At 39.6% G+C, this 57,671-nt stretch carries 54 protein-coding genes and 1 other annotated feature (1 of these 55 running past the window's edge); of the genes, 45 read left to right on the top strand and 9 right to left on the bottom strand.

Features of this window, described 5'->3' with window-relative positions:
* Positions 1–2,564 (top strand): type I restriction endonuclease subunit R, EcoR124 family (locus B2V22_RS03165; RefSeq protein WP_290490527.1); only part of this gene is annotated, 2,564 nt, incomplete at its 5' end.
* A gap of 178 nt (positions 2,565–2,742) precedes the next feature.
* Here B2V22_RS03165 and dhaL read toward each other — a convergent pair.
* The 3 genes from dhaL to dhaM all read right to left on the bottom strand — a co-directional run bounded on the left by dhaL (position 2,743) and on the right by dhaM (position 4,797).
* Entirely contained in the window at positions 2,743–3,318 is a 576-nt protein-coding gene (gene dhaL / locus B2V22_RS03170; protein ID WP_003140767.1) for a dihydroxyacetone kinase subunit DhaL, read from the bottom strand.
* Positions 3,319–3,342: 24 nt separating this feature from the next.
* Complete coding sequence (gene dhaK / locus B2V22_RS03175) at positions 3,343–4,335, bottom strand: dihydroxyacetone kinase subunit DhaK (RefSeq protein ID WP_290490530.1); 993 nt, start codon at positions 4,333–4,335, stop codon at positions 3,343–3,345.
* Between the two features lie 75 nt (positions 4,336–4,410).
* Complete coding sequence (dhaM, locus tag B2V22_RS03180; RefSeq protein ID WP_083068332.1) at positions 4,411–4,797, bottom strand: dihydroxyacetone kinase phosphoryl donor subunit DhaM; 387 nt, start codon at positions 4,795–4,797, stop codon at positions 4,411–4,413.
* A 332-nt stretch (positions 4,798–5,129) separates the two neighbouring features.
* Between dhaM and B2V22_RS03185 the strand changes: the two genes are divergently transcribed.
* Positions 5,130–6,314 (top strand): MalY/PatB family protein, encoded by a 1,185-nt coding sequence (locus B2V22_RS03185; RefSeq protein ID WP_290490534.1) that lies wholly within the window; start codon positions 5,130–5,132, stop codon positions 6,312–6,314.
* Between the two features lie 104 nt (positions 6,315–6,418).
* Here the strand turns inward: B2V22_RS03185 and B2V22_RS03190 are convergent, their stop codons facing one another.
* Positions 6,419–7,312 carry a cation diffusion facilitator family transporter gene (locus B2V22_RS03190; RefSeq protein ID WP_290490536.1) on the bottom strand — a complete coding sequence of 298 codons (894 nt, stop codon included), beginning with the start codon at positions 7,310–7,312 and terminating at the stop codon, positions 6,419–6,421.
* A 247-nt stretch (positions 7,313–7,559) separates the two neighbouring features.
* On the opposite strand from B2V22_RS03190, the gene B2V22_RS03195 reads away from it, so the two are divergent.
* From B2V22_RS03195 to manA, 7 genes are all read left to right on the top strand, one after another.
* Entirely contained in the window at positions 7,560–7,934 is a 375-nt protein-coding gene (locus B2V22_RS03195; protein WP_083068327.1) for a MerR family transcriptional regulator, read from the top strand.
* Between the two features lie 228 nt (positions 7,935–8,162).
* On the top strand, positions 8,163–9,383 hold the full coding sequence (locus tag B2V22_RS03200) for an LL-diaminopimelate aminotransferase (RefSeq protein ID WP_290490540.1): 1,221 nt from the start codon (positions 8,163–8,165) through the stop codon (positions 9,381–9,383).
* Positions 9,384–10,001: 618 nt separating this feature from the next.
* On the top strand, positions 10,002–10,994 hold the full coding sequence (locus tag B2V22_RS03205; protein WP_290490542.1) for a mannose/fructose/sorbose PTS transporter subunit IIA: 993 nt from the start codon (positions 10,002–10,004) through the stop codon (positions 10,992–10,994).
* 19 nt (positions 10,995–11,013) lie between these two features.
* Positions 11,014–11,823: a mannose/fructose/sorbose family PTS transporter subunit IIC gene (locus tag B2V22_RS03210; protein ID WP_290490543.1), complete on the top strand. Its 810-nt coding sequence runs from the start codon at positions 11,014–11,016 to the stop codon at positions 11,821–11,823.
* A 12-nt stretch (positions 11,824–11,835) separates the two neighbouring features.
* On the top strand, positions 11,836–12,783 hold the full coding sequence (locus tag B2V22_RS03215) for a PTS system mannose/fructose/sorbose family transporter subunit IID (protein WP_290490545.1): 948 nt from the start codon (positions 11,836–11,838) through the stop codon (positions 12,781–12,783).
* Between the two features lies 1 nt (position 12,784).
* A complete protein-coding gene (locus tag B2V22_RS03220) occupies positions 12,785–13,168 on the top strand; it encodes a DUF956 family protein (protein WP_290490547.1) in 384 nt (127 codons plus the stop codon).
* Positions 13,169–13,173: 5 nt separating this feature from the next.
* A complete protein-coding gene (gene manA / locus B2V22_RS03225; protein ID WP_290490549.1) occupies positions 13,174–14,124 on the top strand; it encodes a mannose-6-phosphate isomerase, class I in 951 nt (316 codons plus the stop codon).
* Between the two features lie 213 nt (positions 14,125–14,337).
* Here manA and B2V22_RS03230 read toward each other — a convergent pair whose 3' ends face one another.
* Positions 14,338–15,129 carry a formate/nitrite transporter family protein gene (locus B2V22_RS03230; RefSeq protein WP_290490551.1) on the bottom strand — a complete coding sequence of 264 codons (792 nt, stop codon included), beginning with the start codon at positions 15,127–15,129 and terminating at the stop codon, positions 14,338–14,340.
* Between the two features lie 282 nt (positions 15,130–15,411).
* Here B2V22_RS03230 and B2V22_RS03235 point away from each other — a divergent pair, with 282 nt between their 5' ends.
* Positions 15,412–15,903, top strand: coding sequence for a cupin domain-containing protein (locus B2V22_RS03235; protein WP_290490553.1), 492 nt, complete (start codon positions 15,412–15,414; stop codon positions 15,901–15,903).
* A 1,644-nt stretch (positions 15,904–17,547) separates the two neighbouring features.
* Here the strand turns inward: B2V22_RS03235 and pgeF are convergent.
* Positions 17,548–18,312 carry a peptidoglycan editing factor PgeF gene (pgeF, locus tag B2V22_RS03240; protein ID WP_290490555.1) on the bottom strand — a complete coding sequence of 255 codons (765 nt, stop codon included), beginning with the start codon at positions 18,310–18,312 and terminating at the stop codon, positions 17,548–17,550.
* Between the two features lie 124 nt (positions 18,313–18,436).
* Here pgeF and B2V22_RS03245 point away from each other — a divergent pair, with 124 nt between their 5' ends.
* Positions 18,437–21,361, top strand: a complete 2,925-nt coding sequence (locus B2V22_RS03245) for an insulinase family protein (RefSeq protein ID WP_290490557.1) — start codon at positions 18,437–18,439, stop codon at positions 21,359–21,361.
* A 326-nt stretch (positions 21,362–21,687) separates the two neighbouring features.
* On the opposite strand, the gene B2V22_RS03250 is transcribed toward B2V22_RS03245, so the two are convergent.
* Together B2V22_RS03250 and B2V22_RS03255 are read right to left on the bottom strand one after the other, a co-directional pair.
* Positions 21,688–21,879 (bottom strand): hypothetical protein, encoded by a 192-nt coding sequence (locus B2V22_RS03250; protein WP_059349321.1) that lies wholly within the window; start codon positions 21,877–21,879, stop codon positions 21,688–21,690.
* Positions 21,880–21,893: 14 nt separating this feature from the next.
* Positions 21,894–22,565 (bottom strand): hypothetical protein, encoded by a 672-nt coding sequence (locus tag B2V22_RS03255; RefSeq protein ID WP_290490558.1) that lies wholly within the window; start codon positions 22,563–22,565, stop codon positions 21,894–21,896.
* Between the two features lie 424 nt (positions 22,566–22,989).
* Here B2V22_RS03255 and B2V22_RS03260 point away from each other — a divergent pair, with 424 nt between their 5' ends.
* The 26 genes from B2V22_RS03260 to nusG all read left to right on the top strand — a co-directional run bounded on the left by B2V22_RS03260 (position 22,990) and on the right by nusG (position 50,756).
* Positions 22,990–24,585 (top strand): alpha-amylase, encoded by a 1,596-nt coding sequence (locus B2V22_RS03260; protein WP_290490596.1) that lies wholly within the window; start codon positions 22,990–22,992, stop codon positions 24,583–24,585.
* A gap of 102 nt (positions 24,586–24,687) precedes the next feature.
* Positions 24,688–25,227, top strand: a complete 540-nt coding sequence (locus B2V22_RS03265; protein ID WP_290490559.1) for a dUTP diphosphatase — start codon at positions 24,688–24,690, stop codon at positions 25,225–25,227.
* A 47-nt stretch (positions 25,228–25,274) separates the two neighbouring features.
* Positions 25,275–26,657: a DNA repair protein RadA gene (radA, locus tag B2V22_RS03270; protein ID WP_290490560.1), complete on the top strand. Its 1,383-nt coding sequence runs from the start codon at positions 25,275–25,277 to the stop codon at positions 26,655–26,657.
* 215 nt (positions 26,658–26,872) lie between these two features.
* Positions 26,873–28,066, top strand: a complete 1,194-nt coding sequence (locus B2V22_RS03275; protein WP_290490561.1) for a PIN/TRAM domain-containing protein — start codon at positions 26,873–26,875, stop codon at positions 28,064–28,066.
* Positions 28,067–28,152: 86 nt separating this feature from the next.
* Positions 28,153–29,628, top strand: coding sequence for a glutamate--tRNA ligase (gene gltX / locus B2V22_RS03280; RefSeq protein WP_290490562.1), 1,476 nt, complete (start codon positions 28,153–28,155; stop codon positions 29,626–29,628).
* Between the two features lie 351 nt (positions 29,629–29,979).
* The gene (locus B2V22_RS03285) at positions 29,980–30,219 is read left to right on the top strand and encodes a glutaredoxin domain-containing protein (RefSeq protein ID WP_290490563.1); all 240 of its coding nucleotides are present in this window, start codon (positions 29,980–29,982) and stop codon (positions 30,217–30,219) included.
* Positions 30,207–30,611, top strand: coding sequence for a class Ib ribonucleoside-diphosphate reductase assembly flavoprotein NrdI (gene nrdI, locus B2V22_RS03290; RefSeq protein WP_290490564.1), 405 nt, complete (start codon positions 30,207–30,209; stop codon positions 30,609–30,611). Before B2V22_RS03285 ends, nrdI begins: the two co-directional genes overlap by 13 nt.
* Positions 30,583–32,781 carry a class 1b ribonucleoside-diphosphate reductase subunit alpha gene (nrdE, locus tag B2V22_RS03295; protein WP_290490565.1) on the top strand — a complete coding sequence of 733 codons (2,199 nt, stop codon included), beginning with the start codon at positions 30,583–30,585 and terminating at the stop codon, positions 32,779–32,781. The genes nrdI and nrdE overlap by 29 nt, the downstream gene beginning before the upstream one ends.
* A gap of 25 nt (positions 32,782–32,806) precedes the next feature.
* On the top strand, positions 32,807–33,823 hold the full coding sequence (gene nrdF, locus B2V22_RS03300; RefSeq protein WP_290490566.1) for a class 1b ribonucleoside-diphosphate reductase subunit beta: 1,017 nt from the start codon (positions 32,807–32,809) through the stop codon (positions 33,821–33,823).
* 182 nt (positions 33,824–34,005) lie between these two features.
* A complete protein-coding gene (locus tag B2V22_RS03305) occupies positions 34,006–34,602 on the top strand; it encodes a xanthine phosphoribosyltransferase (protein ID WP_290490567.1) in 597 nt (198 codons plus the stop codon).
* A 4-nt stretch (positions 34,603–34,606) separates the two neighbouring features.
* Entirely contained in the window at positions 34,607–35,899 is a 1,293-nt protein-coding gene (locus tag B2V22_RS03310; RefSeq protein WP_290490568.1) for a nucleobase:cation symporter-2 family protein, read from the top strand.
* A 225-nt stretch (positions 35,900–36,124) separates the two neighbouring features.
* A complete protein-coding gene (locus tag B2V22_RS03315) occupies positions 36,125–37,081 on the top strand; it encodes a 2-keto-3-deoxygluconate permease (protein WP_290490569.1) in 957 nt (318 codons plus the stop codon).
* A gap of 258 nt (positions 37,082–37,339) precedes the next feature.
* Positions 37,340–38,878, top strand: coding sequence for an ABC transporter permease/substrate-binding protein (locus tag B2V22_RS03320; RefSeq protein WP_290490570.1), 1,539 nt, complete (start codon positions 37,340–37,342; stop codon positions 38,876–38,878).
* Positions 38,878–39,816, top strand: a complete 939-nt coding sequence (locus B2V22_RS03325) for an ABC transporter ATP-binding protein (RefSeq protein WP_290490571.1) — start codon at positions 38,878–38,880, stop codon at positions 39,814–39,816. Before B2V22_RS03320 ends, B2V22_RS03325 begins: the two co-directional genes overlap by 1 nt.
* Before the next feature lie 39 nt (positions 39,817–39,855).
* Entirely contained in the window at positions 39,856–40,410 is a 555-nt protein-coding gene (locus B2V22_RS03330; RefSeq protein WP_290490572.1) for a GNAT family N-acetyltransferase, read from the top strand.
* Between the two features lie 233 nt (positions 40,411–40,643).
* Entirely contained in the window at positions 40,644–42,131 is a 1,488-nt protein-coding gene (locus B2V22_RS03335) for a Mur ligase family protein (protein ID WP_290490573.1), read from the top strand.
* Positions 42,132–42,503: 372 nt separating this feature from the next.
* Positions 42,504–43,337, top strand: a complete 834-nt coding sequence (locus B2V22_RS03340; protein WP_290490574.1) for a MetQ/NlpA family ABC transporter substrate-binding protein — start codon at positions 42,504–42,506, stop codon at positions 43,335–43,337.
* Between the two features lie 661 nt (positions 43,338–43,998).
* Positions 43,999–45,420, top strand: a complete 1,422-nt coding sequence (gene cysS / locus B2V22_RS03345) for a cysteine--tRNA ligase (protein ID WP_290490575.1) — start codon at positions 43,999–44,001, stop codon at positions 45,418–45,420.
* 46 nt (positions 45,421–45,466) lie between these two features.
* Positions 45,467–45,904: a Mini-ribonuclease 3 gene (locus B2V22_RS03350; protein WP_290490576.1), complete on the top strand. Its 438-nt coding sequence runs from the start codon at positions 45,467–45,469 to the stop codon at positions 45,902–45,904.
* Positions 45,897–46,712 carry a 23S rRNA (guanosine(2251)-2'-O)-methyltransferase RlmB gene (rlmB, locus tag B2V22_RS03355; protein WP_290490577.1) on the top strand — a complete coding sequence of 272 codons (816 nt, stop codon included), beginning with the start codon at positions 45,897–45,899 and terminating at the stop codon, positions 46,710–46,712. Before B2V22_RS03350 ends, rlmB begins: the two co-directional genes overlap by 8 nt.
* 47 nt (positions 46,713–46,759) lie before the next feature.
* Positions 46,760–47,299: an NYN domain-containing protein gene (locus tag B2V22_RS03360; protein WP_290490578.1), complete on the top strand. Its 540-nt coding sequence runs from the start codon at positions 46,760–46,762 to the stop codon at positions 47,297–47,299.
* A 65-nt stretch (positions 47,300–47,364) separates the two neighbouring features.
* Positions 47,365–47,991 (top strand): sigma-70 family RNA polymerase sigma factor, encoded by a 627-nt coding sequence (locus B2V22_RS03365; protein ID WP_290490579.1) that lies wholly within the window; start codon positions 47,365–47,367, stop codon positions 47,989–47,991.
* A gap of 219 nt (positions 47,992–48,210) precedes the next feature.
* Positions 48,211–49,542, top strand: a complete 1,332-nt coding sequence (locus B2V22_RS03370; protein WP_290490580.1) for a GntP family permease — start codon at positions 48,211–48,213, stop codon at positions 49,540–49,542.
* A gap of 155 nt (positions 49,543–49,697) precedes the next feature.
* On the top strand, positions 49,698–49,850 hold the full coding sequence (gene rpmG, locus B2V22_RS03375) for a 50S ribosomal protein L33 (RefSeq protein ID WP_003142586.1): 153 nt from the start codon (positions 49,698–49,700) through the stop codon (positions 49,848–49,850).
* Positions 49,851–49,883: 33 nt separating this feature from the next.
* Positions 49,884–50,057, top strand: a complete 174-nt coding sequence (gene secE, locus B2V22_RS03380) for a preprotein translocase subunit SecE (RefSeq protein WP_290490581.1) — start codon at positions 49,884–49,886, stop codon at positions 50,055–50,057.
* A gap of 144 nt (positions 50,058–50,201) precedes the next feature.
* Positions 50,202–50,756 carry a transcription termination/antitermination protein NusG gene (nusG, locus tag B2V22_RS03385; protein WP_083068271.1) on the top strand — a complete coding sequence of 185 codons (555 nt, stop codon included), beginning with the start codon at positions 50,202–50,204 and terminating at the stop codon, positions 50,754–50,756.
* 355 nt (positions 50,757–51,111) lie between these two features.
* Here the strand turns inward: nusG and phoU are convergent, their stop codons facing one another.
* The gene (gene phoU, locus B2V22_RS03390; RefSeq protein WP_290490582.1) at positions 51,112–51,780 is read right to left on the bottom strand and encodes a phosphate signaling complex protein PhoU; all 669 of its coding nucleotides are present in this window, start codon (positions 51,778–51,780) and stop codon (positions 51,112–51,114) included.
* Positions 51,781–52,058: 278 nt separating this feature from the next.
* Between phoU and rplK the strand changes: the two genes are divergently transcribed.
* The 8 genes from rplK to B2V22_RS03430 form a co-directional block, all read left to right on the top strand.
* On the top strand, positions 52,059–52,484 hold the full coding sequence (rplK, locus tag B2V22_RS03395) for a 50S ribosomal protein L11 (protein WP_029315747.1): 426 nt from the start codon (positions 52,059–52,061) through the stop codon (positions 52,482–52,484).
* A 99-nt stretch (positions 52,485–52,583) separates the two neighbouring features.
* Positions 52,584–53,273 carry a 50S ribosomal protein L1 gene (rplA, locus tag B2V22_RS03400; protein WP_003142595.1) on the top strand — a complete coding sequence of 230 codons (690 nt, stop codon included), beginning with the start codon at positions 52,584–52,586 and terminating at the stop codon, positions 53,271–53,273.
* 54 nt (positions 53,274–53,327) lie between these two features.
* Positions 53,328–53,465: a sequence feature (ribosomal protein L10 leader region), on the top strand.
* Between the two features lie 32 nt (positions 53,466–53,497).
* Positions 53,498–54,001 (top strand): 50S ribosomal protein L10, encoded by a 504-nt coding sequence (gene rplJ / locus B2V22_RS03405; protein WP_290490583.1) that lies wholly within the window; start codon positions 53,498–53,500, stop codon positions 53,999–54,001.
* A gap of 56 nt (positions 54,002–54,057) precedes the next feature.
* Entirely contained in the window at positions 54,058–54,426 is a 369-nt protein-coding gene (rplL, locus tag B2V22_RS03410; RefSeq protein WP_016897304.1) for a 50S ribosomal protein L7/L12, read from the top strand.
* 309 nt (positions 54,427–54,735) lie between these two features.
* Positions 54,736–55,671, top strand: coding sequence for a metal ABC transporter substrate-binding protein (locus B2V22_RS03415; RefSeq protein WP_290490584.1), 936 nt, complete (start codon positions 54,736–54,738; stop codon positions 55,669–55,671).
* A gap of 53 nt (positions 55,672–55,724) precedes the next feature.
* The gene (locus tag B2V22_RS03420; RefSeq protein WP_290490585.1) at positions 55,725–56,462 is read left to right on the top strand and encodes a metal ABC transporter ATP-binding protein; all 738 of its coding nucleotides are present in this window, start codon (positions 55,725–55,727) and stop codon (positions 56,460–56,462) included.
* A complete protein-coding gene (locus tag B2V22_RS03425; protein WP_290490586.1) occupies positions 56,446–57,360 on the top strand; it encodes a metal ABC transporter permease in 915 nt (304 codons plus the stop codon). Before B2V22_RS03420 ends, B2V22_RS03425 begins: the two co-directional genes overlap by 17 nt.
* On the top strand, positions 57,360–57,671 hold the 5' portion of the coding sequence (locus tag B2V22_RS03430) for a metal ABC transporter permease (RefSeq protein WP_290490587.1). The gene runs 537 nt beyond the window's last position; only the first 312 of its 849 coding nucleotides appear in the window; it begins with the start codon at positions 57,360–57,362; the stop codon falls past the right edge of the window. Before B2V22_RS03425 ends, B2V22_RS03430 begins: the two co-directional genes overlap by 1 nt.

Genomic DNA, 57,671 nt, shown 5'->3' on the forward strand with positions numbered 1-57,671 from the left:
CACAATCGTCAATTTCACGGTTCAAGAAATACTCAAACGAAGGTAAATATACTGGTATCTTTTCAATGCTTCAAATGTTTGTGGTCACAAATGGGGTAGATACGAAGTACATCGCAGCTGCTGACGGCCAACATATTAATAAAGAGTTTTTAACTTCATGGGTAGATAAAAATAATAATAGAGTCAATAACTATTTAGGTTTTGCCAAAGAAGTGCTGTCTATCCCACAAGGTCATAAAATGATTACCGAGTTCTCTGTGTTAGATGCTGACCATAAAGCCATTATTTTACTTAGACCTTATCAAATTCATGCGATCTTAGCAGTAGAGCAAGCCGTAAGGCAACGTCAGTCTGGTTACGTGTGGCATACAACAGGTTCTGGTAAAACACTTACGTCTTATAAAGTGGCCAGAAACTTATTAAGAAGCCCCGCGTTAGATAAAACGATATTTATCGTAGACCGAATTGACCTTGACCAACAAACGGGTACTGCCTTTAAATCTTATGCAATGAATGACGTTGTAGAAGTGAATGATACGGATAACGTATCCGATTTGGTGCGAAAATTAACCGCTAATGACCGTGACTTAGTGATAACAACGATACAAAAATTAAATTATGTCATGAAACGTTACGGTGACAAAGAAGATAACCGTATCGCAAAGAAATTACGCAATTTAAACATAGGGTTCGTTGTAGATGAGTGCCACCGTGCTGTGACCCCTAAAAAACAACAAGAAATCACGAAGTTCTTCCCTAAATCCCTTTGGTATGGCTTTACTGGAACCCCAATATTCGCGGAGAATGCGCGAGATGAATTTGGGGATATGCCACGTACAACAGAAGAACAGTACGGCCCACGTCTACATGAATATACGGTAAAAGAAGCTATTCATGATAAAGCGGTACTCGGTTTCCAAGTTGAATATATTAATACACTCGAAAAGAACTCTATTGTAGATTATTTTGACCAATCAGGTATCGATATAGATGGGTTGAGTGAACATGAAATAGAAGCCAAATTACCTAGAGAAGCTTATGAAAACGATGAACACAAACTAAAAGTCATTGATCAAATCGTTAATTACTCAAGACATAAATTCAAACTTACTCGTGGCCCAGGGAACACCTATAGTGCGATTTTAACCACACGTTCTATTCCTGATGCACAACGCTATTATGAACTGTTTAATGAAGTAAAAGAAGGTAAATCAAGTGTTAAGATAAGTGAAAAAACAAAGAGTCTAGTATCAGACTTCCCGAAAGTAGCGGTGACTTATTCTTTAAACGAAACAGAAGAAACTTCTTTTGAACGTCAATCACAGTATAAACAAATCATTCAAGATTATAATGAAACGTTCAACACACATTATGACCTAGAACAGGTTAGAGCTTTTAACCAAGACATTAATAATCGTTTAGCACGGAAAAAAGATATATACCGTACACGTAGTGAACAATTAGATATCGTGATTGTGGTTGATCGTCTATTAACTGGATTCGATTCACCTTCAACAGCAATTTTATTCATGGATAGACCACCCGCAAAGCCGCACCATTTAATTCAAGCTTTTTCACGGACAAATCTTATCTACGACAAGGATAAACAATACGGTCAGATTATGACTTTCCAATATCCAAGTCAGTATCAAGAAGCTGTAGAAAATGCCTTTATTTTGTATTCTAATGGTGGAGAGAGCGCAATACAGGCACCAGGGTGGAATGAGTCATACGGACGATTCCAGGACGCTTATGAGCGTTTAATTTCTGTTGCGCCTAGTCCAGAGAGCATTGATGTCAATGACGATGTTGATACCCTTAAACTCTTTGTTAAAGCTTATCAAGAATTCGATAAGAGCTTGGGCGCTATCCAAGTATATTCAGAGTTTGACGAAGATATGTTTGAACAACAATACAACTTACGTCCTGAAGTAATAGAGTCTTACCATGGTAAGTATGAGAACGCCTTAGAAAAAATTAGAGAACAAATTGATGAAGATGAAGAAGATGACTTAACGATTGACTTTGATTATCAGTTATCTGAAGTAGGGAAGCAACAAATTGACTACGAGTACTTAATGCTGTTAATGCAAACGATCGTAAATGAACCGAATAGTCAAAATCGTATCAAACGTATTGTTGACGCTGAAGCTTACTTAACGAAGTTTAAAGATAATAACCCTAAATTAGGTGAAATTATTGAAGATATCTTCTCTACTATTAAGGATGGTAATGAGCTAACGCCAGCAGAAAATACGCTTAATGTATCGAGTGAAATCGAAAAACGTATTGATGAGCGTATTGATGATTTAGTACAAAACTTATCCGAAAACCTTTATGTTCAGCCTGATGATTTGTATTATCTGATTGAAAATTATAAACCAGAAAAATCAGGTAAACAAACTGGTGAGAGTAATCTCCTTGAGAACATGGATAAAGATCGTTATCTAGAAGAAAATCGGGAGAAAGTGCAGAAGAAATTCAGAGTGAAAAAATTCGCTAAACAAGCGTATACCGATGTAATCGAAAGCGAAATACTCCCGTTAACGAACAAAAACTTCTAAAAATGAATAACAAAGAAGGGGCTGGGACAAAAGGTCTCTCAAAAAAAATACACTCCCAAAACTATGAACTATTTTGTTCAGTAGTGGGAGTGTATTTTTCTATATCTTTATAAAAATAAACGAAAGTGGGACTACTTTTTTCGCAAAAGTAGTTTTGTCCCAGCCTCTTCATTTAATTTTATGCTTGTGTCTTGATTAAGGCTTCAAATAAGTATTTACTTGATTCAGCTCCTGGGTCAGGTTCACCAATAGACCGTTCCCCATAGTAGGAAGCACGACCTTTCGTCGCTTTAAGTTCAGTCGTTTTAGTGCTAGCTTCATCTAGTATTTCTTGATTTAGATTATTGGCTTTAAGGGCTTCAACAGCTGGATGCCACATATCAACCATCGTTTTTTCACCAGGTTCTGCTTTACCTCTTTGTTGAATTTTATCTAAACCAGCTGCAAAAATATCCGCGAGATTTTCTGAGTTTTTAGCCGTTGTTGCCATGGCTAGGAAGGCAGAACCATATAAAGGACCGGATGCACCACCAATCTTACTCATGAGGGTTTGCGCAACAGTCATAAACAGCGCTGATACATCTGCTGGTTGTTTGCTTTCCAAGGCTTCCTTAGTAGCAACTGCACCGCGGGCCATGTTATTACCGTGATCTCCATCACCAATTTTTTGGTCTAAATCAGATAGATAAGCTTTTTCTTCTATTAAGCGGTCAAACCATTGGTCTAACCAAGTTATTGTTTCATTTACATCCATACATGACATCCTCTCTTAACTAAATTATCCCCAAGCTGCAGTGTTTACCGGTGCTTGTAGGGCACTTACCCAGTCTGGGTCCTCAAGTTTCAGTAAGGTTAATGACGCCCCTTGCATTTCCAGTGAAGTCATCAGGTCTCCTACCTTAACAAAATCAACTTCTAGCCCTTCATCTCCCAACTGTCCTTGAATATCATTCCAGAATAGGTAAAGTTCCATTAACGGTGTACCGCCCATACCATTGACCAATACGGCAAAATGATCTCCAGTTGTCCAGTTGAATTCTTCTTTTAGTCTACCAATCAATTCAGCGGCCATTTCCTTAGCCGGTTTGATTTTCTCACGACGATAACCAGGTTCCCCGTGGATCCCAATACCATATTCAAATTCATCATTTGCAATGTCAAAACCAGGTTTACCTACTTCAGGGACGGTTGCGGCTGTTAAGGCAAGGCCGATAGATTTAAGATTATCGTTAACTTTTTCCGCAATAGCTTTTAAATCATTTAAAGATTTTCCTTGGTCTGCGTAGTAGCCGATGATTTTATGCATAAAGACTGTACCGGCAATGCCACGTCGGCCTGCGGTATAGGTAGAATCTTCCATAGCAATATCATCATCAACGATGATTGCAGCTGTTTCAATGCCTTCAGCTTCCGCAAATTCCTGTGCGATTTCAAAGTTCATCACGTCACCAGTATAGTTTTTGATGACTAAGAAGACGCCAGCCCCGTTATCAGCAGCTTTAATCCCTTCTAAAATTTGGTCTGGCGTTGGAGAAGTAAAGACTTCCCCAGAAACGGCTGCTGACAGCATCCCTTTCCCGACGAATCCTGCATGACTTGGTTCGTGGCCAGATCCCCCACCAGAAACAATTCCAACGATATCTGGGGTTTCTGCTGTACGGTAGAGGACTTGAGTATCTGGCACTTGAGCAAGAATATTCGCGTGCGCACTGGCTAAACCTTTGACCATTTGGCTGACAATATCACCGGGTTGGTTGATAATTTTTTTCATGAAAAAACCTCCTTAGGCATGGATAACATGGTTACAATCAACGACTTTAAATAAGATAAGCATGCGTTAGGACACTTAGCTTTGTTCTTTAATGGCTTCTAAAATTTGGTCTGGTGTACGATTAATGGTTGATTGAACAGCACCCACATAGGCCCCTTCAACCAGCGGCCCTTCAACAAGGTGGATATGGGCTTTTATCTCGTCCTCCACGAAGTCTAGGGCCGTTTCCGCCGATAAGACGGCTGATCCCATATCCGTGAAGATGAAAATTTCCTTGTCCGTATTAGCAAAAATGGCCTCCGTGATCTTGCTGACGGACGTACCGATTTCGCCGTCGTCGGTCCCCCCGGCAGCGATGACTGAAAAGGCATTGTTGTCGTCGGGTACCATGGTTTCTAATAATTCTTTGAGCCCCTCTGTGATGGTTTGGCTATGAGACACTAATATTAGTAAATTTGTCATATATGAAAAGCCTCCGTATGTAAGTTCCCTAAAGTGGTATGTACTCGCTTACATTCTATCAAGAAAATGTTAAGACAACAAGCAACAGCCATTGGGACTTAAATGAGATGTCATTATTATTGAGTAAGACTTCATTATTGAGTAGGACTTCGGATTATACTTTCCTAGCATTGCCCTGAAGAGCTGGACAAGCGGTGGGGCCAGAATTAGCCAAGGTTTTGATAGGTTAAAACGATTGCCTTTAAGCGATTGTCCCTTGAATCAAAGTCCTATTAGGTATGATAGAATGAGAATATCAAGACAAGGATAGACAAATTATAGGAGGCACAAGCATGGTAGATATTTTAAAAGATTACAGTCCAGACCGTTCAAATACAAAAGCAATGAAATGGCATGATTTAGAGACAGTTTTTGGGGACAAAGACTTATTGCCGATTTGGATTGCAGATATGGATTTTGCACCAGCCAAAGAAGTGACGGCAGCCATTCAATCTTTTGTGGATGACCAATACTTTGGCTATTATTCAGTGCCAGATTCTTATTACCAATCAATGATTGATTGGTCAAATGACCACTTCCAATATGAAACTAAGGCTGAATGGTACCGATTTGCACCTGGTGTATGTACGGGTATTGCCTTTGCTTTACATGCGTATACCAATGAAGGGGACAATATTTTAATTCAAAACCCCGTTTACAATCCCTTCCGTACGGTTATTGAAGAAGCTAACCGGACTTTAGTGATGCAAGATTTATTGGGTAACGAACAAGAAGGGTACACAATTGATTTTGATGCTTTGGAGAAAGCCTTTAAAGATGACGATATCAAGGTCTTCTTATTCTGTTCACCGCAAAACCCAACTGGTCGGGTTTGGCATCGTGATGAATTGGCTAAAGTAGTGGCTTTATGTAAGCAATATGATGTCTTATTATTCTCTGATGAAATCCACCGCGATTTGATTATGCCTGGACATGAGCACATTGCTATTGGAAATATTGATGCAGATTTTGACAATTATGTCCTTTTTGCCTCGCCATCAAAATCCTTTAACTTAGCTGGTTTTAACCATTCATTTATAGTGGTACCACGGGCTGATTTAAGAGAAAAATTGGATACGTTCTTACATGCTATTCATGTGACTGGTGGGCAACCTGCTGGTTATATCGCTTCAGAAGCGGCTTATACCTACGGGGCGGAATGGGTTGAGAGCGTCAACCAAGTGATTTGGAACAATTACCAATTACTGAAAACAACAGTGCAAACGGCCTTGCCACAAGTTCAATTCTCAGACTTACAAGGGACTTACCTTGCTTGGCTTGATCTAGGGGCTTATGTGAAAAATGCTGACCTAAAAGAAGTGGTTCAAGACCGTGCCCGTTTAGCTGTCAACTATGGGACTACTTACTGGCCAACTAGACCAGAAGATACCCATATCCGGATTAATCTAGCGACGAAGCCAGAGATCATTGAAACAGCTGCAAATAATTTAGTTAAAGCTATTCAAGAGTGGCACTAGTCCGTCGTGACACTAGTCAGCCGTAGAGATAGTTAATATATAATAAAAAGACCTGCTTCTCATATTGCGCGTGGCAGGTCTTTGTTGTAAGTATATTTGATGGATTAGTTTTCATTGTAGGGTTCGACATGGACGTCGATGGCGGTGACATCTTCTGTTTGTTGTAAGGCGAATTCTACTTTTTCAGTGATATCATGACCCGCTTGAACAGAAATTTCTGGGTCTACCAGAATGGTGATGTCGATATAGACATTAGCCCCGTAATTACGGCCGCGGATATCAGAAACTGCGCGCACGCCAGGTACCATGAGAACTATTTTTCGGTAGTTATCTAAGTATTCTTGGGGGAAGCCGTCTGATAGGGAAAAGGTAGATTCTTTGAAGATATCATACCCAGATTTGATAATGATTAAGCCAACAACAATGGCCATAGCACCATCTAGCCAAAGGATACCTGTACGACTGAGGATGACGGATAGGGCAGTTGCGAAAGAAGTCAGGGCATCGGATAAATTGTCCTTTGCAGAAGCTTTAAGGCTTGGACTATTGAGTTTCTTGCCAAGACGGTTATTAGACCAATAAACGCCGGACATAATGACCCCAGAAGACAAGCCGACAACCGCATTAATGGGTGTTGGGGCTGCATATTCTTGGTGAATTAAGGCTGTAGTTGAATCAATGGTCACCGTAATCCCAATATAGAAAATCACGAAGGACATGATCAGTGTAGTAATGGTTTCAATTTTATAATGACCGTAACGGTGGTTCTGGTCAGCTGGACGTTGGGATAGAATCATGCCTACTAGTAGGGCAATTGAAGCGAATGAATCGGTAAAGTTATTCAAACCATCCGCAAAGACTGCATCTGAGTCAAAGCTATAGCCGACAAGGAGTTTGGCTGTTGAGATGATGACGTAAGTCACAATACTCAGATAAATGCCGCGACGGGCTATTTGTTGGTTGGTGTTGCTTGGTGTCATGTTAGGTTCATTTTCCATGTGAAAACCGCTCCTTTAAGTTGCATTGATAAGGGGTAAAACTTGCCAATCTGGAAAAAAGCAATTCTTTCCATTTTAGCGAATGGCCACACAATTTGCAAGGTATTTCACCTAGAAATGACATGTCTTTCTTACAAAAAAATAGCTAAATTTTCAAAGAATTTCGATAAATTATGATTGACTTAATATGTTAAGTAATATAACATGAGATTAAAATATAATTAAAAAAGAATGAAGGTGAGTTGGCATGAAGGAAAAAGAGCTACGACGTACGCTAGCTGTTTTCCCAATTGGGACAGTTGTACAGCTAACAGATTTGACACCGAGACAGGTGCGTTATTACGAAGAACAGAAGTTAATTAAGCCAAAACGTTCAGAAACAAATCGTCGCATGTACTCTTTAAATGATGTCGATCGATTATTAGAAATCAAAGACTATTTAAATGAGGGTATGAGCATTCAAGCAATTTATAATACATATAATCGTCAACATACGCAGCCTAAAGTGACAGATACCAAGCAGCTGACCGACGAAGATGTTCGCCGCATTCTATATAATGAAATTTTGAATCAAGGTGGTTTCAGAAATGCTGGCGCCGACCAGGACTATCCATTGCGCTAGTTGCGACAAGGGTTGCTCAGACTAGACGTTCCTACCGCATTTAGGAGAGTAAACGCTAAAGCGTGCACTCTCCCACAAGTTGGCCAAAAATCGGTCTTGAGCCTCCAGAAAGGACTGCGTTTCAAATTAAGTTGTTGCTGACCTTTTCAGCACTTGCCTTAATTTTCCAACGTTCCTTTCTGAGCGTCGGCTCTCGCACCTAGCATATATAAATAGAGGAGAATTTTTATGAACCAAATTAATAAAGATTACCAACGATTACCAGGCTCTTATTTATTCGCAGAAGTAAAACGTCGCCAAGAGGCCTATGAAATAGCACATCCAGACCAAAACGTAATCCGTTTAGGTGTTGGTGACGTTACTTTACCTTTAGCACCAGCAGTCATCGAAGTCTTACATAAGGCAGTTGATGAACAAGTGGATGCTGCTACCTTTAAAGGTTATGCGCCAGACCACGGTTATGACTTCTTACGTGAAGCCATTCAAAAGAATGATTTTGCAGCACGTGGTGCAGATGTAAAAGTGGATGAAATCGTTATTTCTGACGGTGCCAAATCAGATTCTTCAAACATCCAAGAAATCTTTGGCCCAGACATTAAAATCGCTGTTGGTGACCCTGTTTACCCAGTTTACATCGATTCAAACATCATGGCTGGTCGCGGTGGTGACTACAACGAAGAAACGGGTAAATGGTCGGACTTAGTTTACTTATCAGCTACAGCGGAAAATGACTTTAAACCCGCGCTACCTGAGGAGCCAGTTGACTTAGTATACCTTTGCTACCCTAACAACCCTACAGGAACAACTTTAAACACAGCTGACCTACAAAAATGGGTAGACTGGGCTAACGAAAATGATGCGATCTTAATCTTCGACTCAGCTTACGAGTCATTCATTACAGAAGAAGACGTGCCACATTCAATCTTTGAATTACCAGGTTCACGTACTTGTGCTATTGAAATTCGTTCATTCTCAAAACGTGCTGGCTTTACGGGCATGCGTTTAGGGGCTACAATTATCCCTCAAGAGGTGGAAATCGATGGCGTATCCCTATTAGACTTATGGAAACGTCGTATTTCAACGAAATTCAACGGTGCACCTTATATCGTACAACGTGCTGGTGAAGCAAGTTACTCTGAAGAAGGTAAGGCACAAATCGAAGAAATGTTAGCTTACTACCGCCGCAATGCTATCCTGATTAAAGAAGGTTTGGAAGAGGCGGGCTATGAAGTCTTCGGTGGTGTGAACGCGCCTTACGTTTGGTTGAAAACACCAGCAGGCATGGACTCATGGGACTTCTTTGACTTCCTATTAGAAAATGCACAAATCGTTGGGACACCAGGTGTTGGTTTCGGTCCTTCAGGTGCCGGATACTTCCGATTAACAGCCTTCAATACCTATGAAAAAACAGCAGAAGCTGTTGAACGTATCAAGGCTTTAAACAAATAGTTAAACGAGCGAAAAGGGTAGAACCTCGGTTCTGCTCTTTTTGTTTGCAAAAATTTAATCGAAATCATGCTTTTTTTCTCAAAGCCAGTGCGTAATCTGTTATCGCTGAAGAGTTTGATGGCACCAAATTAGAAGTTCAAGTGCCGATTAAAGACGTTTGGTCAGCGGAATAAGTCATCGATATGTCAAAAAGAGTGTCACTTTTTCTGTCATTATTAAAGGTGAAACGACTTTTTTTGGCTAAATGTCATATTATTTTATATAAAGAATTGATTATGTGCATAGTACAGAATCAATACAAAATCGGATTTTACGCGTTTTTTGAAGTCTATGAGAAAAAATTAATCGAAAGATTAAAGATAATTTTGCAATATTTATCACTTATATAATATGTTAACAGAAAACTTGATTTATCAGCTTTTAGTCCGAATATAATGCGAAAAGAGTATATTTAATATTCTTAAAGACGAGTCATACACAAACTTTTGCAAATAATTGATGGTTTTTGATAAAATCCGCTAGTTTTCATAGCATTTTATGATTGTATTTGGAAGATTTTACTTATATACTTGAAAACGGATACAAGTGTCCAATTTTTATTTAGGGAGGTTTCATAGAATGATAGGAATTATTTTAGCGAGTCACGGTAAGTTCGCTGAAGGTATTAAACAATCTGCTGAGATGATTTTCGGCGCGCAAGAAAATCTGCAAGCAGTGACCTTTATGCCTGAAGAAGGACCGGATGATTTACGTGCCCATCTTTTAGAAGCAGTTGAATCTTTCGATGATACGTTACAAGTTCTATTTTTAGTTGATTTGTGGGGAGGTTCACCATTCAACCAGGCCAATGCTATTCACGAAGAAATGCCAGATCGTACGGCAATCGTGAGTGGTTTAAATCTACCAATGCTCTTAGAAGCTTTGGGTCAACGATTTGGTTCTGACCAAGTGTCGGATGTAGCCAAACACATTTTAACAAGAGAAGTGTCAGGTATTCGTGTAAAACCTGAAGCACTTGGCGAAGGCATTGACGCGCCAACAGCTGCAGCTAGCGAAGGTAGTCAAGAAGAGGAACAAGTTGGTACCTTAACACCAGGTACTGTATTAGGTGATGGGAAGATTAAGTATGTCCTAGCACGTGTGGATACCCGTTTATTACACGGTCAAGTAGCCACTGGTTGGGTAAAATCAGTTAACCCTAACCGTATTATTGTTGTATCGGACAAGGTAGCCCAAGATGACATGCGTAAATCATTGATTCAACAAGCGGCGCCAACAGGTGTTCGTGCCAACACAATTCCAGTATCTAAATTAGCGGAAATTGATAAAGACCCACGTTTTGGTAAGACAAAGGCATTATTATTATTTGAAACGCCACAAGATGTGTTAGCAGCAATCGAAGCTGGCGTAGATATCAAGGAAGTAAACTTAGGTTCAATGGCGCATTCTAAAGGGAAAACAATGATTTCAAGATCATTGTCAGTAGACGAGGAAGATGTAGCGACTTTACAAAAATTAAAAGACCATGGGGTTAAATTTGACGTACGTAAAGTCCCTGCAGACTCAGACGAAAACTTAGATAAACTGTTGAAAAATCATAACTTGATTTAAAAGGGAGGTCGACAGAAAAATGGATATTTCAATTTTTGCAGCTATAGCTATTTGTGTTATTGCATTATTCGCTGGTTTTGAAAGTGTGTTGGACTCATTCCAATTACACCAACCAATTCTTGTTTGTACTTTAATTGGTCTTGCAACAGGAAACTTAACTGAAGGACTACTATTAGGTGGTCAATTACAATTAATCGCTTTAGGTTGGATGAACATCGGGGCAGCGCAAGCACCAGATGCGGCCTTAGCAGGTGTAATCGCTGGTATCTTAGTATTAACTAAAGGTGCTTCTGTATCTGAAGGTATTGCCATTGCGGTGCCTTTAGCAATTGCTGGTCAAGTATTAACAATCTTCGTTCGTACAATGACAGTAGGTTTGGCTCACTATGCTGATGGCCAAGCGGAAAAAGGCTCTATTCGTGGAGTTGAATCTGCCAATATGCTGGCTTTAGGTCTTCAAGGTTTACGTGTAATGATTCCAGCAATCGCTACATTAGCTTTACCAGCTTCAGCTGTACAAGGCGCTTTAGCAGCCATTCCAGACTGGATCACAGGTGGTCTAGCTGTTGGTGGTGGTATGATTGTTGCTGTAGGTTACGCAATGGTTATCAATATGATGGCAACCAAAACAACATGGCCATTCTTCTTTATCGGTTTTGCTTTAGCAGCCGTTACAGAATTGAACTTGGTGGCAATGGGTATTATCGGTCTGGCCTTAGCACTTATCTACATTGAATTGTCTCCACAATTTAATGGCGGTGGCGGTTCAGGATCTGGTGGTTCAGGTTCAGTTGATGACCAATTAGACGCCATTTTAGAAGACTATTAAGGAGGGGTAGACATGACTGAAGAAGTAACAAACCGCGTAACATTATCAAAACGAGACCGGATGGTCGCAAACTGGCGATTAACTTTCGTTCAAGCTTCATGGAACTACGAGCGTATGCATAACGTTGGTTGGGCTTATGTATTAGCCCCAGCAATCAAAAAATTATATACAAGTAAAGAAGACCGTACAGCAGCTTTACAACGTCACTTGGAATTCATCAACTCTCACCCATACGTTGAGGCACCAATTTTAGGGGTAACCTTAGCTATGGAAGAAGAGAAAGCAAATGGTACAGTCATTGAAGACCAAGCCATCCAAGGGGTTAAAGTTGGTATGATGGGTCCTCTTGCTGGTGTGGGTGACCCAATCTTCTGGGGTACTTTACGTCCAGTAATCGGTGCCTTCGCTGCATCACTTGCCCTAAGCCAATCTATCTTAGGACCAATCTTATTCTTCGTACTTTGGAATTTAATCCGTGTAGCTTTCACTTGGTATACACAAGAATTAGGTTACCGTGCAGGTTCTGAAATCACAAAAGACTTGTCTGGTGGTATCATTCAAAAAATCACTGTTGGGGCATCTATTTTAGGGATGTTCGTTATGGGGGTATTGGTACCTCGTTGGACAACAATGAATTTTCCAAAAGTAATCTCTGAAGTAACAAACCAACAAGATGCTATTGTAAACTTTGATGGTTTAGTTGAAGCTGCTAATAACAGCAATGTGACAGCAGATAGCTTCCGTGATGTGATTAACCAAATTTCATCAGGTCAATTAGTAAATACCACAACAGCAACAACATTAGGTGACGTATTCAATCAATTATTACCTGGTATGATGCCATTACTATTAACATTAGCATGTATGTACCTATTAAAACGTAAAGTGAGCGCAACTACCTTGATCTTCTCTATCTTTGTGATCGGTATCGTGCTTTATGTATTAGGTATCATGGGTTAAGATGGTAGCACAATTAAATACAGAAGTAACGTTCATCTCTAAAGCGAATGCGATGATAAACCCTATCGACCCTAAGTCAGGCTTACTGATGGTGGGCGATAAGGGTGTCGAATTTCGCGAGGAGAACGGACCAGGCTTCATTCAAATTCCATGGGTTAACATTACACGCGTACGCGTGCAAATGTTCTTCAAAGGACGTTACGTCCGCGGCTTCTACTTTGAAACCGATGAAGGCCAACTCCTGGAATTTGTTGTCGATGAAGCTAAAGATAGTCTTCGGGCAATGCGCAAGTACCTACCCCGAGAAAAATTCGTCGCACAACAAAGTAACCTAGCCAACTTATTCAAAAACCCCTTTAAACGAGGGAAGAAAGACAAGGAGTAGTGACGATGCAAGAACCCATATTCTTAAAAGCCTACCTAGAAGAAAAAATCTGGGGTGGACAAAAATTACGCAGTCAATTTAATCTAGACATCCCTTCTGACCAGACAGGAGAAGCGTGGGTCATTTCAGGACATGAACATGGGCAATCTATCGTGACGTCACCTGAATCCCTTGCCGGCTTAAGTCTATCTGACTTGTACCAACAACACCCAGAAATCTTCTTGGGAGAAGCGGCTGACCGTTTTCCATTATTAATCAAAATCATTGACGCCAAGGAAGATTTGTCCGTCCAAGTACACCCGGATGATGCCTATGGACTAGCCCATGAAAATGACCTTGGAAAGACGGAGTGCTGGTATATTATGGATGCAGATCCAGGCGCTTACTTAATCTACGGCCATAACGTCCAAAACAAAGAGCAGTTCTTAGAAATGGTCGAAGAGAACGAGTGGGACCAACTGCTTCGTAAAGTACCTGTTCATGCCGGTGATTTCTTCGCCGTGCCAGCAGGGACTATCCATGCTATCGGTGGCGGCGTATTAATCCTCGAAACCCAACAAAGTTCTAACACCACCTACCGGGTTTATGACTACGGACGCAAGGACGCCAATGGCCAGGAGCGTGACCTACACATCCAACAATCAGCGGATGTCACCATGTTCCCCCACAAAGATACTCTAGCAACCGGGCATACAACTGAACTACCGGGCGGCTCAATCCAAGAATTTTGGACCAATGAATACTTCTCCGTGGCAAAATGGACAATCGAGGATAACTTGCATATCAACTTATCCGAAAAGTACCAGTTGTGTACAGTCCTTGAGGGCCAAGGACAAGTAACGGTTGGCGACAAGGCTTGGGACGTAAAAGCAGCAGACGCCTTTATCCTACCAAGTGACCTTAGAGAAGTCACACTCACTGGGCAATTCAGTTTGATGGTAGCTGAGGAATCTTAGGAAACCCGATATTACTAGTAGAGTTAGACACAAAAGAGGTTATGACAAACGACGTCATAGCCTCTTTTTTAGGTCAAATTTGAATAAAGCACCAAAATAATAGACCAAAGGATAAGCGCACAATCGCTCACCCCTTGGTCAATTGTTGTATTAAAGTATTGTCGAATTCAATTATCTGCTGTTCAAGTCTGTTGGAGCGGCAAGCATTTTGCCTTAGTCTAGGTAAAGGGTATCTTCATTGTTCAAGAAGCTGTAGCCAAGCCCCATCATGACACCACCACCGACCAAATTTCCAAGGAAAACGACCAACCAATTGACTAGCACACCAAGTAAATTCATGTTATTACCTGAAAAGAAAGCCAGACTCATTAGAGAGAAATTCGCGATCACATGTTCAAATCCGCCATAAACAAAAAGGAAAATAACAGCTACGATAAATAGCAAGCGGGCGGTATCATCCTTCATTTTCATCTGTCCCATAATCGTAATGTTCACAAAAATATTTGCGAGAATCCCGTCTATAAACAAGGTCCAAATATCCTTGTTTAATTTAGCGTTGATAACTGTCATAATCGCAGAATCACCATTAAAGTATTGTGCAGCACTCGAATTGCCAATGAGTATACCCACTATCATTGCACCCAGTAAGTTCATCAGCGTGCAAACGAGGATGATGGTTAAGGCTTTTGACCAAGAAATTTTCCGGCGATGAGCACTCGTGAACAAGTACATCATATTTGAAGTAGCCAATTCACCGTTTAAATAAACAATCATGGCTAAACCGATTGGAAATATGAGGGCGTAGCTAATTTTACCTAGAGCTGGATAGTCTACAGAAAGGACATCCCAAACCAAAATACCAATGGCGGTTGGTAGGGTTAAGAATATACCCGCATAAATCGCTCGTAACAAGTATCTAATCTTTGATTGGGCAAAAAGGGCATCCTTTTTGGCAACGGCACCATCGATTATATCCATGAAAGTTGAAACATTTTTCTCGCTCATACCTTGTCTCCTTGCAATCATTTTTAACATAGTCCATCATTTTTTCTGACTTGGTTAGCATACTATAAAATAGCGATTAATATGATTAGAATTGATATATCTACCTTTTTAACCTGATAAAAAACAGAACCTTTGATAATTTTTTCACAATATTGTGGAATTATATACTTAATTGTTCTATTTAGATCGAAGCATTTTTTGATGCTCGTATCAAAAAAACCGTGCAAAAAAAGGACAAAGACTATACTATTAAGACAAACACCTAATCTGGAGGTAACGACGATGAAAGAGAAATCAATTTGGATTGATCATTATAAAATGGAAGGACACGAAGAAGGTGGCTTTTTCTACCAAGTGTTGAAGTCAGACCAACATATCCAGTTAGAAGGGCAGCCTGAAAGAGCCTTATATACCAGCATCTATTTCCTATTAACCTCAACAAATCCGTCACGATTCCACCGTTTAACAGCGGATGAAGTTTGGTATTATCACTATGGTAGTCCACTGACTGTACATATGATTACGCCGGAAGGTGAATACCAGCAAATTACCCTTGGTACAGAAGTTGAAAACGGCCAAGTATTACAAGCCGTTGTGCCTAAAAACACGATTTTCGGGTCAAGTGTTGAAGAATTGGATAGCTATTCACTAGTATCATGCATGGTTAGTCCAGGATTTGAATACGATGACTTTGAACTATTCAAGCGGTCAGATTTACTGAATCAATATCCAGATTATGCAGATATTATTCACCGACTAACCTTAGAAGACTAGGATTTCTGGTCTGCTTAAGAGATTCGTAACTTATTCATCACAAAATCAACACAATTTTGATTGATATTTTCACTAAATCTTCAAAGCTATCGCCTATTATATAAGCATACCCAATAAAGAACCAAACTTTTCTTCATAAATCTTTCTCCTCCCAAAATGAAAGATGACAAAAAACCAGCTGGCTCCCAACAGCTGGTTTTTAAGTGCGAAATAATAGTGAAGGAGCTACTTAGTGCCCCTTTTTTTCGTAATATATTCCCCAAATCAAGTTGAGTATAAATAAGAATAAAAATATACGGTTGTATTTGTAGGATTCTTGGAAGGTAAAGGTGACAAAAGCGAATATAACGACTAATAGAATGGTTATATTTCTAGGGATCAAGAATTTTTCCATATGGACACCTATCTGTTGTTGGCGAGTTATCTATTTTATAGAGAGACTTTATAAGTATTTAGCAGTTGTACTTAGATGGTTAATCCATTATTCAAACATACGATCCGTGGACACTCTTTAAACTTTCCCATCTATCCGATCCAATAGGTACGAGATATTGTCTTTACTAATTTGGTCCTAGCAGAATTACTATATACTTTTGTAATTGTGTTTTGGCCTATTAGAACTTCTGTACCTCTAGGAGATGTTGCGATAATATTTTGCATATTGACTGTTGGATAAACATAAGCTTCGGGTGACTTCATCAAAGAAATAATATCATAAAGTCCAATGGCTGCTTTTATCTGCCAACCAGGGATTAAATTGAGCAGGTTTGTAATTCCATAAATTTGATGTTTGTATATTGTGCTCCATAGCTACCACCTCCTAACTGTTCTATAGAAAAATGATAATCAAACGATTACCGACTCGTATCTTCGTAAATTAGCATACCCAAATACTGATGAAAGTGCTGTCACATTCATGTTACATCGGGTGGGGAACGTTGATAAATAAGTGGTTTATAATGATGTTTCATGGAAATTTTATACTAATAAAATTCTTAGATTAGAAAAACAGCTTTAGCAATTCGTAACCTTTCTATCACAAAATCAACACAATTTTGATTGATATTTTCATAATTTCTTCAAAAGTATCGCTTATTATATAAACATACCCAATAAAGAAACCAAACTTTTCTTCATAAATCTTTCTCCTCCCAAAACGAAAGATTACAAAAAACCAGTCGTCCTCCCAACGGCTGGTTTTTTAATGCCCATATCTGAAAATATACATAGAAATATTTTTGGCAATACAAACTATTTTATAGACCATAGTTGAATAAGCTTAAGCAAAGACTACATTTTATATTCAATAATCTTGAAAATCCTTATTTATGGATTATTATTTAATGAGAAATTCCAAGTCATGAGATTTGTAATATCAAAGCTAAGGCTGACGCTTTCCTAGCATGCCTTAGCAATAAAAAGGAGGGATGGCCCACAACAATCTGTTTGGCGTGTACGCCTTACAGATTGTGTCGCCAGACAAGTCTTCAGACCGAGACTGAAGACGGTCCTACTGCTTTTTAAGGCAATGATAGGAAAAAGCAAAAGCCGAAGGCTTAGTAAATTACTGTGGTTTTAAAAACTCACTAAATTACTACACCTCGTTCAAGGTTTACTAATTTACTACATAATGTATAAACACTGCTACATTTTTCTCGTGATAAAGTTGAAATGTCTACCAGGTGTTTTGTCTAAGCGGTATGAAAAACCATCAACCATTGCTAAAGTATCTTGGTCAGATAATTGAATATTTTCTGGCAAGAAGCCCACCCGTTTCAACTGCTCAGAAACCGTTGCTTGATTATCCACTAAATACTTCCCGCGACCATCATCCCATTGCACAAAGTCATCCGCATAACCAAGGACCTTAAATTGGTCCGCCACATCTTGGTCCACTTCAAAAGATTTCTGTGCAATCGAAGGACCAAGAATAGCCATGATGTTACCCATGTAAATATCTGGGTTTTCATTTTTGATTTGTGCAAAAGTAGTTGACACGATATCTTGAACAGTCCCTTTCCAGCCTGAATGGATGGCACCAATTAAACCAGTATTTTCGTCATAAAAAATCACAGGGACACAATCTGCCGTAAAGACGCCAACAACCACATCACTTTCATAAGTGTACAAGGCGTCCACATCATCCACCGCATCTTCAGTTGACAGACTACCGCGTCCCCGGTCTCCAGCTTTGACATGGTAAGTTTTTTTGGAATGGGTCTGGTTAGCGAAAACGAACTGGTCATCGTCAACCTCTAATGCCTCTGCTAAAGTTTGTCGATTAGCGATAATCAGCGATGCATCTTCCCCAGTATGTAGGGCTAAATTGCCGTTAAGGGCTTGGTTGGTGTCTTTTAAAGTCGTACCAGCAATTAAATTTTCTGGTGTGTCATAGAATTGGATCGTCATAAGGTTCATCCTTTCTGCTTTCAGTTACGCTTATTATAGCAAACAAGCGGTCTGACTAATAAAGTCCTGCAAAAACTGTTAAAATATAAGGAAACAAGAAAATGATCGATAAGGAGATAATTGTATGACAACCAGCTTGAACAAAGGGGACCAATTACATGGTTTCACCCTTGTAGATAGTCAATTTATTCAAGATGCTAACGCCCAAGTCCACACCTTTGCCCACGAACAATCTGGGGGCCAAGTGATTTGGGTTGAAAATGACGACCAAAACCGTTCATTTGGGATTGGTTTTAAAACACCACCAAAAGATTCAACTGGTGTAGCCCATATCGTGGAACATTCAGTCCTTTCTGGATCACGTAAATATCCAGCTAAAGATCCATTTATGACCATGTTGAAAACGTCAATGAATACCTTCCTAAATGCCATGACCTTTTCAGATATGACCATTTACCCAGTGTCTTCTATGAATGAAGAAGACTTCCATAACCTAACGAATGTTTATTTAGACGCCGTTTTCTTCCCTAAAATGACCAGTGAAGAAAATATTTTCCGCCAAGAAGGTTGGCATAAAGAATTATTCGACAAGGATGAGCCAATAGTCTATAACGGGGTCGTTTACAATGAAATGCGTGGCGCTTATTCAGACGCAGAACGCATTATTATGCAAGATGTTACGGCAAATATGCACCCAGGCTCAACCTATGCCCACGAATCAGGTGGCTATCCTTATGATATTCCTGACTTGACCTTTGAAAACTTTAAACAATTCCACGCCGACCATTACCGTCCAGACAATGCTTTAGCCTATGTCTACGGAGATATTGATATTGACCGTACTTTGAGTCAAATCAATGGCGATTTCTTTAGTGAATTCTTGAAAAATGACCAGCAAGTTCAATTTGACTTGCCAGAAACAAAGGATGGCCACATCGAATACCTGGCCTTTTATGACGCTGATGAACGCAAGACAGCCGAACATGATTCTTACCTTACCTATATGACCCATGTAGGTGCATCTACAGACTTGACAAATAATTACGTGACCAATATTTTAAGTGACGCTTTAATTGAATCTGAAGCTGCACCAATTCGCCAAGCCCTTATTGAAGCCGGGCTAGCGGAAGAAGTTGAAGCCATTGGGTCAGACGGTTACTACCTAGATTTCGGTCTAGTCCTGAAACAATTCAATCCAGCCAATAAGGACAAGGCGCTTGCTGTAATCAATGAAACCTTAACTGACCTAGTAGCCAACGGGATTAACCGCGACCTACTTGAAGGGGTCATCAATACCCGCGAATTCGCAGCCCGTCAAGCCGGCGGTGCCATGAAGGGGATTACCTATGAAATCCAAATGACCATGGCATGGCGGTATGGCATGTCTCCGACCGAAGTCCTTCATTTTTCGAAATATTTCGACGATTTAAGAGCGAAGTTAGCCACTGACTTCTATGAAAAATGGCTTCAAGACAACTTGATAGCGGCAGATGCCAGCTTAGTCGGTATTTACCAACCAAAAGTTGGCTTATTCAAAGAACAGGACGACCAACTAGAAGCCAAGTTAGCTGCTGAAAAAGCCGCAATGACTGACCAAGACATTCAAGCATTAATTCAGGAAAATCAAGCACTGCGGGTCTACCAAGACACACCGGATACCGAAGAAGCCCGTCAAGCCCTACCGAAATTAGATATTTCTGACGTACCGCGGACAACCCAATCGATTGCCGAAGAAACATTAACCGGCCAACAAGGGGTGCCTGTCCTTTTCCATGAACAAGACGCATCAGGCATTCGCTATGTACAAATGGCTTACAAATTAGACCATATTGCAGCGGAAGACTTGCCATACGTGAATTATGTGACCATATTATTAGGCTTATTGAACACAGAAAATTATGACTATAGCCAAATGGATATTGAAATGATGAAGGCAACAGCTGGCATTTCCATGCGACCAAAAGTCTTGACTATTGAGGGTTCTAAAGATGGTTATGCGCCAATTTTAGTGGCTTCGTTTGCAGCAATTGGTGATCATTCAGCGCGTGGATTTGAACTCCTACAAGACACCATGAAATTCACGGACTTCTCAGACAAGGCCCGCATTTTAAACGTCTTGCAACGGGTGAAATTCAATATGAGTCAGTCATACGAAGGGGCTGGCCACCGCGTAGCCATTTCTAGACTGCGGTCATTCTACTCACAAGCAGCTAAGTATGAAAACGTCGTTTCAGGACTATCATTCTATGACCACATGACCGATTTAATCGAAAACTTATCGACCAAGGCAGATGACTTTATTGCTAAATTGATTGAAGTGAATGGCAAAATATGGGATCCTCGCATGCTGACAGTCAGTTTGACAGCAGATGCAGCGGATAAAACCACATTACTTGAACAAGTTGATCACTTTATCGATCAAGCTGACCAGACGGATAGTATTGAACCTGTATCTGTTGAGTTTGATTTAGTGGGCAACAACTACCACGAAGCTATTCAAACCAATGGGAACGTCCAATACGTATCCGTAGGTGGGCGCGTGCCAATTGAAGACTACAATGGTCGTTATGTTGTCTTCGCCAATATCTTATCTAAAGACTACTTACACGAAAATATTCGTGCCAAAGGTGGTGCCTATGGTGCAGGTATCAGTCTAACATCATCAGGTGACGTCACAACCTATTCATACCGGGATCCGAACGTAGATAAGACAGTAGATGTATATCATAAGCTACCGGAATTCTTAGCCAATCCAGGACTAAGCCAAGACGACCTTGACCAACTGATTATTGGTTCAATGACCGCCTTCCATTATCCATTAACACCAGCCAGTGTAAATAACTTGATGGTGACACGTCACTTTAGAGGCATGACCAAAGATATGGTAGACGCACGATTAAGCCAGGCGTTAGATACCAAAGTTGCAGATCTAGTTGCCTTTAAAGATCAAATTCAAATCGCACTAGACGCAGATAATTTAGTCGTTTTTGGAAATAAGCAAAAAATCGACGACTCAGCTCAAACCTTCAACAACAAACGTACGATTTAAGCGAAAAAATTAAAAGAGAGAAAAAAGATTTCGAAATGAAATCTTTTTTCTCTCTTTATTTAGTTTATTGAAATTTGTATTGTCCCAGTCTCATCTCAATATTTAAAAGATAATATTCCACGGCATACAATGAGGATAACGAATAAAGATCTAGAAAAATATTCAAATTGCAAATTGAAACCAACTATTAACGTGTATGCAACATAGATGATTAACAATAAAAGTAATAGCATATTCGTTAATCGTTTTTTTCTTTTAACACCCATTCTCTATCTTCTTTCGTATGCAAATAGACCATACTCTTTGGGAAATGTAATTCATTTTGCTTATTGTAGGCCTAAAGCCTCTCCAAATGTGAGGGCAACAAAGGCCAAGAGTAATAAGACCCCGCCAACAACCTTCAAACGGGCTTGTTGGGCAGCAGTCATACCTTCAGGGGTTTGCCCCTTCCAAACGATATAAACATTGACTAAAATACATAAAATGGCAAAGATGGTTCCGACTAAATAACGGCTCATATAGACTCCTTTAGCTATAATTGTGATAATCTCACTTCGACAGAAGTTGTCACAGCTTGATTGTTGATACGACTAGTCCCAGAAACGGTCCACTCGATTGATTTAATTTCGTTCGTATAACGGTCAGTCACCAATTGAATTTGGTGGACAGCGTCGTTGTTGTAAGACTCGCTCACAATACCATTCAATAAATTGGTTAATTGCTCATTTTGCCCAGAGAAAGAAACCGTTTGGTCACTTAAAGAACCGGTCCATTCACCAATTGTATCAAGCGTCGTTAATATACTGTGGATTTCACTAAGAGATAGGACATTTAAACGGTCTAAGTGAGAGTCATTGGTTAAACTTTGTTGCCAATCGCTGCCATTCTCCTTGTAGGTAGACTGGGCGTTGTGTGTTTCAACTTGTAAGATGGCATCATCACCGCCAGAAGCAAGATCTTTTTGAATAAGCGTTCCAAAAAAGTTGTCAGCATTATCATAAGAAAGGGTCGACATAACCGTTTCAGTATTTGCGGGTTCATTAGTTACCTGTTCGATGGTCGTAGATTGCTTGTAGGATTGGGTTTCAGTTAAAGTTTCATTGACCGCATTACCTAATTCAGTTGATGATTCACGCGCTTCAACGTGGTTACCAACTAGTAACATGATGCTCGCCAATAAAACCCATTTAAGTAGTTTTCGCATTTCAGGCACCCTTTATATTTATATTTTAAGTAGTTCGAAGATTGGGAATGTTTATGACGATATACGTCAAAGGTGATTTCACCTAATATCTCTATTCTATAGAACTTTTGTGAAGATTTAAAGACCAATCCTTTAAATATGCCATTAATTTTCCTTGATTTCAACCACTTGGAAGGGGTCACAGATTTTGAAAAAATATTCGCAGTATTTTGCAGATTTATAACGTATAAACTAGCAAGACCTTTAAAAAATGCGAATACGATAGCTTGGTAGAGCTAAAATTATCCCATTGGGCAATCTTTCTGTATAATAACTGTAATGTGATATTGAATTTAATCAATCCACAAAGCAAGAAAGTGAAATAGCGTCGTGAAAAAATAGGGATAGACATTTAGATTAGGCGAAAGCGGGGGCTAATGGTATGGTGATGAACGGTGTATTAATGCAATATTTTGAGTGGGACTTACCTGATGATGGTAGTTTATGGAAAAAGTTAGCGGAAGATGCAGAACACTTGGCATCAATCGGGATTTCTCATGTGTGGATGCCACCAGCAACTAAAGGTCAATCGAGTAGTGACGTTGGGTATGGGACTTACGACTTGTTTGATATTGGGGAATTTGATCAAAAAGGGACGGTTCGTACCAAATACGGGACCCGCCAAGAATACCAAGCGGCCATTGATGCCTTACATGAACAGGATATTTGGGTGCTAGCGGATGCTGTTTTAAATCATAAAGGTGGGGCTGATGAAACGGAAGTATTCCAAGCCTACCCAATGAACCCAACAAATCGACAAGAAAAACTTGGAGAAGCCCGGGATATTGAAGGTTGGACTAAATTTACTTTTCCGGGTCGGAATGGTGAATACTCAGATTTTATTTGGGATTTTAACTGCTTCTCTGGGATTGACTTTGATCAAAAAACAGGTGAAAGTGGTATTTTCATGATTAAAGGTGAGAATAAGGGTTGGGCCGATAATGAAGATGTTGATAGTGAAAATGGGAACTTCGACTACTTAATGTTTGCAGATATCGATTATGGTAATCCTTATGTTCAAGAAGAAGTCTTAAAATGGGCGCATTGGTATCTAGATACTTTTAATTTAAATGGCTTTAGAATGGATGCCTTAAAACATATCGATTTTGCTTTTATCGACCAACTGATATCTGCTTTACGAGAAAGTAATCCAGATATTTATGTTGTAGGGGAATACTGGCAAAGTAATACCGGTGTACTTTTCGATTATTTAGCGGAAACGGATTATCAAATTGACCTATTTGATGTGGCCTTACATCAACGTTTTAAACAAGCAGCTACATCGTGGGATCAATTTGATATGGGATCACTGCTTGAGGGATCACTTTTAAAAGATCGACCGGATCTAGCTGTACCATTCGTCGATAATCATGATTCTCAGCCTGGACAAGCCCTCGAGTCGTGGGTAGATGAATGGTTTAAACCGATTGCTTATGGTCTGATTCTCTTACATCAATCAGGCTTACCAGCTATTTTCTACGGAGACTATTATGGTATTGAAAGTATCGACTACCAAGGTTTCCAAGAGACCTTAGATAAGCTTTTAGCCTTAAGACGGGAAAATGCCTACGGTGACCAACATGATTATTTTGACCATAAAAATTGTATCGGTTATACCCGAACTGGCGATGATGAACATCCAGATGGCCTCGCTTTTATCGCAACTAACGGTGAACAGGCGAAGAAGCGTATGTATGTAGGAGAACTCCATGCTGGAGAAGAGTGGGTAGACGCGATGGGTGAAATTGAAGAATCGGTAACCATTGAAGGTGATGGTACTGGTGTATTTAAAGTACATGCTGGGTCAATGTCCGTTTGGGTAAACAAGTCTGATGCAGAGCATATTGACGGTGAAGCAGATGAAGATTTTGAAGATACTAGCTATCTTGAAGAAACCCCAACTGAAGAAATGGCTGAACCGGATGTAGAAGCAGCACAAGTGGCAGATGCACAAGTAGCTGCTGCTGATCAGAGCGCGTAAGTAGTACTTAACCCACATGGTCTAACGTTTAGAAATCTGCTAATCAATGGTACAATAGGTCAGTAAAATTCAAGTATGGGTAGTAAAGGATGGAATTTGTTTATGACAGTAGAAAATACACGAGGATTTGAGAAAATCTCGGCCTATGCCAATGATGAGGCAATTACATTACCAAGACGTTCAACAACTTTATCGGCTGGCTATGATATCGCAGCAGCTGAAGATATTATTGTACCGGCAATGTGGAAGACTGGTGTGAAGCATGTGCTAAAAGACCTTGCGCATTTAAATGTAGCAGGTGAAGTAGACGAAAGTGCGATGAAACCAGTGCTAGTGCCAACAGGTTTGAAAGCTTATATGGGCGAGAATGAATACTTACAATTAGCTTGTCGGTCTTCAAACCCGCTTAAACGTGGGCTTTCATTACCTAATGGGGTAGGTATTGTTGATGCAGATTACTACAATAATGAAAATAATGAAGGTCATTTATTTGTTCAATTAGTAAACTTTGGTTTACGTGACGTTCAAATTAAAAAAGGTGAGCGTATTGCGCAAGGGATTTTCCTTTCTTTCTTAACGACTGCTGATGACCAGCCAAGTGATCAAGTACGTGCAGGTGGTTTTGGCTCTTCTGGTCAATAATCGTCAGTTGCTATTGTTCAAATAAATAGAAAGGAGTGAAGTCCATTATGGCGAAGAAAACGACAACGAAATATGTGTGTCAGGCTTGTGGTTATGAGAGTGTGCAGTTCTATGGCAAGTGCCCGAATTGTGGGGCATGGAACCAAATGGAAGAGGAACGCTTATATGGAAAGACTATTGCGCATCCTGAAACGCGCGCTGGGCATGCCAATTCAAGCCGAATGAAGCCACAAAAATTGGCGACGGTTCAAGGGGAAGAAACCCCGCGTATCCAAACCCAATTAGGCGAACTAAATCGCGTCTTAGGTGGCGGTGTCGTGCAAGGTTCGCTGGTTTTAATTGGCGGTGACCCAGGGATTGGGAAGTCAACTTTAATGCTACAGGTATCAGCTGAATTGCATCAGAGTGCTGGGCCAGTTTTATATGTGTCCGGAGAGGAATCGATGCATCAAATCAAGCTGCGAGCGGACCGACTCGGATTTGAAGGTGCTGATTTCTATGTTTATGCGGAAACTGATATGGCGGCTATCCAAGATGCCATTTATGACTTACAACCGCGCTTTGTAGTGATTGACTCTATTCAAACTATGACCCACGAGGATGCGACATCAACGGCTGGATCAGTTGGCCAAGTCCGCCAAACGACAGCAGAGTTAATGAAATTAGCCAAGTCACAAAACATCGGCATTTTTATCGTTGGGCATGTGACGAAAGAAGGTAACATCGCTGGACCGCGTATTCTGGAACATATGGTGGATACTGTACTGTATTTTGAGGGTGAGAAGCATGATACTTTCAGGATTTTACGGGCAGTGAAGAACCGGTTTGGATCGACAAATGAAATAGGTGTCTTTGACATGCAACAAGACGGCTTACATGAAGTGGCTAATCCGTCTGAACTCTTTTTAGAAGAACGGCTAGCTGGCACTAATGGATCAGCGGTGGTTGCTTCGATGGAAGGAACACGACCGATTTTAACGGAAATTCAAGCGCTACTTACACCTACCTCGTTTGGGAATGCCCGTAGAACAGCTTCTGGGTTGGACTATTCACGGGTATCACTCATTATGGCTGTACTTGAGAAGAGAGCTGGTTTAATGCTTCAAAATCAAGATGCCTACCTCAAATCAACTGGTGGTGTCCGTTTAGATGAACCAGCGATTGACCTAGCTATAGCAGTAGCTGTGGCTTCTTCATACCGAGAAAAAGAAACCAAACCAACTGATTGTTTCGTTGGAGAAATTGGTTTGACTGGTGAAATTAGACGGGTGACAAGAATTGCGGAACGTGTTCAAGAAGCTGAAAAATTAGGTTTTGAGCGGATTTTTATCCCTAAAAATGCCTTATCAGGTTTAACTGGCAAACAAAAAATACAAGTAGTTGGTGTAACTACTGTAAGAGAAGTGTTGAATGCGATTTTTCCAAAATAGATAAATACTGGAGAGTTTGGACCGAACGGTATTCAAGCTCTCTTTTTATCTCTAACATGTGTCATATGTTAATTTCAGGTTAAGATGATAAATACTAGACTGTATTTTAAGTAAGTTTATTGTGTAAATGTAAACAAAAAGTTATACTATAAAAAGCGGTAGTATAGTAAAGAAACCGCTTCATAATTTACTTTTTAGAAAAGGTGGTGAATAAAATGAACGAAAGGTTTTGGAAAATATTGTCTCACGTACTCATTGTGATACTAGGATCTTCAATAGGGTATTATGTATTACCGTTACTTTGGGACATGATCAATATCAATATTAGCTTTTTCTATTATCCATTGTTTAACATCGTACTTGGTGCAATTATTCTTTTTCTTATTTACGGATTAACACAGCCTTTATTGATGCGTTTTTTTCGCAATATCGAGCGTGACATGCGTCAGTTATCGATCGAAAAGCTTTTAGTTTCTGCAGTAGGTGTTATTATTGGGCTAGTTTTAGCTTGGTTAATCAACATTCCCTTAGTGGCGATTGGTTGGCCATTCATTTCAAATATTTTGCCAATTGTCTTAACCATTGTCTTAGGTGTATTAGGTTTCTATATCTTCTCTAATAAGAGCGCTGAGATTATGGAAATGCTTACCCGTTTTCCGCAGGTGAGACGTAGTGAATCAACGAATACGGCTATTGCTGAAGATGTACAATCAGATAAGGAGACACAGGAAAGTAACATATCAACTCCCTCAGAAGGTCTTGATATATATACGGATGCCTTACTATCACTTAGACAAGCTGCGGATGAGGCTTACCAACCTTATAAAATTTTAGATACATCGGTGATTATCGATGGACGGATTTTAGATGTCTTAAAAGCCGGCTTTATCGAAGGCGTGATAGTAGTACCCAACTTTGTATTGAAAGAATTACAATACATTGCAGATTCAGCAGATTCATTGAAGCGAGTTCGTGGCCGTCGCGGTTTGGATATTTTAAATCAAATCCAAGCGCTAGATGATGTGGTGGTAGATTTCTACGCCGGTGATTTCGATGATGAATCGGAAGTAGACTTAAAATTATTGCGTCTAGCCAAATTAGTGGATGGTGTTGTGGTAACCAATGATTATAACTTGAATAAAGTGAGTCAATTCCACAAAATTAAAGTATTAAACATTAATGAGTTAGCGAATTCATTGAAATCTGTTGTGATTCCTGGCGAAACGATTTCTGTACATATTGTAAAAGCTGGTACTGAGCGTCAACAAGGGGTTGCCTACATGGATGATGGCACGATGATTGTTGTTGAAGAAGGGAAACATCATATTGATGAGACCCTTTCAGTAGAGATCACCTCAGCTATTCAAACCAATGCAGGACGCATGGTCTTTGCCAAAATAGCTGACTAGATATATAATTATAATGATGGAAAATTAGGTTGGTATTTTTACCAGCCTATTTTGATTGAAAACATAAGATAAAAGGAGAAATCAACATGTCAGATAAAGTACGCGTACGCTATGCGCCAAGTCCAACTGGCCATTTACATATTGGGAATGCTCGTACCGCCTTGTTCAACTATTTATTCGCTCGTCACAACGGCGGGGAATTTATTATTCGTATTGAAGATACCGATACAAAACGGAATCTTGAGGACGGAGAAAGATCTCAACTAGAAAACTTACGGTGGTTGGGTATTGAGTGGGATGAAGGTCCAGATAAGCCAGGTGAATACGGCCCTTACCGTCAATCTGAACGTAAAGATATCTACGACCGTTACCTAACAGAATTACTAGACAAAGGCTTGGCTTACTATGCATTTGATACATCTGAGGAAATCGAAGCAGAACACGAAGCGCAAGTCGCAAATGGTGAAACACCACGTTATATTGGTAAATGGCGTGATAAATCACAAGAAGAAATCGACGCAGCACGTGCAGAAGGCCGTCCAGAAACAATCCGTTTCCGCGTACCTGACAACACCACATATACCTTTGATGACATGGTAAAAGGGGAAATCTCTTTCGAATCAGCAGCGATTTCAGGTGACTTTGTTATCCGCAAACAAGATGGTATGCCGACATACAACTTCGCTGTTGTGGTGGATGACCATTTGATGGAAATTACACACGTATTGCGTGGTGACGACCATATTGCGAACACACCTAAACAATTAATGATTTATGACGCATTAGGATTTGAACGTCCAACATTCGGTCATATGACATTAATCGTTAACGCTGAAACAGGTAAAAAATTATCTAAACGTGACGGTTCAATCTTACAATTTATCGAACAATACCGTGATTTAGGTTACCTACCGGATGCAATGTTTAACTTTATTACATTATTAGGTTGGTCTCCAAAAGGCGAAGAAGAAATCTTCTCACATGATGAATTAATTGAGATCTTCGATACTGACCGTTTGAGTAAATCACCAGCAGCCTTTGACAACAAAAAACTAGAATGGATCAATAACCGTTATATGAAAGCAGCGGATGCTGAAGACGTAGCGAAATTAGCGATTGACCATCTACAAAGAGCTGGTCGTATATCTGAGACATCAACAGCAGAAGAACGTGCATGGACTGAAAAATTAGTTTCATTATATAAAGATGAAATGTCATATGCAGCTGAAATCGTTGATTTATCAGACATGTTCTTCCAAGATGAACTACACATCGCAGATGATGCTAAAGAAGTATTAGCTGGTGAAGGTGTAGCGGATGTCTTAAAAGCCTTCCAAGCGAAATTAGCTGAAATTCCAGCTGATGACTTCAAAGAAGAAAATATTATGGCAGCAATCAAAGCTGTTCAAAAAGAAACTGGCGTAAAAGGTAAAAACTTATATATGCCAATCCGTGTAGCTACTTCAGGTGCACAACACGGTCCTTCTATTGGTTTAACAATTGAAGTATTGGGTAAAGAAAAAGTAGCCCACCACTTAGACCAAGCTCTAGCAAGTTTATAATCAAACATTTAACATCCCCTATCTAAGCTTAAAAACTTGGATAGGTTTTTTTATATTTAAACGGTACAAAAAGCTATAAGTAAATACAAAATTTGCTTAAATTTTGTCGAAAATCACCATCGTATTTATGTATAAAAAAATATAAAACGTTTAAAAATCCCTAATTTATCGTATTCTATGAAAATTAGAAGATACAATTTGTTATTTCTTTTAGGAAACTTGTGAATAAGGATTGATAATAGTTCATCTCCACCCCTATACTATGACTAGATTAAACACAATATATAGGGTTAAAAAATAAACAAACCACAATTTATTGTGTTATTTAATAAAAAGCGAGGAGTAATGACCATGACTATTACAGTTTACGCAAAGAGTGGCTGCCCACAATGTGTATTTGCTAAGAAATACCTTGAAGCGAAAAAAATTCCTTTTGAAGAGAAACGGGTAGATCTAGAGGACATGTATCTAGATGAAGTAAAAGAATTAGGGTATTTGTCTTTACCAGTAATTGCAGACTCAACAGGAAACCATTTCAATGGTTATAGACCTGAAAAGATGGAAGCTTTGGTGGAAGCATGGCAAGCATAGTTTATTATTCATTAACGGGTCAAACCAAACGTTTTATCAATAAAGTTCAAGGCTTCGATACTTATGAGATTTCATCAGCAGTAGCACCAGTGAAAATGACTGAGCCTTTTATTATGGTGATTCCATCATATGAAAGTCATGTGTATGGTGACGTGATTGAAACGGCTGAAGAATTTTTAGAATGGGCGGATAATGCAAATTTATGCAAGGGCTTTTTTGGTGGGGGTAACCGCAACTTTGCCCAATTATTCTGTGTAACAGTAAAGGAACTATCTGCTGAGTTTGATATTCCTGTCTTACATGGATTTGAGTTCCAAGGATCTGCCTATGACGTGGCTAAGTTAACAGAGGAGTTAGAGAAAATTGACAGATACCAAGAAATTAAAAATTGAAAATACGAAAGACATTACTTATTTTAAGCTTAACAATATGGTAAACATCCCAACTGCTGACAAGCAAATACAATTAAATAAAGACCGTGAAGCGGTTAGGGCTTATTTCTTAGAATATGTGAACCCGAATACGGTTTTCTTCCATACATTAGAAGAAAAATTACAGTATTTAGTAGACAACGATTATATTGAAGAAGGCTTCTTAAATAAGTATTCTTTCGATTTCATCCAATCCTTGTTTGATCATTTGTATAGCCATAAGTTCCGCTTCAAGAGCTTTATGGGTGCTTACAAGTTTTACACGCAATATGCCCTAAAAACCAATGACAACAAACGATTTTTAGAAAGATATGAAGATCGAATTGCTTTTACTGCTTTGTATTTAGCAGAAGGCAACGAAGATTTAGCTTGGCATATTGCTGAAGAGCACATTGAACACCGTCTACAAATGGCTACACCTACCTTCTTAAACGCTGGTAAAAAGCGTCGCGGTGAGATGGTTTCTTGCTTCTTAATTGATGTCCAAGATAATATGGAGTCGATTGGTCGTGCAGTAAATTCCTCACTTCAACTTTCTAAACGAGGTGGTGGTGTAGGGGTTAACTTGTCTAACCTTCGCGAAGCGGGAGCCGCAATTAAGGGTATTGAAAATGCTGGTTCAGGTGTTGTGCCAGTAATGAAACTGTTAGAAGATGCCTTTTCTTATGCTAACCAATTGGGTCAACGAAATGGTGCTGGGGTTGTTTATTTAAACGCCTTCCACCCGGATGTGTATGAGTTCTTATCTACTAAAAAAGAAAATGCCGATGAGAAAATTCGCGTGAAGACCCTATCTTTAGGACTGGTTGTGCCTGATAAATATTATGAACTATTGAAAACAAATGAACCTATGTACTTGTTTAGCCCATATGACGTGGAAAGAATCTACGGCGAGCCATTTGGTTACGTGGATATCACTGAACACTACGAGAATATGGTCGCCAACAAAGAAATCAAGAAATATAAAATCAATGCTAGGGAATTAGAACAAGAGATTTCTCGTCTGCAACAAGAGTCTGGTTATCCTTACATCATGAATGTGGATACGGCCAACCGGGAAAATCCAGTCAATGGGACCATTACCATGTCTAACTTATGTTCTGAAATCATGCAAGTGCAAAAGCCATCTACTCTAAATGAAGATTTAACATATGAAGAAGTTGGTTTAGATATTTCTTGTAACTTGGCTTCAACCAATATCACGGAAATGTTGAAGGCGAATGACTTTGAAAAAGCGGTGGATACAGCTGTGCGTGCTTTAACTGCAGTTTCTGATATGACCTCAATCCAAGCAGTACCAAGTGTTGAACGCGGGAATTCAGCCTATAACTCGATTGGATTGGGGGCGATGGGACTACATACAGCCCTTGCTACCAACCAAATTCATTATGGGTCATCTGAAGCGCTAGAGTTAACGGATGCTTACTTTATGGCATTACGTTACTATGCCTTGAAGACCTCTAACCAGATTGCTAAGGAACGTGGAGAAAGCTTCTTTGAATTTGACCAATCAGCTTATGCTGATGGTTCTTACATTCGTGACCGTTACATTAACAACCAAGAACCGTTCGTTTTCCAGTCTGAGAAGGTAGCTAAGCTATTCGACCATATTCACCTGCCAACACCTGAAGACTGGCAAGCATTGAACGAGGCGATTATGACAGACGGCCTGTACAACGCCTACCTGTTAACCGTTGCACCAACCGGATCGATTTCATATATCAACGAAGCATCGTCATCTATTCATCCAATTGTGCATCTAATTGAAAATCGTCAAGAAACGAATATTGGGTCAATGTTTTATCCAGCACCATACTTGGATGATGATACTATCCAGTATTACAAATCTGCTTACGAAACGGATATGCGTCAAGTAATCGATACTTATGCAACAGCACAAAAACATATTGACCAAGGGATGTCCTTGACCCTGTTTATGCAATCAACTATTCCACAAGGTTTATATGAATGGAAAAATGGTAATACGGACAAAATGACTACTCGTGACCTTAACCGCTTGCGTAATTATGCTTGGGCACAAGGGATCAAATCGATTTACTATGTGCGGACTTATACAGATGACTCCGATAAAGAAATTGGCGTTGACCAATGTGAATCATGTGTGATTTAAAACGTAAACGAGAGGAAAATTAATAATGACACAAGAAAATAAAAAATACTTTAACCAGATTTTGGGTGGAGAACCAACAAATGATCATGTTTTATACTATAAATCCATCGACTGGGACCGGGTAGAAGATGCGATTGATAAGTCAACATGGGAAAAATTGACCTCACAATTTTGGTTGGATACACGTATTCCGGTATCTAATGACCGTGATGATTGGCGAATCCTAACTGATGAAGAACGTGATGTAGCCAACAAAGCCTTTGCTGGCTTAACAGCTTTAGATACTTTACAGTCTGAAGAAGGCGCAAACGTTATGCGTGATGCTGTTCGGACACAACACGAAGAAGCGGTATTGAACAATATCCTATTTATGGAGTCAGTACATGCTAAATCTTATTCAACAATTTTTATTTCATTGAATACAACTCGTGAAATTGATGAGATTTTTGACTGGGCTAACAACAACGAATACCTTCAATACAAGGCGCGTCGTATCAACGAAATTTACCAAAATGGTACTGGTCTACAACAAAAAATCGCTAGTGTATTCCTAGAAACTTACTTATTTTACTCAGGATTTTATGCACCACTTTGGTATTTAGGTAATAATAAACTAGAGAATGTAGCTGAAATTATCAAGTTGATTATTCGTGATGAGTCTGTTCACGGTACTTATCTAGGTTATAAATTTCAATTAGGCTACAACCAACTTTCAACTGATGAACAAAATGCATTAAAAGACTGGATGTATGCGCTGCTATTTGACTTAATGGAAAATGAAGAGAAATATACCGAAGAAATCTATACACAAGTAGGCTGGACGAAAGAAGTTAATACCTTTGTACATTATAATGCCAATAAGGCCTTACAAAACTTAGGATTTGAACCCTTCTATCCGGACGGGACAGCAGAAAATGTTAACCCAATTGTGATGAATGGTATTTCAACAGATTCAAGTAACCATGACTTCTTCTCACAAGTAGGAAATTCATACTTAATGGGTGAATCAGAAGCGATGGGCGACGATGATTACGACTTTTAAATGTCCAATCAGTATAAGTAAAAAAACTGGTTCTCAAGCCAGTTTTTTGTGGTTAAATAAGCCTTTTATGCAGATTAACCGACATCCATGAGAAATTATTCGTAGTTTCACCGAACAATCCCTTGCAATGGAAATATATTGTTCGTACAATGGAGGTAACAAAAATAAAGGGGCTATTTATCATGAACTACTTACAAGAACGTATTTTAAGAGATGGTACTGTTATTGACGAAAAGATTTTAAAAATTGACTCATTCCTAAACCACCAAATCGACCCGAAAGTGATGCATGACATCCAAAGTAATTTCTTTGATTACTTTAAATCACGTGAAATTACCAAAGTATTAACCATCGAAGCAAGTGGTATTGCACCTGCTATCATGGTAGCTGCACACTTCCAAGTACCAATGTTATTTGCAAAAAAATCTGAACCATCAACACTTGCTGGACAAGATAAATTCTCAACATTAGTACATTCATTTACTAAGAATAAAACAAGCGAAATTATCATCTCTAAAGAATATTTAAATGAGAATGATAAAGTACTGATCATTGACGATTTCTTAGCGAATGGTGAAGCGAGTCTAGGTTTAATTGACTTAGTGAAACAAGCTGGTGCAGAAGTTGTTGGTGTGGGCATCTGTGTGGAGAAATCTTTCCAACCAGGCCGTCAACGCCTAATCGACGCCGGTGTAGACGTTTACTCAGTTTGCCGTATTGCCTCATTAGCTGGCAACAAAGTGACCTTTGTAAATGAAGAAGACGAAGAATTAGCGTAAGCAGGTGGCCAATTTGAAAAACTTTAATTTCAAAGATGTCTTCTCAGCTAAAACTACATTTCTCTCACTACAACATTTACTAGCTATGTATGCCGGTGCCATTGTTGTACCGCTAATCATTTCAAGTTCCCTTAATTTCACGACCCAACAGACCCTTTACCTGGTATCGGCTGACATCGTAATTTCTGGGATTGCCACTTTCTTGCAGTTATACCGCGGGAAATTTATCGGTATGGGCTTACCCGTTGTAATGGCTTGTTCCTTTACAGCGATTGGCCCTATGGTTCAGGTGGGTGGTCAGTACGGTTTAGGGACCATGTTCGGCTCAGTCCTTGCAGCGGGGGTCATCATCGTGCTATTGGCGCCTATTTTTGCCAAATTGTCTCATCTATTCCCGCCACTAGTGACTGGGACCATCGTTACCTTAATTGGTGCGACCCTGATTCCTGTTGCGATTAATAATCTAGCTGGTGGCGAGGGTAGTGCAGACTACGGCAATATCGATAACTTGATTCTTGGGCTGATTACTTTCGTGATTATTCTGTTCTTATACCGCTTCACTAAAGGCTTCCTACAGTCTATCTCTATTTTGATTGGGCTTGTGGCCGGTATGGTGATTGCCGTCTTTATGGGCAAAATGGACATCCAACCGATATTAGAAGCCTCTTGGTTCCAATTACCCATGCCGTTTGCTATCGAATCGCCAAGCTTCAATCCGGCAGCTATTTTATCCCTAGCAGTCGTTGGGATCATCTCAATGATTGAAGTTACTGGGATCAACTACGCATTAGCAGGTATGTACGACAAAGACATCGATGAAGCGGATTTAAGACGCTCATATTTCTCAGTAGGTATCGGCTATTTACTAGCAGGGATTTTCAATACCTCACCACAAACAGCCTTTTCCCAAAACGTTGGGGTTGTGCAAATGTCAGGTGAAAAGCGGAAATCCATCTTCATCAACTTGATCATCCTAATGCTACTATGTGGTTTGATTCCAAAAATTGGGGCGATTGCGACATCTGTACCATCAGCCGTATTAGGTGGGGCAATGATCTTCCTATTCGGTAACGTCTTATCATACGGAATCAGCGTATTGGGTGCCCAAGACCTTGCGGACAACCGTAACCAATTGATTATTGGTGCTGCAATTACAATCGGTTTAGGTGTGGCTATTGCACCTGCAGCCTTTGCACAACTGCCAGAATGGATTTCTTGGCTAACGTCTTCAGGAATCGTAGCTGGTGGTGTAACAGTTGTCTTATTAAACGCCTTCTTCCATGGTGTAAAGAAATAAATCACTTGAACAATGTCTTGTTTAAATAGATGAACCCCCCTTGAATTTAGTGATGCTAGCTAAATTCAAGGGGTATTTTTATGGATATGATATTTGCAATTTTAGTCATAAATCCCAAACGGCTTCGTAAAAAGCTGACAACTGCTATTGATTCAAGATTGAAAGCAATATAGTATAACGTAATTGGGGTATTTCTATTAAAAATGCTTATAGCGAGGTTTATATATGTTTAAGAAAATAAATAAAGTACCTGCAGGGATGTTTTTGATTCCCTTGGTATTATCACTGGTATTAGTGTCTATCTTCCCTAATATGTATGATGCAATTGGCGGTACAACACAACAAACATTTCAATTGGGGACCAACGTTGTGATTGGACTATTGGTATTTTCAGCTGGGACAAGTTTAGATTTAAAACAAATTGTGCCTTTGATAAAACGTCATTTGCCGATAATTTTGTTTAAATTAGTGATCTCAACAATCTATATTTTAGTTTTTTATGGGTTGTTTGGCTTAGATGGCATTTTTGGCATCAACTTATTGGCTTTCGCTTGTGTGATTTACTCTTTAAACCCAGCTGTAGCACTAGCTATTCATTCAAGTTATGGGGATAAACAGTTTGGCGCCGTATATGGTATTATGGGCCTGATTGGTATGCCATTTGCACCTTTAATTTTACTAAGTATTTTAATAGCCGATGGTGGCGCACCAGGGATCGATTGGCAACCGATCATCTCAATCTTTGTGCCTTTAGTAGCCGGTACTATTCTAGGTAACCTAGATAAAGATTTCACCGACTTTTTTGTGCCGATGATTGGTCGTTTACTACCTTTCTTAGGATGGAACCTAGGTGCAGCGATGAATATTCAATCAGCTGTCGCTGCAGGTTTGCCAGGTATTTTGATGGCTGGAATTTTTATGGTCTTATTATTACCATTAATACCATTTGACCGCTACATCATGAAACAAAACGCAGGGGTAGATGGTGCAGCTATTTGGAATGTAGCAGGCATGTCAGTAGCCAATCCTGCTAGTATTGCATCTGCTTTGCCATTGGTATTCGCTGATCAGTCAGCAAGTGCTACAGCTATTGTCATGATGGTATGTATCATTACTTCAATCATTTCACCTATTGTGGCACAGAAACTATATGTAAAAGAATACGGTATTCAATCGATATAACACTTGTGAATACCTGCAGAAGAGTCATGCTTGCATGGCTCTTTTTTTGCCGCGGTGAATACATAAATTTAAAAAGATGACTTTGGGCAAAAAAGTCAGTCAAAAACCAGACTTATTGCAATGTAATTAGGGCTTTGTATGCGATAATATAACATACGAGTGATAATTTTGTTGGAAGCATATCCTTTTGATGACATCATTTTATCGTGCGCAATTTTAAATCATCTACATCCCCCTTGTAACTTGAAAGGAGTTATCATGAACGATTTTTTCTTAACGTTAATGGAACGTAAAGACCAATTATTGACCGCTACATATGAACATATGGCTATTTCCTTGCTTGCCTTGTTCATTGCTTGTGTTATTGCGATTCCACTAGCCATTTGGCTGAGTGATCACCGTAAATATGCGGAACCTGTATTACAATTTGCTAGTATCTTACAAACGATTCCCTCATTGGCCTTGTTAGGATTGTTAATTCCCTTAGTAGGGATAGGTTCAGTACCTGCACTGATCGCCTTAGTTGTCTATGCCATTTTGCCTATTCTACAAAATACCTATACAGGTTTTGTAGAAATTGACCCGACAATTGAAGAAGCTGCAATCGCTTTTGGGATGCCTAGACGAAGACGTCTGTTTAAGGTGGAATTACCGATTGCCATGCCGGTGGTCATTTCAGGTATTCGGACGTCGTTAGTATTAACGATCGGAACAGCCACCTTGGCGACTTTAATCGGTGCTGGTGGACTGGGGTCTTTGATTATGTTGGGGATCGACCGAAATGATAGCAATTTAACCCTTATCGGTGCCATCGCATCCTCTTTATTAGCGATTGTTTTTGGGGCCCTCATTAAATGGTTAGAAAATAAAAAAATGAAAACCATTCTGATTAGCTTGCTTATTTTATTTGTAGGAATTGGTGGGCCTATCTTGGCGCAACGATTGACTGGTCAAGTAACGAATGTCACTATTGCCGGTAAATTAGGGTCAGAGCCAGAGATTCTAATTAATATGTATAAAGAGATCATTGAAGCAGATAATGACGATGTCAATGTTGATGTAAAAGGTAATTTTGGTAAAACAAGCTTCCTTTTTTCTGCTTTAGACAATAATGAAATCGATATTTATCCGGAATTTTCAGGTACAGTCCTTGAAAGTTTAGTTGACGTAGATGAAGCTACGGATACAAGCGACCTCGACCAAGCAGATACCTATCAATTAGCGCGTGACTTATTAAAAGAACAGTATGATATGACTTTTCTAGAACCATTTTCTTTTGAAAATACCTATGCTTTAGCCGTAAAACGTGACTTTGCAGAGGAGAATGATCTAGAAACGATTTCAGATCTAGCGAAAGTTGAAGACGAGATCACAGCTGGCTTTACGTTAGAATTTATTGACCGTCAAGATGGCTATGTTGGTATTCAAGAATTATACGGGTTGACCTTCCCATCAGTGAAAAGTCTTGAACCCGCGCTTAGATACAATGCGATCGATAACAATGAAGTCAATGTGATTGATGCTTATTCAACTGATAGTCAAATTTTGGAGTATGATTTGGTTACGCTTGAAGATGATTTAGGACTATTCCCTAATTATCAAGGAGGTCCATTGATGACTGTAGACTTCGCTGAAGACCATCCAGAAATTGTGGCATCCCTAAATAAGTTAAGTGGATTAGTAACCGAAGATGAAATGATTCAAATGAACTATGCTGTAAACGTTGAAGGGCAAGAGCCTAGCCAAGTAGCCCATGATTTCCTAGTCGACAAGGGCTTAATAGGGGAGGATGCATAATGGCCAGTATAATTGAATTTAAAGATGTAGAGAAAGTATATGAAGACAAACGTGTAATTGCTGACTTGAACCTAACCATCCATGAAGGTGAATTTTTTGTCTTAGTGGGTCCTTCAGGTAGTGGGAAAACGACATCACTTAAAATGGTGAACGGCTTGACTGAGCCAACAGGTGGAGATATTTACTTTAAAGGGCAAAAGATTAAAGATCATGATATTGAGAAGATGCGCTGGAATATGGGATATGTCTTACAAAAGATTGCCCTTTTCCCAACAATGAATGTTAGTGAAAATATAGATGTTATTCCAGAAATGATTGGTTGGCCAAAAGAGAAACGTGTAGCTAGAATTGACGAACTTCTCAATTTGGTAGGATTAGATCCCGAAATTTACCGAAACCGGCCAGTTGATGAATTATCTGGTGGGGAGCAACAGCGAATAGGGATTTTACGTGCGATTGCAGCTGAACCAGATATTATTTTGATGGATGAACCTTTTTCAGCCTTAGACCCAATCTCGCGTAACCAGCTACAAGACCTCGTAGTCGATATTCATCAGCGGTTGAAGACAACCATCTTATTTGTTACCCATGATATGGATGAAGCCATTAAATTAGCTGACCGAATTGGGATTATGAACCAAGGTCGTTTAATTCAAGTGGATACGGCCCAGGAAATTCTGACAAATCCAGAAAATCAGGTAGTGGCTTCCTTATTTAACCAAGAGAAAGAAGATGTCTTTGGCTTAAATATCTTCCGATCAGATATTCAACCAATTTCCGGGGACCATCCAGATTATCCACAAATTGATATCGCTAGCCATCAAAAAGATTTATACGCCTTACTAGCGACTGATGAGGTGGTTGAGATCACGGAAAATGATACAAGTTTAGGAATGCTAGATAGACAGGCTGTATTTGCTCGGCTAAAAAGTATATAAAGTGTTATGATATAAAGAAAATTAGAGAGGTGTGGTGGCATGTTTCAAACCCCAATTGATGACAAATTATCAATCAAAATATTAGAAGAGCGTGATGTAGAAGCTTTGTACAAGTTAATTGATTATTCACGTGATTACCTGAGTGAATACTTACCTTGGGTGAAATTCATGAAAACTAAAGAAGATGAATTACCTTTTATTAAAGAGGGGCTACAACAATTTGCCAATAACGATGGTTTTCAATGTGGGATTTGGTTTGAGGGTCAACTAGCTGGTGTGCTCGGTTTGCATTATATTAAACATCTAAACAAGTCGACTTCACTCGGTTACTACTTAGGAGAAGAATTCCAAGGTTCAGGGATTATGACCAGGTCTGTAGCTTTCTTACTTGATTATCTTTTTAATGATTTAGCCTTAAACCGTGTAGAAATTCGAGCGGCGGTAACTAATCATAAAAGCCAAGCGGTTCCAAAACGTCTGGGCTTTACTGAAGAAGGGATTCTTAGACAAGATGAACAACTAGATAGTGGATCATCAGACTCCGTGGTATTTTCCTTACTTAGAGACGAATACCTAGCTCAAAAAGAATCATAAACTTAATAGATATATGAGGATATGGGCCGAATGACTAATATAGAAAGTCATTCGGCCTTTTTATCTGCCTTTAGCCTTTACTATACATTTCTTAAGAAAGTTAATAAATAGGCGCATTTTTCGCATAATTCATCTTGAATAGACAGTAGTTTAACCTATCTTTTTTCACACTTTCTCCATCTATATAGCCCAATATATAAACAAGTTAGAAAACAAGAGAAAGAGAAAGGTGAATGAGTATGAAGGTCTTTGAATTACTTGAACAAAGCGGTGTGACACCGAAAAATCCTTTAAAAGCACATGTAGAAAATATGAACATTACCGGAATTAGTGAATCTTCACTGCAAGTAACAAATGGCCACCTATTTGTTGCCATCTCCGGATACGCCACCAACGGCGAAACTTATATCGGTAATGCGATTGAACGCGGAGCCAGCCTAATCGTTTCAGAATCTGATTTAACTGGGCGAACGACTGTCCCATTTATCCAGGTAGACAATGCCAGAGAGGCCCTAGGTTTACTGGCAGCCGCCTTTTACCAAAACCCTAGCCAAGACAAGCTGGTGATTGGGATCACAGGGACTAACGGCAAAACGACAACCGCATTATTCTTGCAACATTTATTGAAGAAAGCAGGCTTTGATGTGGCTTACTTCGGTACTGTATACAATGAAATCAACGGCCAACGATATGAAAGCAAATTAACTACGCCGAGTGCGACAGAAATCCAAGCTGCCTTAGCCCGGTCAAATGACGATGTAGTGGTTATTGAAACTTCTAGTCAAGGACTCCACCAATATAGAATGGCAGGGATGCAATTTGACTATGCCTTATTTACCAACCTACAACACGACCATTTAGACTACCACAAGACCATGGAAGCTTATTACCAAGCCAAGAAATCCCTATTCAGCTTAATGAAAGCGGACGGGAAGGCGGTCATCAATAGCTATACCATGTGGGGTAACCGCCTAGCCAAAGAACTAACAGCAAGTGGTAAACAAGTCCTAACCGTAGATACTAAGAAAGATGCGACAAGTTATGTCTTAGATAAAACAACCGACACAGCAGTTGTTGCCTTCAATGGACAAGGCGGACAAATTGAAGCAATCGAAGCGCCCTTATCAGGTGTTTATAACCAAGAAAACCTGATCTTAGCCACAACTGTCATGGTTGACCTAGGATTAGACGCTGGCAATACCAACGACGCAATTGCAGACTTTGCGGGAATTGCAGGCCGTTTAGAATACTATCCACTAGCAGACGGCAATGAAATGGTCATCGATTATGCCCATACGCCGGATGCCATTGAATCCTTATTAACAACCCTAAACGCCCAGTACCCAAACCACGAAATCATCCATATCTTTGGCTTTAGAGGGCAGCGGGACACTAAAAAATTCCCGCAAATGGTGTCCGCCTCGCAAACTAGGGCCGACTTAACCATCCTAACCACTGACGACTTAAATGGTGTGCCAAGACAAGTCATGGCTGAAAAATACCTAGAATACGTGACCTTATATGGACTAGATTCAATGGCCATGGTCTTAGACCGGGTCGAAGCCGTCGAACTCGCCCTTGAAATGTCCACAAATCCGGTATTGTTAGTCCTTACCGGTAAAGGCCACGAAGCCTACTCCGAGGAAAACAAATATGGCGTGCAATCTGACCAGCAAGTAGCCCACATGTTTCGCTACCGACAGGTCAGCTATTCAATGTGAAATGTAGGATATCAATAAGACCAACAGAAAAAGCAACTTGTATATATACAAGTTGCTTTTTTATTTGACCTTAAGAGGATTTTAAAATGTTAGATTACATGGCTCTGAAAAGTTATTTTGATAACTTTCTATGATAATATTGTTTGTTGTCGTAGTATAGTCCCTGTTTATATAAACATAAATAAAGGTATATGCTTACTGGAATTACGCTGATATCTTAATAACAGAAGGTTGCTATATCAAAAAATATATAGCTATTGATAGCAATAAACTATCAAGGATTATGGTTATCTAGTATCTCGATTGAATTGCAATCATGATTGGTTTTTCCTACAATTAGTGAATGATAAAAAACCATTTGGAGGCAACATTATGAAGAAAATTTTCCGTGCATTGGGTTTGGCACTAGTGGTATTAGTATTAGCTGCTTGTGGTCAAAGTGAAGAAACAACTAAAGTTAAAGTAGGTGTCGTTGGTGATAAGAATGACCAATGGGAATACTTACAAGAAGAATTGCTAGAAAAAGAAAACATTGAAATTGAATTAGTGAAATTCACTGACTACCGTCAACCAATCGTATCATTAGATGATGGTTCAATCGATATGCATTCAGCCCTAACAGAAATTTATATGGATTCAATTAACGAAGAAGGTGGGTATTCAAATACCACACTTGGATATACAACCTTAAATCCAATGGGTGTCTTCTCTGAAAAAATTGATTCACTAGATGAATTAGCAGACGGCGCTTTAGTTGCAATTCCAGACGACGTATCAAATGGATCACGTGCCTTACTGTTACTACAAACAGCGGGCCTAATCGAATTAGATGAATCAAAAGGTTTATTACCAACAACAAGTGACATCACTTCAAACCCTAAAAATCTACAGTTTGAAGAAATGGCAGCCAACCAAACAGCTCGCGCACTTGCTGACGTTGATATCTCATTAATCAACAACGACATGGCAACCGACGCAGGTTACGTGCCAACCCAAGACTCAATTTACCTTGAGCCAGTCGCAGAATCATCAAAACCATATTACAACGTCATTGCAGTACGTGAAGATGAAACAGACAACGAAGTCTACAACACAATCCTTGAATACTACCAAACTGACGAAGTCGCAGCAATCATCGACGAAATGTCAGCAGGCTCATCAATCCCAGTATGGGAAGGAGCACCAGAACCAGGTAGCGCAGACTAAATTTGGTATAAAAAATTATTACAACCTAGAAACGTCTCCTAGTATAACTCGGAGGCGTTTTTTAATGGAGGTATTTGTCAACGATTCAACAGTGTGTGATAAAAACAAATATTGTATTGTAGTCCTTTTTAGCGAAGTAAAAAGAGCTTTTTTCTGTAAAAAGAGGATGCGTTACAACAAGAATTTGAATGAATTAGCGGAGAAAAAAAGTCATATTTTGTTAATTTTTATCCATTTTTCAAAAATACAACAATTAAGAATGCTATAATAGCAAGGTTTATAAAAATATTTATTAAAATATGATTAGATAGAAATGGGTTATTTTTTAATTATTAAACTTATATGGTATAAAAAGGACATATTTGAAATCCTGCTAACTAATTTTCAAGTTAAATATATATTATATGATATAATTCATTCTCATTCATTTCTACTATACTCACAAATATGTTAGAATGATAAGGATTAGAGGGTATTACTCGATCTCATTAAATTGCCATAATTAAAAAAATGGTGATTTGTATTTTTTTGTAAAATGTTTCTATAATGGGCTTATACGAAATAACTCGTCGAATGCATGCAGACGGCTTGTTCGTATCGCCTCGAATAGACCGTTTGCTTGATCGCTGAACAAATTATCGGACATAGGAAGGGCAAATTTATGTTAAAAATTTACAATACATTAACCAATCAGAAGGAAGAGTTTAAACCACTAGTGCCAGGAAATATTTCAATGTATGTATGTGGTCCTACTGTTTATAACTACATTCATATTGGGAATGCCCGGTCTACGGTTGCTTTTGATACAGTGCGCCGCTACTTTGAATACCGCGGTTTTGATGTCAACTATGTATCTAACTTTACGGATGTGGATGATAAGATTATTAACCGTGCAAATGAGGAAGGGCTAACACCTGAACAAATTGCGGATAAATATATTGAAGCATTCTATGAAGATACAGATGCTTTAAACGTGAAACGTGCAACAAAAAACCCGCGTGTGATGGAGAATATGGAAGATATTATCCAATTCGTAGCTGATTTAGTAGACAAAGACTTTGCTTATGTAGTGGACGGCGATGTTTACTATAGAACACGTAAATTCGAAAAATATGGACAGTTATCTGATCAAAATATCAATGATCTACGTGCAGGGGCTTCTGAACGTTTAGAGGCAGACAGCCAATCTAAGAAGGAAGATGTCGTGGACTTTGCTTTATGGAAGTCAGCGAAACCAGGTGAAATTTCTTGGACTTCTCCTTGGGGTGAAGGTCGTCCAGGTTGGCATATCGAATGTTCTGTAATGGCAACCAAACTATTAGGGGATACTTTAGATATCCACGCAGGTGGACATGACTTAACATTCCCGCACCATGAGAATGAAATTGCCCAATCTGAAGCCCACACAGGTCATACTTTCGCCAATTATTGGATGCACAATGGCTTTGTAACTATGGGTGATGACGATGAAAAGATGTCTAAATCTTTAGGTAATTTTGTCTTAGCGCACGATTTGATAAAACAAGTTGACCCGCAAGTTGTCCGCTTCTTCTTAGCGTCAGCACATTACCGGTCTCCATTGAGATTCAATGAAGAAAATATTCAAGATGCAACCAACAACTTAAATAACTTGAAAACAGCTTATGCGAACTTAAATTACCGTTTTGAAGATGCTAAAGAACATATAGATAACGATGCGGAAGTATTGGCACAAATCAAAGCTTTAGAGAATGAATTCATGGAAGCGATGGATGACGATGTCAATACGCCAAATGGTTTAACTGTTGTGTACCGTTTGATGCGTGATATGAATGTTTATACAAACCAACCACAAGTATCCGTTCCAGCACTCAAAGCTTTCAAAGAGGCTTTCACAGCACTATTAATCGTCTTTGGTGTGACTTTATCGGACGAGAAAGAGTTGTTGGCGGATGATATTCAAGCCTTAATCGATGAACGTAACCAAGCTCGTGCAGATAAAAACTTTGCGCGTGCAGACGAGATTCGTGACCAATTAAAGGCTGAAGGCATTATCCTTGATGATACTGCCCAAGGTACGCGTTGGAAGCGTGAGCAAGCCTAATTGCGGTCTATAATAATGAAAATCAATACAGAAATGAGTCGACTAAATGTCAGAAAATAAGTCTTTAACAAAAAATGAAATCAAACAACTAAGTGGCCTAACCTTGGCTTATTTAGGCGATGCTTCTTGGGAAGTAGTGGTCCGCGACCATTTGGTTCAAAGTGGTTTAACGAAGCCCAAAGATCTACATAAAGCAGCGACTGAATTTGTGTCTGCTAAAGGGCAAGCCCTATTAATTGAAGCGATGCAAGCTGAGGAAGGGTTCCTTACTGGCGATGAAATGACGATCTTTAAAAGAGGCCGTAATGCAAAAAGTCACTCAAGTGCTAAAAACGCAGATATTCATACCTATAGAATTGCAACCGGTTTTGAAGCGTTGATGGGCTTTGCCTATTTAAATGATCAAAACCGATTTAAGGAAATTGCAGCTTTCTGTATTCAATACATTCAACACGCACAAAAAGAGGAGCAAGAAAATGGCTAGAGACAATCAAAGACAACAAAACAGAGATAGAAGACCCCGTAGTACAAATAATGAAGAAGAACTGGATCAATCTCCTGATTTCGTCTATGGTTTCCATGCCGCGATGGAAGTATTGGAAGGCGACCATGATGTGAATAAAGTCTTCCTACAAACTGGCTTAAACGAGAAGAATGCCCAAGCTATTTTAAAAGCAGCCAACAAGCGAAATATCTTAGTATCCAATGTCCCGAAAGAGAAGTTAGATACGCTTTCTGATGGCGGAAATCACCAAGGTGTTGTTATGGCGATTGCGGCTTATAAATATGCTGAATTAGATGATATCTTCAAAAAAGCTGAAGAGGCGAATGAAGACCCAACTATCATGGTTTTAGATGGTATAGAAGATCCGCATAACTTGGGTTCTATTCTAAGAACAGCTGATGCTTCAGGAGTACACGGGGTGATTATTCAAAACCGTCGCGCTGTTGGGTTAACACAAGTGGTTGCTAAAACTTCTACAGGTGCTATTGAACATGTGCCAGTTGTTCGTGTAACCAATATTTCAAAAACGATTGATACATTAAAAGAACGTGGTGTATGGGTTTTTGGTACTGACATGAAAGGTCAATCAATGTGGCAAATGGATGCGACACTACCGATTGCTGTCGTGATCGGTAATGAAGGTAAAGGTGTTTCACCAGGTGTGAAGAAACATCTAGACGGTATGATTACAATCCCAATGCGCGGGCATGTGCAAAGTTTAAATGCTAGTGTAGCAGCGGGATTATTAATGTATCAAATTTTTCAAAGTCGTATGGGTAATAGCTAACCAATGAATTGATTTTATATTAAGTTGATAAAGAAAGGAGGGGTGACATGGCTTTAAGGAAAGAACGTTTAATTGTTGATGGCTATAACATGATTGGTTCATGGCCTTTACTTGTAAAGTTGAAAAATCGAGATGAAATTGAGGCTGCAAGAGACTTGTTGTTAGCAACCCTTTCTAACTATGTGGGCTATCACGATATTGAAACTTGGGTCGTTTTTGACGCTATGTTTGTCCCTGGTATTTCTAAATCGTATGATCAATTTAACTTACATGTTGTTTTTACCAGTGAAGGACAAACGGCTGATTCATACATCGAAGAGATGATTGTGGATTTAGTGAGTCCTTTACACAATGTTACTGTAGCGACTAGTGACCTAGCTGAACAGCGTATTGTATTTCAAAAGGGTGCCTTGAGACAATCGGCACAAGAACTATTTAGAGATGTACAAAAAACCAATGTGGAAATTGCACATGGTGGTAATGATTATGAATACAACAAATATCAAAGATCCATACCATGGTCAGTCCATCAGCTAGATAAATTAAATGACTTTTATAGAGATTTAATTGACAAGAAAAGTGAATAGTAGGATTTTGATGTGTTTGGTCTGTTGGATTGAGCCTGGGTGGTCTATCTGGAGAGGACAAATCTATGGCAAAGCAGAAACAAAGTAAGGACCAGTCACAGGTATTGGATTTAGTATTGCAGGCTAAAAATGAACTTACTGAAGAAATATTTGATGCATTATACCAAGAAGTTTTACCTACCTTATATGCTAACCGTTGGCGCATCCCTAAGTATATTTTGGAAAATGATGATTACTATCAAGAAGCTAGAATTAGTCTAGTACAAGCTGTTCAAACATATCGCATCAATAGTAAGGCAGCCTTTACAACTTACTTTGCGAATGTATTCAAAAATAGGTTGCTCGATATTCGCCGGATGCACATGACGGATAAACGGATTGCTAATTTTAAAGTTGAGCGGTCACTAGATTTGTTTGCAAGTGAAGGTGAAGAAAACAATATAGAAAATCGCTTGAGGACCAAAGAATTTCCACCCGAATATGTGTATCTTTTCCATGAAACAATTAATAGGTACGAGAAAAGTTTGTCTGATATGGAAAGAACGGCATATGGTTATTTCAAACAAGGTTTTTCTTACGAAGAGATGGAAAAACTCACGGGCTTTACCAGAAAACAGGTCCATTCGTTAATCGCTAAATGTAAACGAAAGTATCGCCAGATATTATCTGACTATTTTGATGATGGTGATTGAAACAAAATTCTGCCATGCATGGTTACAACTGTGCATGGTTTTTTCTATGGTTTCTTTTTGATTAATTTTATGGAGTAGCTTACATTTGAATAGTGAAAAAGTGAGCAAAGTAGTTTATGATATTTTTGGAAGTTGGTGATTTTTAGGGAGGATTGCCAGTATTCAAATTATATAGGCGGTTTGCAAAGACGCTTATAAATACATTTTAGGAGATGGTTTATGGAAATGTTGGATATTATTGGGGTGTTTATCGGTATTGTACTGATTATTTGGTTTTCTGTTAAAGGGTTGCATATTATTATTGCGGCACCTTTATCTGCTTTGGTTGTCATTCTCGCTAACCAAATGGATATTTTTGGGTCTTTGGTTGGTCAAGAGCATTCGTATATGACAGCTTTGGCTGGTTTCTTGATTAATAATTTTGCGATTTTCTCATTGGGTGCTGTTTTGGCACAATATATGGAAAAGAGTCATGCGACAGTGTCTATTGCCAACTTCATCTTGAGTAAGGTGGGGATGGGCTCTAAATATATGATTATGGTAGCAATTATGGCTATTGCAGCCTTGTTAACTTATGGTGGGATTTCATTGTTTGTGGTTATGTTTGCGGTAGTGCCGTTAGCCAAGCGGATCTTCAAACAAATGGATATTAACTGGGAGTTGTTCCCTATTCCTTTATTTTTGGGTGCTGGAACCTTTACCATGTCTAGTTTGCCAGGAAGCCCTTCGGTGCAAAATGCGATTCCAACTACAGCTTTGGGGACATCATTAACGGCCGCGCCTATTCTAGGGTTAATCGGGTCATTAGTCCTTTTGACTTTTGGCTTACTGTATATGAAATGGTGCTTGGACCGGTCTGTGAAGAAGGGTGAACATTTTGATACCTATTTAGAAGGTAAGATGGATCCTAAAGGGGTAACTGGGGAGGTGGATGAATCGAAACTGCCATCTATTTGGATTTCTTTAGCGCCGATTATGACCTTGATTGCTATTATCTTGATTTTCTCTAGTGTGGCTAATATTATTTTAGTGGCTTTAGCTACAGCGATTGTCTTATCAGCTATTCTATACCACAGCTACATTCCATCACAGAATATGACCTTGAATGCGGGCGCGACAGGGGCCGTTATGCCGGCCTTCTCAACTTCATCTTCTGTAGCGTTTGGTTCAGTATTAACCTTGGCACCTGGTTTTGCGGTCATCCAACAAGCGATTACCTCTATTCCTGGTAGTCCAGTGATTGGATTGGCTGTATCGTCTACCTTACTAAGTGGGATTACAGGTTCTGCTTCGGGTGCGATTGGGATTGTGATGAATACCCTAGCACCAGATTATATTGCTATGGGGATTGATCCAGAGTTGGTTCACCGAATTACAGTGATTGCGGCGGCAACATTAACGGCGATGCCACAGTCTGGGGTCGTGATTACCTTTAATAATTTGACTGGGTTATCCATTAAACATGGATTTATCCACCAGTTCATTATTACAAACGTGGCGCACATGCTGGCTTTGATTGCCGTACTTATCGCTTCAGCCTTTTTATATTAAATACATTCTATAGATTTAAAAGAGGAGTTGCCTGATGATAGTACAACTCCTCTCGTTATTTGTGCTATAATTAAGGGTGCAGGAAATATATATTGACATTGACCATCGGAGTAAGTACCATGTACAATGAATTTGAAACAAGGAGATTGTGAATTATGGCAACAAAAAAAGTATCACTTGCTTGTTCAGTATGTGGCTCAAGAAATTACACGACTAATAGTAATGCCAATAACCGTACTGAGCGTTTAGAAGTGAAGAAATTCTGTAGACACTGTAACCAACATACAATACACAAAGAAACCAAGTAGTCGAAGACGACTGATAGAGGGTGAGGGAAGTTGATGCAATTTTTAAAAGATGTATGGCATGAAATGCGATTGACAACATGGCCGAGTGGTGGCGAGTTGGTGCGTTACACTGGTATCGTATTGTCAACTATTATCATGGTTGCCATTTTCCTAGGGGTTATTGATACCGTAGCGCAATGGGCGTTTAGATGGTTTATTAACTTATAATTGTAACTTGTTATGGCGCACGCATGGGCGGTGTGTTATAATGGGCACGAATAAAGCGAAGAGAAAACCTTTCATGTGGGGAAGGTTTTTTAATTTGCCTTGAAGTTGATCGATGATGAATGTATTGAAAGAAGGAGCATATCGATGGTAGAAGAAATCGAAATTGGTAAAGAGTGGTATGTAATCCATACATACGCTGGCTATGAAAATAAAGTGAAACAAAACTTAGAAATGCGTATTACTTCAATGGATATGGAAGATTACATTTACCGTGTAATCGTGCCTGAAGAAGAGCATGTAGAGAAAACGAAATCAGGTAAAGAGAAGATTGTTAAGATCAAAAACTTTCCAGGTTATGTATTAGTTGAGATGATCATGTCAGATGAAGCGTGGTTCGTTGTACGTAATACACCAGGTGTTACAGGGTTCTTAGGTTCTCACGGGCAAGGTTCAAAACCAACACCATTATTACCTGATGAAGTACGTAATATCTTATCAAGTCTTGGTGAAGGTGGCCGTAACCGTGATATCTCATTTGATATCGATGAAGTGGTTAAGGTTATCGACGGTGCCTTTGATGGTATGGAAGGTCGCGTTCAAGAGATTGATGCAGAACATGGTAAGTTGAAACTGACTGTTGAAATGTTTGGACGTGAAACATTAGCAGAAGTAGACTACGACCAAGTAGATAAATTCTAATTTGCGATATTTTACAAATCATAGTTGAGATAAAATAAACCATAGTTAAATGAATAAATAGCGGGTAAAGATTCTTAAACAAAATCCTTACCCGCTATTTTTCTCTATTGATTAATATTCATTTTCTAATTGTTTATTTTTTATCCTTCCAGCGGTAAAGATACATGTATATCAAAATATCGTACAATTTATAACCGGAAATTACCGAATGCATAAAAGGGAATGTGTATAGTGAATACAAGCCACCATTAAAACGTAAAACGTTAGAGAAGAGGCGAATGGCAAACCGAAGATGCACAAAAAAATCAGTTGCTTTTATGGGCAACTGATTTTTTCTATATTATATATGTAGATTTTAGTCGTTTAAATTCACGATATCTGCATCTTCTGTATAAATAACGCGTTCGCATAGGTTTGTTGCATAATCACCGATACGTTCGATATCATGTAAAATGGCATTAATCGCTGAACCTGTTTGAACAGTTTCGGGTTGATTCTGCATGATTACTAAAATTTGATCGACAAGTTCTCTAAAAGCACTGTCTACTTCGTCATCCATAGCAGCGATTTCTTTAGCGCGTTCAACGTTATGTTGGCTAAAGGCATCGATTGCTTGTCCAAGCATGTTTTTCGCTAACTCACCTACGGCAAAAATATCATCCATAACTGAATCAAATGGTGCTAGGTTTTCAACGCGTAAAATACCTTTCGCTACGGATACTGCGTGGTCGGCTACGCGCTCTAGGTCAGAACTTGAAGCAAATACTGACAGAATCATACGTAGGTCTGTACCGATTGGTTGTTGACGAGCGATTATACGCATTACATAATATTCGATTTCTTTCTCTAACTTGTTAATCTCAGCATCGCTTTCAATAACAGTTTGTGCGCCATTGTGGTCATTGGTTTTTAATGCTTGGAAAGATCGTTCTAACATAGCCGCCGTACCAAATCCGAGTTTTGCGTGCATACCCTCCAAAGTCTTTAGTTGGTCATCGTAAAATTTTCTTACTGGACGTTCCATCATTATCACTCCTTTGCAATGTACTTTTCCTCTATTAAGGATACAGTTTACCATATTTTGTCGGTCTTGTCATCTGATAAATATTGTAAAATAGCCGATGTAACCCTTTACAATAAATTTACAAAATGAACTTAAAGATTATACAACCGTTTATCAAAAAAGACTTGCAATCATGACTTTTATGTGGTTAAATAGGATACTGTGTGTAGACACATGAAGTGGGAGGAGGAATCTTAACTCCATTAAACCACAACGCGAAAAACAAGGAGGAATGTTTCGTGGCTAAAAAAGTACAACAAATCGTTAAATTACAAATTGAAGCTGGTAAAGCAAGTCCAGCTCCTCCAGTAGGTCCTGCATTAGGTCAAGCTGGTGTGAACATCATGGGATTCACTAAAGAATTCAATGCGCGTACACAAGATCAAATGGGTATGATTATCCCTGTAGTGATCACTGTATTCGAAGACCGTTCATTTACATTTATTACTAAAACACCACCGGCTGCAGTATTATTGAAAAAAGCTGCTGGCGTGGCTAAGGGTTCTGGCGAACCTAACAAAAACAAAGTCGCTACAGTAACTCGCGACCAAGTTCGTGAAATTGCAGAAACAAAAATGGAAGACTTGAACGCTGCAGATGTAGAAGCTGCTATGCGTATGGTTGAAGGTACTGCACGTTCAATGGGCTTTGTAGTAGAAGGCTAATTGTCACACTGTAATACATGAAACCCGTACGCCACAAATCAATTGCGATTTGTGAGTGGGAGGATTATCCGCTAAAACCACATAGGAGGAATATATATAATGGCTAAACAAACTAAAAACCAAAAAGCTGTTTTCGAAAAAATCGAAAAAAATAAAAAATATGCTTTATCTGAAGCGATTGAATTGTTAAAAGAAGTAGACTACGCTAAATTTGATGGATCAGTTGAAGTTGCATACCGTTTAGGTATCGACACTAAGAAAAATGACCAACAAATCCGTGGTGCTATGGTATTACCTAACGGTACTGGTAAAGACCAAACTGTATTGGTTTTTGCTAAAGGTGAAAAAGCGCAAGAAGCTAAAGACGCTGGTGCTGACTACGTTGGTGATGACGAGTTCATCCAAAAAATCCAAGGTGGCTGGTTCGACTTCGACGTGATCGTTGCGACGCCAGACATGATGGGTCAAATTGGTCGTTTAGGTCGTGTATTAGGTCCTAAAGGCTTAATGCCAAACCCTAAAACTGGTACTGTAACACAAGATGTTACTAAAGCAGTTCAAGACATCAAAGCTGGTCAAGTTGCTTACCGTGCTGATAGCGCTGGTAACTTACACTTACCTGTTGGTAAAGTATCATTTACTACAGATGCATTAGCTGAAAACGTAAAAGCTGTTCAAGAAATGGTATTACGTGTGAAACCTGCATCTTCTAAAGGTACATACATCAAGAACTTAGCAATTACATCTACTATGGGTCCTGGTATCCAAGTTGATGTTTCATCAATCTAAGATTAATTAAAAATAATACTTGACCCACTTATACTATTCTGTTAGTATGAGTGAGGTTATTTATATAGCTTACCGAAGACAGTTGGCGGCTGTGCCTTAATTTTGCCAACCGAGGGAGATACGTCGTTCACTACTAGATGGTGAACTTTATCCTCTATGTCTTCAGTGACATAGAGTTTTTTTATTTAAAAAACTCTAATAAAATCAGTGGAGGTGAAATATAAGTGAGTGAACAAGCAATTGCTAAAAAACAACAAGAAGTAAATGAAATCGTTGAGAAAATGAACGCTGCAAATTCTTTAGTTGTGGTTGACTACTTAGGATTATCAGTAGCAGAAGTGACTGAATTACGTAAACAATTACGTGAAGCAGGTGTTGAGTTTAAAGTTATCAAAAACACAATCATGCGTCGTGCTTTAGATTCTCAAGAGTTAGAATACCATGAAGAAGTTTTCCAAGGCCCTACAGCTGTAGCGTTTGGTATGGAAGACGCAGTTGCCCCAGCTAAGATTCTTTCTGATTTTGCTAAAGAAGCAGAAGCGTTAGAACTTAAAGGTGGTATCTTAGAAGGTAAAGTACTTTCTAAAGAAGAAATCAAACAAATTGCGAAATTGCCAAACCGCGAAGGTCTACTTTCAATGCTATTATCAGTATTGCAAGCTCCTGTCCGCAACGTGGCATACGCTGTCAAAGCTGTTGCAGATGCAAAAGGCGAAGACGCAGCGTAATTTATTACCAATTTAATCATACAAAACAAACTATTTAAAAACGGAGGAATTTTATAATGGCTTTAAACATTGAACAAATCATTGCTGATTTAAAAGAATCAACAATTTTAGAATTAGCTGACTTAGTATCAGCAATCGAAGAAGAATTCGGCGTATCTGCTGCTGCTCCTGTAGCTGCTGCTGGTGCAGGTGCTGGTGAAGCTGCCGAAGAAAAAACTGAATTTGACGTAGAATTAACTTCTGCTGGTTCAGCTAAAATTAAAGTAATCAAAGCTGTACGTGAAGCTACTGGTTTAGGCTTGAAAGAAGCTAAAGCATTAGTAGACGGCGCTCCAGCGATCGTTAAAGAAGCATTACCTGCTGAAGAAGCAGAAGCTTTAAAAGCTGCTATCGAAGAAGCTGGCGGTACTGCAGAAGTAAAATAATCTTTAACAGATTATCTTATAATGTATATGAGGGGGAGTTCGGAATTATCCGAGCTTCTCTTTTTTTTTACCATTATTATTAGACCACATCCGATTTTTGGGTGTGGTCTTTTTTGCTTGCTAGAATCAGTTTGCCTGGTTTTCTAGAACAACCAGCTTGGCAAGGAGGCGCCATTTTTTAATAAAGTCCTGGTGAATTAGACTAGGCTCCTATATATATTTAGGTTAAACTAAAAATATAATTAACAAAAGCTAATGATGGACCGCGTGGTTCCCCTTAAATGCAGTAAGTAGGAGTGAAGAATTCAAATGAAGAAGATTTGGCAATTATTGAGTTTAACGATTGTGGCCCTATTCTTAGGTGCATGTGCGAGCGGTGGGGAGTCAGCTAGTGACGGGGGCGATGCTGCGGATGAAAAACCGGTTGTCACAGTATCCACCTCTTTTCTACGGGATATGGTAGAACAATTGGCGGGAGACCAAGTGACGGTTGAAACAATTATTCCAGCGGGCGAGGACCCTCATGGCTACTTAGCGCGTCCTCAAGACTTGGAGAAAATTCAAGGGGCAGACTTGGTTTTATACCACGGTTTACACTTAGAGGCGCAAATGGTTAAAGCCTTGGAAGCAACAGGTGTGGCGGTGACGAAAGATTTCACTGACGAAGATGTAACGATGGTCGACCAAGACGGGGAAAGCGAAGTAGACCCACATTTCTGGTTTGATATCACCCTTTACCAAAAAGCGGTGGATACAGTAGCTGCTGAATTGGTGACTTTAACTGGTGACGAGTCGATCAATGACGCGGCAACGGCTTATAAGGAAGCGTTGACTGAACTGGATACTTGGGCGCAAGCAGAAATCGACTCAATTCCAGAAGGTCAACGTTACTTGATTACACCACATGATGCCTTCAACTACTTCTCACAACGTTACGGGATTGAAGTAGTGGCACCACAAGGGATTTCAACACAAGCTGAAGCATCTAACGCAGATATTTCAGCTATTGCAAGCTTTATTGTAGAAAACGAAGTGCCAGCGGTCTTTGCGGAATCGACAACTGACCCAGCGCGTATGCAGCGTATCCAAGAAGCAGTGAGTGCTGCTGGTGGCGAAGTAACAGTTGTTTCTGGTGAAGGGCAAGAATTGTTCTCAGATTCACTTGCGAGTGAAGGACAAGAGGGCGATGCCTATATTGATATGTTTAAACACAATGTGAACTTAATTGTGTCAAATCTTAAATAGGTCAGATTAAATAAGATAAATTTGGATAATGTAATGAAAGGATGACAGACAAGATGACAGCAATAATTAAAGTGGACGACTTGGCCATGTCTTATGACGACCAATTCGTATTAGAGGATATAAACATTGCTATTAAGGAAAATTCGAAGACGGCCATTATCGGGCCAAATGGTGCCGGTAAGTCGACTTTATTGAATTGTATGCTTGATTTTTTGAAGCCCTTGAAAGGTGATGTGACCTTCTATGGCAAGGCATACAAGGAATACTATAAGAAAATCGCTTATGTACCCCAATCATCTTCGGTGAATTGGGACTTCCCAACAACGGTTTTAGATGTTGTTTTAATGGGTCGGTATGTACATCAAGGCTTTTTCAAAAAAGCCAGCCAAACGGACAAGGGCCGGGCACTTGCTGCCTTAGCAAGTGTCAATATGACTGACTACGCTGACCGGCAAATCGCTCAGCTTTCTGGCGGGCAACGTCAAAGGGTTTTCTTAGCCCGTGCCATCTGCCAGGACGCGGACATTTACTTCTTGGATGAACCAATGAAGGGAATCGATATTAAGACGGAGAAACTTTTCGCAGAGATTATTAACCAATTTCAACGCGACGGGAAGACCCTTATTATCGTTCACCACGATTTGGCCACAGTCCGAGAGTACTTTGACCATGTCATCTTGTTGAATAAGACGGTCATTGGCCAAGGTCCAGTTGCGGAAACCTTCAATGAAGACAATATTGCGGCGGCGTATGATCAAAGGATTGGTGAGATTTATGGCCATATTAACTGATTTCTCCTTTCAAATCGTCTTGCTTGGGACAGTCGTTTTAGCTATGGCATCAGGTGTCGTCGGGACAGTGACTGTCCTTCGGGGGCAAAGTCTGATAGGGGACGCGATTGGTCACGCCACTTTTGCGGGTATCGTTATCGCCTTTATGCTTTTCCAATCAAAGAATACCCTGATTTTAACCTTAGGTGCTTTTGTTGCGGGTATGGTGGCCTTCTACTTTATCGAGTTGATTCATAAGCATTCCTTGGTCAGCCTTAATTCGGCCTTGGCTTTAGTCTTGTCTTCTTTCTTTGGATTGGGGATGGCCTTGAAGTCATACATCCAAGGCAACCCGCAGTTTGGTGACGCATCACAAGCAGGACTTCAACACTATATTTTCGGGCAGGCAGCCTTTTTGCTGAAATCAGATGTCTGGTTAATCATCATCGCTTCAGTGATCGCATTAACGATTTTCATCGCCTGCTACCAGCAAATCAAGATTTTTGTCTTCGACCCGAATTACGCGAAAGCAGTCGGCATCCAGGCCAACGTATTGAACTGGGGCATTCTCCTGATGGCTATCGTCATGATCGTTGTCGGGCTAAAGGCAGTCGGCGCCATCCTTATCTCCAACATGCTGATCACACCAGCGATTACCGGCCTGCAATGGTCAAAACGGTTTCCAGTCGTCTTGCTGGTGGCTGCTGTATCGGGCGGAATCTCCGCTGGTATCGGCACCTACTTATCATCAACCATCTCAAACTTACCGACTGGACCAACCATTATCGTGGTCATGTCGATCGTCTCGCTATTGTCCATTATTTTTGGACCAAGAGGTTATGTGGTCGCTTATTTACGGAAGAAACGGTATTTAACGACCCATCAAGATGACACGTTTGAGACAGAGGAGGTGGTATAATGGGGGCTTTATCAGTTGTAATGATTACGGCCGTTTCCTGCGCCTTGCTCGGTGTATTTTTAGTTCTGAAAAACAAGGCCATGGTGGCTGACGCCTTGTCACATACGGTTTTACTAGGTATTGTCCTTGGTTACTTTATTGCCGGTGACCTAGATTCACCGATTCTATTTGTCGGGGCAGCCCTATTTGGTGTGATGACTGTCTATGCCATTGAATACGTGGTCAACAAGTTTGCTATCCAAAGCGATGCGGCCACTGGCTTGGTCTTTACCCTGCTTTTTGCCATCGCCATCATCCTGATTTCTAAGTAT

Origin of the sequence: Aerococcus sp. UBA6277 (genome assembly GCF_002440555.1) — a bacterium.
In the GTDB taxonomy this organism is placed as follows: domain Bacteria; phylum Bacillota; class Bacilli; order Lactobacillales; family Aerococcaceae; genus Aerococcus.

Coding starts and splice junctions, on each gene's coding strand:
- B2V22_RS03230 (WP_290490551.1), bottom strand. CDS start 15,129: ATGAGCGAGAAAAATGTTTCAACTTTCATGGATATAATCGATGGTGCC.
- B2V22_RS03265 (WP_290490559.1), top strand. CDS start 24,688: ATGACAGTAGAAAATACACGAGGATTTGAGAAAATCTCGGCCTATGCC.
- dhaK (WP_290490530.1), bottom strand. CDS start 4,335: ATGAAAAAAATTATCAACCAACCCGGTGATATTGTCAGCCAAATGGTC.
- B2V22_RS03235 (WP_290490553.1), top strand. CDS start 15,412: ATGAAAGAGAAATCAATTTGGATTGATCATTATAAAATGGAAGGACAC.
- B2V22_RS03350 (WP_290490576.1), top strand. CDS start 45,467: ATGTCAGAAAATAAGTCTTTAACAAAAAATGAAATCAAACAACTAAGT.
- B2V22_RS03245 (WP_290490557.1), top strand. CDS start 18,437: ATGACAACCAGCTTGAACAAAGGGGACCAATTACATGGTTTCACCCTT.
- dhaL (WP_003140767.1), bottom strand. CDS start 3,318: ATGGATGTAAATGAAACAATAACTTGGTTAGACCAATGGTTTGACCGC.
- B2V22_RS03205 (WP_290490542.1), top strand. CDS start 10,002: ATGATAGGAATTATTTTAGCGAGTCACGGTAAGTTCGCTGAAGGTATT.
- B2V22_RS03195 (WP_083068327.1), top strand. CDS start 7,560: ATGAAGGAAAAAGAGCTACGACGTACGCTAGCTGTTTTCCCAATTGGG.
- B2V22_RS03210 (WP_290490543.1), top strand. CDS start 11,014: ATGGATATTTCAATTTTTGCAGCTATAGCTATTTGTGTTATTGCATTA.
- radA (WP_290490560.1), top strand. CDS start 25,275: ATGGCGAAGAAAACGACAACGAAATATGTGTGTCAGGCTTGTGGTTAT.
- B2V22_RS03325 (WP_290490571.1), top strand. CDS start 38,878: ATGGCCAGTATAATTGAATTTAAAGATGTAGAGAAAGTATATGAAGAC.
- rlmB (WP_290490577.1), top strand. CDS start 45,897: ATGGCTAGAGACAATCAAAGACAACAAAACAGAGATAGAAGACCCCGT.
- gltX (WP_290490562.1), top strand. CDS start 28,153: ATGTCAGATAAAGTACGCGTACGCTATGCGCCAAGTCCAACTGGCCAT.
- phoU (WP_290490582.1), bottom strand. CDS start 51,780: ATGGAACGTCCAGTAAGAAAATTTTACGATGACCAACTAAAGACTTTG.
- B2V22_RS03330 (WP_290490572.1), top strand. CDS start 39,856: ATGTTTCAAACCCCAATTGATGACAAATTATCAATCAAAATATTAGAA.
- nrdF (WP_290490566.1), top strand. CDS start 32,807: ATGACACAAGAAAATAAAAAATACTTTAACCAGATTTTGGGTGGAGAA.
- B2V22_RS03335 (WP_290490573.1), top strand. CDS start 40,644: ATGAGTATGAAGGTCTTTGAATTACTTGAACAAAGCGGTGTGACACCG.
- B2V22_RS03250 (WP_059349321.1), bottom strand. CDS start 21,879: ATGAGCCGTTATTTAGTCGGAACCATCTTTGCCATTTTATGTATTTTA.
- B2V22_RS03415 (WP_290490584.1), top strand. CDS start 54,736: ATGAAGAAGATTTGGCAATTATTGAGTTTAACGATTGTGGCCCTATTC.
- secE (WP_290490581.1), top strand. CDS start 49,884: ATGCAATTTTTAAAAGATGTATGGCATGAAATGCGATTGACAACATGG.
- B2V22_RS03420 (WP_290490585.1), top strand. CDS start 55,725: ATGACAGCAATAATTAAAGTGGACGACTTGGCCATGTCTTATGACGAC.
- rplA (WP_003142595.1), top strand. CDS start 52,584: ATGGCTAAACAAACTAAAAACCAAAAAGCTGTTTTCGAAAAAATCGAA.
- manA (WP_290490549.1), top strand. CDS start 13,174: ATGCAAGAACCCATATTCTTAAAAGCCTACCTAGAAGAAAAAATCTGG.
- B2V22_RS03365 (WP_290490579.1), top strand. CDS start 47,365: ATGGCAAAGCAGAAACAAAGTAAGGACCAGTCACAGGTATTGGATTTA.
- B2V22_RS03200 (WP_290490540.1), top strand. CDS start 8,163: ATGAACCAAATTAATAAAGATTACCAACGATTACCAGGCTCTTATTTA.
- B2V22_RS03360 (WP_290490578.1), top strand. CDS start 46,760: ATGGCTTTAAGGAAAGAACGTTTAATTGTTGATGGCTATAACATGATT.
- B2V22_RS03255 (WP_290490558.1), bottom strand. CDS start 22,565: ATGCGAAAACTACTTAAATGGGTTTTATTGGCGAGCATCATGTTACTA.
- pgeF (WP_290490555.1), bottom strand. CDS start 18,312: ATGACGATCCAATTCTATGACACACCAGAAAATTTAATTGCTGGTACG.
- B2V22_RS03425 (WP_290490586.1), top strand. CDS start 56,446: ATGGCCATATTAACTGATTTCTCCTTTCAAATCGTCTTGCTTGGGACA.
- B2V22_RS03370 (WP_290490580.1), top strand. CDS start 48,211: ATGGAAATGTTGGATATTATTGGGGTGTTTATCGGTATTGTACTGATT.
- B2V22_RS03340 (WP_290490574.1), top strand. CDS start 42,504: ATGAAGAAAATTTTCCGTGCATTGGGTTTGGCACTAGTGGTATTAGTA.
- cysS (WP_290490575.1), top strand. CDS start 43,999: ATGTTAAAAATTTACAATACATTAACCAATCAGAAGGAAGAGTTTAAA.
- B2V22_RS03320 (WP_290490570.1), top strand. CDS start 37,340: ATGAACGATTTTTTCTTAACGTTAATGGAACGTAAAGACCAATTATTG.
- rpmG (WP_003142586.1), top strand. CDS start 49,698: ATGGCAACAAAAAAAGTATCACTTGCTTGTTCAGTATGTGGCTCAAGA.
- B2V22_RS03305 (WP_290490567.1), top strand. CDS start 34,006: ATGAACTACTTACAAGAACGTATTTTAAGAGATGGTACTGTTATTGAC.
- B2V22_RS03275 (WP_290490561.1), top strand. CDS start 26,873: ATGAACGAAAGGTTTTGGAAAATATTGTCTCACGTACTCATTGTGATA.
- nrdI (WP_290490564.1), top strand. CDS start 30,207: ATGGCAAGCATAGTTTATTATTCATTAACGGGTCAAACCAAACGTTTT.
- B2V22_RS03190 (WP_290490536.1), bottom strand. CDS start 7,312: ATGGAAAATGAACCTAACATGACACCAAGCAACACCAACCAACAAATA.
- B2V22_RS03185 (WP_290490534.1), top strand. CDS start 5,130: ATGGTAGATATTTTAAAAGATTACAGTCCAGACCGTTCAAATACAAAA.
- B2V22_RS03315 (WP_290490569.1), top strand. CDS start 36,125: ATGTTTAAGAAAATAAATAAAGTACCTGCAGGGATGTTTTTGATTCCC.
- dhaM (WP_083068332.1), bottom strand. CDS start 4,797: ATGACAAATTTACTAATATTAGTGTCTCATAGCCAAACCATCACAGAG.
- B2V22_RS03285 (WP_290490563.1), top strand. CDS start 29,980: ATGACTATTACAGTTTACGCAAAGAGTGGCTGCCCACAATGTGTATTT.
- B2V22_RS03220 (WP_290490547.1), top strand. CDS start 12,785: ATGGTAGCACAATTAAATACAGAAGTAACGTTCATCTCTAAAGCGAAT.
- nusG (WP_083068271.1), top strand. CDS start 50,202: ATGGTAGAAGAAATCGAAATTGGTAAAGAGTGGTATGTAATCCATACA.
- rplL (WP_016897304.1), top strand. CDS start 54,058: ATGGCTTTAAACATTGAACAAATCATTGCTGATTTAAAAGAATCAACA.
- B2V22_RS03215 (WP_290490545.1), top strand. CDS start 11,836: ATGACTGAAGAAGTAACAAACCGCGTAACATTATCAAAACGAGACCGG.